Genomic DNA, 57,671 nt, shown 5'->3' with positions numbered 1-57,671 from the left:
TTCCAGGGACGGCAAATCAATGCCCAGGATGTGGCTGGCAATATGTCTCGTGAGGAAAGTGACAGCTTTTTTGCGCGGTTGAATCACTATCGTGCGATTTACAAAAAGCAGACACAGCTGTCGTAGAATGTTAATTAAAGCCCCGATTATTCGGGGCTTTTTCATCTTATTTCAAGCTTATTGCAGTGGCGGCCAGTACTCTTTATTGGCTGCAATCAAGTCGTCGAGAATGGCTTTGGCCACCGAGGCGCTCGGCACCGTTTTGGACAGCGTAATCGCCTGCCAGAGCTTTTGATACGAACGTTGTTCCCACGCATCGACCACCAGTTTCTCAACCGCCACCTGCTGGCTCATGAGCCCTTTCTGGAACTGCGGGATATTCCCCACCACCAGCGGCTCTGGCCCGCTCTTGCCCACCAGGCAAGGGATCTCGACCATGGCTTCCGGATCGAAATTATGGATAGCGCCATTATTCTGCACAATCAATAGCATGCGTTCCTGGGTGTTAAAGGCGATAGCGGCTGCCAGATCGACAATATAAGAAGCATGCTCATCAATCTCCAGTTCACCGGCCGAGGATTTGCCCGCCTGAATGATGGCGTTGCAGGAGCCAAACACGTGTTTCTCGCGGTGCTCCATCACCTCGTTGGCGCGGGTGTGCTGCGGGTTGGCGTGCTGAACCACGTAATCCGGGAACAGGTAATATTTCAGGTAAGTATTGGGGAAAGTATCGGGATCGAGCGCCCAGACATCTTTCGCCTTGGCAAAGGTGTCGTGCCAACTGGCTTCGGTGGCCTGCTCATCGCTTGGTGGTACATAGCCGAATTTGGCAACATGTTCACGGATTTTGGGCATTAAATCGTTACCCGCCAGATCTTCAACCGCTGTCCACCAGCCGAAGTGATTCAGGCCGTAATAACGCGTGCGCATCTCTTTGCGATCTTTAAGCCCGGCAATTTGCGCCATCCTCCCTTCGATGCCAATCGGCATATCGCAGATGTTGAGGATTTTGGCCTGTGGCCGCAGGCGACGGGTGGCTTCGGCGACAATGGCAGCCGGGTTGGAGTAGTTAAGCATCCACGCGTTGGGTGAATATTTCGTCATATAATCGACGATCTCCAGTACTCCGCCGATCGAGCGCATACCGTAAGCGATCCCCCCCGGGCCGCAGGTTTCCTGGCCCACCACGCCGTGGCGCAGCGGGATTTTCTCATCCTGTTCACGCATCGGGTACTTACCCACCCGGATATGCGCCATCACAAAATCAACGTCGCTGAACGCGGTTTTCGGCTGCGTGGTGTAACTGAACTCAATCTCCGGTGCCTGCTCTTGCAGCAGGATCTTGCAGGCTTCGGCGATGGTTTCCTGGCGTGCGCCGTCGTTGTCGTAAAACTTAATGGCGCGCAGCGGCAAGCGGTGCTGGTTGGCCAGCAACATTAAGACGATGCCTGGGGTAAAGGTGCTACCGCCACCGGCAACAACGATTGAGAATTTTTTCATGATACAGCCTCCGTCATGGGTGTTTTTTCAATGGATGAGAGATCTTTCATCAGGCTTTCGAGCTGATCCCTGACTTGGGGAACGTGCAGGCCAACAATCACCTGAATGCCATTACCGCGCCGCACAACGCCATGGGCGCCTAGCGTTTTGAAAGCGCTGTCGCTTTGCGTGAGTGCCATATCGGCCAGCGTAATCCGCAGGCGCGTGGCGCAGTTATTGATGCTGAGAATATTGCTGCTGCCCCCCAGCGCCTGGAGGAAACCGGCGGCCTGACTGGTTTTGGCTGCGGCAGTGGTTTGCGCACGAGCCGCCTGATAATCCGCCTTGCTGTAGAGTTTGATTTCACTCTCTTCGCGGCCAGGGGTTTTCAGATTGAAGCGCAAGATCAGTGTGCGGAAGATGACAAAATAGAGTGCGGTGAAGGCAATGCCGATACCAATCTGGGTGACCATCATTCCGGCATGGTTATGGAACATCGGGATCCAGTTTTGCGGCAGGAATTGATCGAGCAGGCCGCCGCCCATATTGCCCACCACGCCGCAGAGGTACATTACCGTGGCCATGGTGGCGGCAAGCACGGCATGCACGGCAAATAACAACGGCGAGATGAACAGGAAGGTGAACTCCAGTGGTTCGGTGATGCCCACCAGCATTGCCGTCAGGGTGGCTGGGATCAGTAAACCGGCCACTTTGATGCGGTTTTCCGGTGCAGCGGTGAAGTAAAGTGCCAATGCGATCCCCACCGAACCGAAGATTTTCGAATTACCATGCAACGCAAATCCACCTTCTGGGAACAGGGTTTTCAGCGGTTCCGTACTTTGGCTGAACTCTTGCAAATGCTGTGCCCAGTAAACCTGGATCCCACCTTCTACGGCGGCGGGGCCATAGATAAAGGGGCCGTAAACGAAGTGATGTAAGCCGGTTGGGATCAGGATCCGTTCGAGGAAGGTATACACCCAGACGCCAATCGCCCCCGCACCGCGCAGGAACCCTTGCAGTGACTCAATGCCCAATTGCACTTTTGGCCAGCCTAGCAGGGTCAGCCAGGCGCAGGGGATCATCACCAGAAAGGCGACGATCACCACGAAAGAACTGCCCTGAAAAATCCCTAGAAACACCGGTAACGGTTTGTCGAAATAGCGGTTATGAATGGCGGTGACCAGCCCGGAAATCACGATGGCACCAATAATGCTGGTATCGAGGGTTTTTATGCCCGCGATCAGGGTTAAACCGCTGCCCGCGCTAGGATCGGCGCTGAAATCCACGCCAAAGAAATCGCCCCAGGTCAGGCCCATGGCATTAATAAAATAATTCCAGGTTAAAAAGCTGACTAAAACCGCCAGGCAGGCTCGCCCTTGCGCCTGTTTCGCCAGGCCAATAGGCAAGCCGACGGCAAACACCAACGGCATATTACGGAAAACCGTCCAGCCACCTTCTTCAATAATATGAACAATCTGAGCAAATAAATGATCTGGCGCGGCTAAGGCTTCACCCACAAACATCGGGTTGCGCAGCATGATAGCAATACCGACCACAATACCGGCAAATGGGAACAGCAGTACCGGGGTGAACATGGCTCCACCGAAGCGTTGTATTTGACTGAGCATTTTTAAATCCTCATATATACCCTTCGTACTTGAAGCCGCAGGGGTGTTGGCTGCCTTCACTCACCCCAGTCACTTACTTATGTAAGCTCCTGGGGATTCACTCAGTTGCCGCCTACCTGCAACTCCAATTACTTTGGGTATGGCAATGTGAAGGGTTTTTTTTATATTGGTCTGGGTGGAGAGTAAGAACCTGCGGTTGGCTTAGCTTGATCGGGCATACCGATTCGTGATCGCTTTCATGGTTTTTATTTGGGCTAAGTGGTCTATTTTTAATGACATTGATAGACACGATAATTTTGTTGTTGGCCGATCATGTTTTTGTCTTTTAATTATTTTTTAAGAATCATGCTATTAATAGATTAATGGGTGATTAATTAAATAAAGCGCGGGGCGCTAAAGAGGTCTACTGGTGATCTACAAATCTATTGCTGACCAGCTACGCATTCGGCTGAATTCTGCTGACTACAACATTGGTAGCCCGTTACCCAGTGAAAAAAGGTTGGCGGAGGAGTTTTGCGTTTCGCGTATGACCCTGCGTAAAGCAGTGGATCTGTTGATTGAATGGGGGCTGGTTGTCCGCCGTCATGGCAGCGGAACTTATGTGGCCAACAAAGATGTCCATCACGAAACCACTCATTTAACCGGCTTTATTGAGGTGATGAAAAACCAGGGCAAGCAGGTGGTGAGTGAGGTGCTGGAGTTTGTGGTGATGCCCGCCCCACCGGCGATCGCCAGCCAGCTACGGATAAAGATCGATGAGCGGATCTATTACTCACGCCGGGTGCGCTCGGTGGACGGCAAGCCATTAATGGTGGAAGACAGCTATATGCCGCTGAAGTTATACCGCAATTTATCGGTAGCTCATCTGGAAGGATCCAAGTTTACCTACATTGAAGATGAGTGCCATATCACCATCTGCGGTAACTATGAAAGCCTGACACCGGTATTGGCCGATAAAAAAATGGCGACATTATTGAATATTGAACAGCAAACGCCCATTTTGCGAATTACGTCACTTTCCTACAGCGATGATGGTCAGTTTTTGAACTACTCGGTGATGTTCCGCAATGCCAGTGAATATCAGGTCGATTATCATTTAAGACGAGAGTCTACCCAACGACATAGTGAAGTTGTACGCAACCTGTAACGTTAATGACGTTAAAGCTACGCACTGAAAATTTTGTTATTCAGCTCCCGATGGCAAAAAGCAGTCTACACTTGGCAGAGACCTTTGCTCGCTATTTATCTTCTGATATTCATCAGAAAAAATCAGATGCAGGAACGCATTAGGAGCTGAAATGAACACAGAATTAACCAACGTCAAGATGCCCAGTGTTGAAGAGATAAAGAACAGTGTCATCAGTAAGCTGAGGTACAGTTTGTGTTTGGAGCTGGAAAGTGCAACCAATGTCGACATTTTCAATGCGCTGGCATTAACCCTGCGGGATTACCAGCTTGATGGTTTCTTCAACACGCGGAAATTACAGAAAAAAGCCAAATCCAAGCGTCTCTATTACCTCTCTATGGAATTCCTGATTGGGCAGTCTCTGCGTAACAACCTGATGAACGTCGGATTACTGCAACAGGCCAAACAGGCGGTTAGTGAGCTGGGATTTGATTTTGAGCATATTACGGCAGAAGAGCCGGATGCCGCGTTAGGTAATGGCGGCTTGGGCCGCTTGGCGGCGTGTTTTATTGATTCGATGGCCACGCTGGATATTGCGGCTTCAGGGCATGGGATCAAATATGAGTATGGCCTGTTTAAACAGGCGATACAGAATAATAAGCAGGTCGAACAGCCAGATGATTGGCACTCGACGCACTCTCCCTGGTTAATTGAACACCACTCGCAGTTGATGTTAATTCCCGTCGGTGGCCGTATTGAAGAAAGTGAGGATACTGAAGGGAATTACAATCCTATGTGGATGGATTGGAAAGTGATTGTCGGTATCCCACACGATTATCTGGTAACCGGCTACGGTGGGAAAACGGTAAATACCCTGCGGTTATACAGCGCGGGTGCCTCCGATTCATTTGATGTGCATATCTTTAATGGCGGTGATTATCTGCGTGCCGTCAGCCAGAAGATCGCCTCGGAGAATATCTCAAAAATACTTTATCCGGCGGATGAGATCCATTCAGGTAAAGAACTGCGGCTGACGCAGGAGTATTTTCTGGTAGCCTGTACATTGCGTGATATTTTCCACGATTATGCCCAGCTTTCCTCCGATATTACGGCGTTGCCTGATTTTGTTGCTATCCAGCTTAACGACACCCATCCGGCGTTAGCGGTTGTCGAGATGATGCGTATCCTGGTGGATGAGCATCGTTTGGATTGGGACGCTGCCTGGGCGATTACGCAAAAAACCTGCTCCTTCACCAACCATACCTTAATGCCAGAAGCGCTGGAAACCTGGTCAGTCTCGTTATTCGAGAAACTGCTGCCGCGCCATCTGCAAATTATTTGTGAGATCAACCACCGATTCCTGACGGAGGTGGCAGAGAAATGGCCCGATAAGCCGCATCTGCTGGCTTCATTATCGCTGTTTGAAGAAGGGGGGGAGAAAAAGATCCGCATGGCGCATCTTGCCATCGTGGGCAGCCATAAGGTCAACGGGGTGGCCAAGCTGCACTCTGAGCTGATCACGCAAACGCTGGTGCCCGATTTCTATTTCATTACGCCTGAAAAATTCACTAACCAAACCAATGGAGTCACGCCTCGGCGCTGGATCCAGCAGGCCAACCCTAGCCTGGCGGCGTTTCTAACCCGCCAGCTGGGTGATGGCTGGGTCACCGATCTCGATAAGTTGCAGAAGCTGAAAAAGTTGGCCAAAGACAGCGGCGCGGTAGAGGAGATCCAGGCGATCAAGCTCAAGAACAAGCAGGCGCTTTGCCGCCAGATTGCTTTCCAGCAGGGGATTCAGCTTGATCCATCGGCCATGTTTGATTGCCAGGTGAAACGCATTCACGAATACAAACGGCAATTGCTGAATATTTTGCACGTTATCCATTTGTATTTGGAGATCACCGAGTCTGGTCGCATTCAAACGCCTAAAGTGCATCTGTTCTCCGGCAAGGCTGCGCCGGGTTATGCGATGGCAAAACTGATCATCCAACTGATTAATGAAGTGGCGAAGACGGTCAATAGCGATCCGCGCACCAAGGGCCAGCTTAGCGTGCTGTTCTTGGAGGATTACAAAGTCTCACTGGCGGAACATATTATTCCTGCCACTGACCTTTCTGAGCAGATCTCCACGGCGGGTACCGAGGCTTCCGGCACCAGTAACATGAAGTTTGCCATGAACGGAGCTTTGACCATTGGCACGCTGGATGGGGCTAATATTGAGATCCGTGACGCCGTTGGCGCAGAGAACTTTTACCTGTTTGGTGCCAATGCGGATGAGATCAATCGGCACCGGCAGGATGGCTCGCACAATCGGATTTATCAACATAATGATCCCGCCATTCACGCGGCGGTAGAGGCGCTGATCTCTGGTCGCTTTAATGCGGATACCTCGGTTTTCCGGCCGATTTACCAGATGCTGACCGAATATGACCACTATTGCCATCTGCTGGACTTTGACAGTTACCGCATTGCGCAGAATCAGGCACAGGCTGACTTTGCACAACAGCTGCAATGGCACCAGCGGGCACTGCTGAATATTGCCAACATGGGCAGCTTCTCCAGCGATCGCACCATCAAAGGTTATGCTACGGAAATTTGGGGGATAGGTTCTTGAGAGTATTGATTGTTTCTCCATAAGGCTGGGGGGATTGTCGACAGAACATCGATGGCATGGAACCCATGCCTTCTGAGGCAAAGGATTTCTTATGGAACAGCTTATTCATGGTGACGCCTCCGAAACGATGGAGGTAGCCGTACTGATTGTCGATGATTCAAAAAGTTATCGTCATCTGATGGCGACGATGTTGGCGAAATGGGGATTTCGCGTCTTTGAGGCGGAAGATGGTGAGTGCGCACTGCGCCTGTTGGAACAGCAGCCGGTGCATATCGTCATCAGCGACTGGGAAATGCCGGTGATGGACGGTGTCGAACTGTGTCAGGCGATCCGCAGGAGCGATTTTGGTCATTACATCTACGTCATTCTGGTGACTGCCCGGCAGTCGCTTGACGATCTGCTGACGGGCATGGAGGCCGGGGCCGACGATTTTCTGTCTAAACCGGTCAACCAGAGCCAACTGCGTGCCCGCTTGCACGCGGCGGAGCGTGTTCTGTTGCTTGAGAACACCCTGGCTGCGCGTAACGAAAAAATCTCCTCGGCGTATCGGCAAATTGAATCTGACTTGCAAGCCGCCGCGAAGATCCAACACAGCGTTTTGCCTGCCCACAATCTGTCGCTGGCCGGGTTTGAGGCGGATTGGATGTTTCTGCCCTCGGCGTATGTTTCTGGCGATCTGCTGAACTACTTTTCGTTAGATGAACGGCATATTGCGTTTTTCAGTGTGGACGTTGCTGGCCATGGCGTCAGCGCGGCCATGCTCTCTTTGGCCGTGGCACGAGAATTTATGACCGGCCGCATCAGCAGCCAACTGCTGATCAGCCAAAATGCCGCAGGGGAAAGCTCCCCGGTTGCGCCGCATCAGGTGGTGGCGGAGCTGAACCAGCGTTTCTGCCTGGATAATGACGAGGTCTTCAGTTATTACACGCTGATTTATGGCGTGATAGATAGCACCAATGGGCAGGGCACGCTGTGCCAGGCCGGGCATCCGACGCCTTTCATTATTCGCACCGGCGGAGAGTTGCTGACCGTGGGCCAGGGGGGAATGCCGGTGGGGCTGTTTCCTGGCGCAGAGTATCAGGACAGCGACTTCACTCTCGACGTTGGCGATCGCCTGTATCTGTACAGCGACGGGATTACCGAGTGTGAAAGCGATCGGCAGGAGCTCTATGGCGAGGAACGTTTGCAACAGCTGCTGTGCGAATACCGGGCGTTAGCCAAAAGCCAGGTGTTTGAACGGGTGGAGAAGGCGTTGCGCACCTGGCACAGCGGTGAGCCAGAAAACCGACAGCAACAGGATAAAAAACAGTCTCGGCCTTTTGCCGACGATATTTCGCTGATGGCCATTGAACGTATGGGCATATCAAACACTTAAGGAGTCATTATGAATTTTGATATTCAGTCTGAAGATGGGATCGAAATTATTGTTCCGCTGGTACGTCGTCTGGATGCTTCGGTGGCAGCGGTGTTCAAGCAGGAGTTACAGTCTTTCATTCAGCAAGGTAAACACTACATCCTGCTGGATTTTAGCCATATCGATTTTATTGACAGTAGCTGTCTCGGTGCTTTGGTGTCGATACTCAAGACGCTCAATGGCCGTGGCGAACTGGCACTTTGCTCATTGAACAGTAATATCCAGCACATGTTCAAACTGACGCGGATGGACAGGATTTTCACTATTGGTGACGATCGGGCAGCGACGCTGAAAGCAATGATCCGCTAAAACAGGACACGATCCGTTAGAGAGGCCGTATGGCAAGTGTTAGCACCACACTATGTTTACCGGCATCGCTGGGCAGCCTGGCTGAGCTGAGCAATGCGTTGTATGACTTTGTTGCGCCTTTTGCGCTTGATTCGGCAGTGGTTTATCAGGTTGACCTGGCTTCCTGTGAAGCATTTACCAACATCGTCAAGCACGCGGTGAACTATGATGATAGTCAGGAGGTTATTATTACACTGAGCAATGATGGCCATCATTTGACGTTAACGCTGTCTGATGCGGGTATGGCGATGCCAGATGAGATCCGGCGTGAACTGGGGCATGCTCCGAGCCTTTCTCCCGATCCGCTAGTTCACTCCAGCTGGCCAGAAGGCGGTATGGGGCTGATATTAATTCAGTCCATGATGGATAACGTCAGGTATGAAACGGAAAATGGGCGTAATATTCTGACATTAACCAAGCGGTTATCCAGCGAGCATTCATGAGAGTTTCACGCTTTCTACGGTGAAATGGCCCGGAGTTTATATGATTGAGCCTTGCAGTCCTGTCAATGAACCGTTGCGTCAGCTGGCACTGGATACGCTCCACGTGCTAGACAGCAACGCAGTGGAAAAACTGGACAGGATCACCCGGCTTGCGGCCAGCTACTTTAATGTCCCCATTGCGCTGGTTTCGCTGATCGATCGCGAACGCCAGTGGTTCTTATCGCGTTTTGGCCTAGAGGCCAGAGAAACCCCCAGAAATATCTCGTTCTGCGCGCATGCCATCTTGCAGAAAGAGACCTTTATCGTGTGCAACACGGCTACCGATGAGCGTTTTTTTGATAACCCGTTGGTCACCGGCGAGCCGGGGATTGGCTTTTACGCCGGGCGGCCGCTGTTGTCGCTCAACGGCCTGCCGTTGGGCACCTTGTGCCTCATCGATAGACAACCGCGCACCTTTTCACCGCAACAGGTGGCCGAACTGCATGACTTTGCGGCGATCGTTGAGGAATATCTGCACGGCATTGAGCGCGATGTCTATACCGAAAGCCTTAAATCTGACTTGAAGCGCACCGAAGCCCTGTTTGAGCAGACCTTCTCTCAGGCTGCGGTCGGCATGGCGTTGGTATCACTCGAAGGCTACTGGCTGCGGGTCAATCCGCGTATTTGTGAAATATTAGGCTATAGCGAGCGGGAACTGTTGGCGCGCACTTTTCAGGATATTACGCATCCTGAGGATCTGGGCAACGATCTGGAACTGTTGCAGCAGTTATTGGCGGATGAAATAACCACATACTCCATGGAAAAACGTTTTTTCCGCTGCGATGGAGCAACAGTGTGGGTGCAATTAACCGTTTCATTAAACCGCTTGCCCGATGGTTCTCCACACCATTTTATCTCCGCCATTGTGGATATCACCGAACGCAAAGTGGCAGAAAACAATCTGCGTACGCTACAGCATGAACTGGAAGATCGGGTCATCCAGCGGACAACAGAGTTAAATGTGGTGGTGAGCAAGCTGAATCTGGAGATTGAGGGCCGGGTGTATACCCAGCACCAGCTCAATGCAGAGAAAGAACGCCTGCGTGCCATTACCGACAATGTGCCTGCGTTGATCAGCCAGGTTGGCCCAGATGAGGTGTATCAGTTTGCCAACAGTGCCTATATGCGTTGGTTTGGTCTCGATGAAGCCTCGTTGAAGAGCATGAGCATACGGCAGTTGATCGGCGAAAGCGCCTACCTCAAAGCCAAACCGATGATCGAAAAGGCATTACAGGGGCAAACGGTCAGCTTTGAGAATGAATTACAGGCACGGACTGGTGAACGGATTGTGCACACCACGCTGGTGCCTTGTGAAACTCAGGGATTTTATATTCTGTCGATGGACATCAGCGAGCTTAAAAGCCTACAGCGGCGGCTGGAATATGATGTGACGCACGACATGCTGACAGGTTTGCCTAACCGGCGAGCATTCCTGAATCAATTGGCGCAGAGCATGACGGAATCCGTTACTAATTCGCAGCCTATGGCGGTGCTGTTTATCGATCTGGACGGTTTCAAACAGATCAACGATGCCTTTGGGCATGATTTTGGTGATGCCGTGTTAAAAACCTTCGCCAAATTGCTCAACGGTTGCCTCCACCGCGTGGGCTTCGTCGCCAGACTGGCCGGGGACGAGTTTACCGCCGTGCTTTGGCACTTATCGGATCCTCGCGCAGCAGTGGAGCAGGTGTGTGAAGAGATACTGGTACAACTGGCGAAGTTGAACAGCATTGGCGATCGGCAAGTCACTTTATCTGCCAGCATTGGCGCAGCTATTTACTCAGGTGATGACACAACGGCCAAAACCTTATTGGGGCAGGCGGATACCGCAATGTACCGTGCAAAATTGGCGGGCAAGGGTAAATATTCTATCTATTAAGCAAAGGTTTGCTGTGTGCATATAGCATATAAAGGAGCAGGGGTATGTTGAAAAACCTTGGCAAAGATGAAGAGGCTAGGCTGGCATCTCTGGATGCGCTTGAGGCTTTGGGCGGCCTGAATGATGATGCCTTTTACAATATTCTGGATATTACCTGCATGCTTCTCAACCTGCCGGGCTGCTTTATCTATCTTTTTGGTTCAAAAAGAATATGGATAAAGGCCAAGAAGAATATTGAGTTTGGAGAGATAGACTACGACAGCCCGTTGTTCAATTTTGTGCGTTACAGCGGCGATACCCTGATTTGTGAAGATACGCATAAAGACGATCGTTTTGCGGACGATCCTATGGTCACCGGAATAGCGGCCATTCGTCAGTTTATTGCTACCCCGTTGCGCACCCGTGAAGGCCATATCATTGGCGCGGTCTGTGCCACTAACCGAAAACCAGGGGGCTTTTCCAATATCGAAACGGATCTGCTGAACAATATTGCAACCATTGCCATTGAACTGCTAGAGGCACAGAGTGAAATTGGTCTGGTTGATGCGGTGACGCGTTTCCCCAATCGCCAACGTTTGATGGGGGATATCAAACAGCTTTCATCGGAACATGGCGAGTTTGTCCTGATCCTGATTGATACCCTGGATATCAAATATGTCTACGAAATGGCCCGTTCATTTGGCATGGCGGAAGTAGAAAATGTTTTGCATGATATCGGCCACTTTCTAAAAACCACCTTTATGAACGAGCAGATGATCTACGCTATTTCTCTGGGGCGGTTTGCTATTATTCTGCACGCGGAAAAGTTAAACCGTTACATGGGGCATATGGAGAATTTTGCCGGCAGGATGCAACGTGAAGTCCGCAGTATTGTGCCGCTGAAACTGGATTTTTACGCAGGCTACGTCTGGTTTTCTCCACCTTGCACCAACCCGCCTGAGCTATTACGTATGGCCACCAGTGCGTTGCATGATGCTATTGACGGGCGGGCCACTATTTCGGCCTACAGTGAATCTAAAGACGCAACGCGTAAATTTAATCTCAATATACTTAACGATCTGGCCGAAAGCCTGAACCAGCAGCGCGGGCTGTATCTGGTATTTCAGCCAAAGGTTATTTTGGCCACGCGAAAAATTATTGGTGCAGAGGCATTACTCCGTTGGCAGCATCCGACATTGGGCGAGATCCAACCTGATGCCTTTATCCCCATGGCGGAAAGTACGTCGCTGATTAAACTGCTGACCGAATTTGTTATTGCTCGCTCGGTTATCGAAGCCAAGCGATTACGTGAGGTGGGGATCCACATTCCAATTTCGATTAATATCAGCGCTAACAATTTTTCCGAACAGGGTTTTGCGGAAAAGTTAGACCACCTGGTTCGCGGCGGCGGCCTGCTGCCACAAGATATTGAAATTGAATGTCTGGAAACGCAGCGTATTTTAGAAAGCAGTGAAGCCTTGGCCTGCGTGAGAGCGTTGCGCCAGAAAGGGTATGCCATTGCGTTGGATGATTTTGGCACGGGCTACAGTAATCTTAATTATCTGCGTAATATTCCCGCCGATCTGATTAAAATAGATCGTTCATTGATTGAAAATCTAAAGTCGGATAATGACAGCCGTGTCATTGTCGAAAGTCTTATCGAAATGCTGCATAAGCTGAATTATGTCGTTCTGGCGGAAGGGGTTGAAGATCACGAGACGCTGAATTACCTGGAACAATACCAGTGCGATGTTATTCAGGGGTATTTCTATTCTCCACCGATGGTACTTGAGAAGCTGATTGCTCTGATTGATGCGGAACAGGATGGCATGCTGGCGTCATGCCCGGATGTGGATTGATTCTGGGGTTCAATCCACATCCGGGGCAGAGTCTGTATTGCGTCTTAGTGTGCCTCTCTGGCTGCGGCCAGCGCGGATTGTAACTGTTTGCACAGCGGCTCCAGGCCATCGTTTTGCGCCATAATGCCGGGCAGATTGCCTGCCATGGCGGCCTGTTCTATCTGGATGAGTCTATTTTCCAGCGGGGCGCAAGCAAAGTGCAGGCATTCGCCTTTTAGCTGATGGGCGCTGCGGCGGATCGCATCAAAATCCCGTTTTTCCAGAGCGGTATGCAGTGAGGCCAACAGTGCAGGGAGCTCTTCGATAAATATCGTCACCAACTCGTTAAATAACGTCTTATCGTCGCTCAACTGGGCCAAGGCTTGCGGATAATCGAAAATGGGCGCTTCTGGCTCCGCTTGGCTGAGATGATAAACGCGCTGAATCTCTGCTCCCAGGTTTTCCAGCAAAATGGGTTTACTGATGTAACCGTCGAATCCGTGGGTTAAACACATTTCCCGGTCGCCTTTCATGGCGTGTGCGGTCATGGCGATGATTGGCTGATGTTTACCCGGCTGCTGTTTTTCCTGGGCACGAATATGCTGCACGGCCTCAATCCCGTCCATTTCCGGCATTTGTAGATCCATCAGAACCACATCGTATTGATCCTGCGCCAACTTTTGCAGCGCCAGTTTACCGTTACCCACCACCTCAGAGGTATGGCCCAGTTTACGGATAAAATTGATCGCCAACTGCTGATTGATCAGATTATCTTCGGCCACCAGAATGCGATAACCGTTATTCACTTCCTGCACTAATTCGCTGATGACGGGCAGAGTCTTGTTGGCATCTTCGGGGATCAGCGTGCGTATGATGATTTCTTGTAGTTCAGCGGTATCAATGGGTTTGGTCAGGAAACCCGATACACCGACTTTTTTCAGTACGGCGGTGTCTATCCGGTTACCCATGGAGCTGAGCATGATCAATTTGCACTGGCGCAGGCTGGGCGTAGACATAATCTCCAGCGACAGCGCCATGCCGTCCATCTCTGGCATTTGTGAATCCAGCAGAATCAATGGGAAGCGCTGGCCGCTGTTCAACACCTCCAACGCCGCCTTGCCCGAATTGACAGTGTGCGGTTTGAACCCCATGTTACGCAGCATATCGAACAGCAACCGCAGGTTGGTTTCATTATCGTCCACCACCAACACCGGCATACCTACCAGCGCCTTGGGTAATGCGATGGTTATGCGTGCAGGGCTTGCGTCAACATTGGCCTTGGCAGGCAGGGAAAAGTAGAAACAGCTGCCATGCCCTGGCTGGCTGGAAACCTGGAGTTTGCCCCCCATCATCGCCACCAGACGGGCAGAAATGGTCAGCCCCAGCCCGGTGCCGCCGTATTTACGCGTCGTCGAGCTGTCTGCCTGGCTGAACGATTCGAAAATAATCGCCTGCTTGTCTTCGGCAATCCCAATGCCGGTATCGGTAATACTGAATGTCAGCATGCCCGGTGGCGACAGGGAAGGGGTGATACGCAGCACCACTTCACCGTCTTGGGTGAATTTAAGCGCATTGCCAATCAGATTGGTCAGGATCTGCCGCAGGCGCAGCGCATCGCTGTAGAGCGTGGTCGGGACATCGGGATGGATATCGACGATCAGCTCAGGGCCTTTTTCGGCGAACTTGGACATCAGCGGCCGGGTAATTTCATGGATCAAGCTGCGCAGCGTGAAGTTCTCCGGCTCCAGAACGATTTTCCCCGCTTCGATTTTTGAAAAATCCAAGATGTCATCGATGATTTTCAGCAAAGCGCGTGCGGATGAGTACACCATATTGATGTAGTCCCGCTGCTCTTTGTTGAGGTTGGTCTCCAGGCACAGCTGAGTCATCCCCAAGATCCCGTTCATCGGCGTGCGGATCTCATGGCTCATGTTGGCTAGGAACTCACTCTTGGCCTGATTGGCCGCACGGGCAAGTTCGACGGACTGGCGGGAGGAGAACTCGGCCTCTTTGCGCTCCGTAATATCCTGCAACGTACCGATGGCTCGCTGCATTTCACCTTTTATGCCCAGGCCGATGATTTGCCCCTGAATCAATGCCCAGCGGTAGTCGCCACCCCGATGTTTAATGCGGACCTCACAGTCAAACACCGGCAAAACTGCGTTATTGGCCTGATGCAGGCTATCGAGCAACAGCGGTAAATCTTCGGGATGCAAGACCTGTTGCCACAGCGCAGAGGTAAACTGATTGTTTTCACGGCCAACACCGAGCAGCAATAACAGCGCATCGTTAACCTGCAACCGATCTTGGGTGCACTCCCAGTCCCAAATCCCGATATGAGAGGTTTCTGCCGCCAGAATGAAATTGTTGTGCAATATCTGCCCGGAATGGGTGATCTCTGCATAATGCGTGATGTCGGTATGCAGGCTGACAATGCCACCATCTGGGATCCGGTGGTGCTGCACGTACAGCGTACGGCCTGGCAGGTTACGGATTTCGTAATGACCATCCTGCCGGTAGTTGCTGAGCACCGCTTCAGCCAGCTGTGGTTTTTTCAGCAGGTGTGAAGGGGTCATGCTGGTATTGAGAACGCTTTCGATCACTTCTTGCAGAGAAATCCCTGGCTGAAGCAGCCCCCGTAGCCCAGGATAATATTCCTCCACTTTACTATTCCAGTAACACAGGCGTTCTTCCTGGTCATAAACCAGTAACGCCGCCTGGAGGGTATCTAATGCGGGGAGTAAAAGGTTATTTTTCATCCTGCGCCTCTTTACTGGCATCATGATGCAATTCCGCCTGGCGGCGCATAAATTCCAGCCCTGGGGCCATAAAAATTGCCCAGGCAGTGAGCACGTCTTCATTACAGCGTGGATCCAGATCGCGCACGGTTTGCAGTACCGCACGGCGCCAGTAGGCAAACACCGAGGCGGGCAGGTTGAGGCCGTGTTCGCTTTGTTCCCGGGTAACGTGTTCCAGATAATCGGAGACGATGTAGCTGGTGGCAACAGACAGCATGTAGAAAAATGATTTATAGATTATTTTCTGCTGTTCCTGGTGAGCTTGCGGGCTTGGCAGAACATTAAGTGCCTGAGTGCTTTCAATAAACAGCGCATAGAAATGGGAGAAAAAGGCATCCCCTTGATCTGCCGAGGTAATTCGGTCGTAGCTGTCATTGAATAACACTTCATAATTTGTGCTCATATCATTTTCCTTGAACCTCGGGGAGGCGTGCTCTTTCCTGCGGCAGGTAATGATGTGGCCAATGAAGGCTATCCTTCACCTGCGTGGAGCTTTTGACCCAAGTGATCGACATACGGTTCATCATAGGGATGAATAAAAATGCACCATACATTCCTGTTACGGGCAAGAGGCAATGCTGTTTTTCTTAAAAGAGTCTAGTTGACAGTAAGGGATGCGCAAGGCGGCAGGAAGAATGAAAATCACATATTATTCATTGCATTAATAAGAGCACCTGCGGGCTAATGCATTGAGTTGGGGGATTTTTCTGGCAACGGCCAACGCCGCTGCCAGATTGCTCAGGTTAATCCACCAGAACGCGTTTGTTGGTTGCCCCCCAGAGGATCGACATTTCCGTAAACAGCGCCCCGCTAATCTCTTCGACTTCTTCGGCGGTCACTTCTGCTTTGCCCTGCTTACCAAAGAACACCACTTCATCGCCAGGGTTGATATTCTTCAGATCGGTGACGTCGACCATCACGGTGTTCATTGAGGTTTTGCCCACAATTGGTACCCGTTGCCCCTGAATCAGCACATGGCCTGCGTTGCTGAATACCCGGCGATAGCCATCGGCATAGCCTACCGGGATATTCGCCAGCACCGAGTCGCGTTTTAGCTGGTAGGTGCGATCGTAACCCACGGTATTGCCCTTCGGATAATGATTCAGCGCGGCAATTGAGGATTTGAAGGTCATGACGCGCCGGTATTCCGTGCTGGCGATGGTGTCGCCATAAAATACCCCGCCGACGCGCACCATATCGAGCCAGGATTCCGGCACGGTGAGCGTGGCGAAGGTGTTGGCGACGTGCAGCGTCACGTCACTACGCTTGAGCCCGGTAACATCCAGCACCTGCTGTGATTGCACTTTGAAACGGGCGAGGTCTTTCCTGACTGCATCGGCATCTTCTTCAGGATAATGCGACATGATGCCGACAATTTTCAGGTGGCTTAATTCAGAAATCGCCTTGGCCTCTTGCAGACCGGCCGCATTGCTGACTTCCAACCCGTTGCGGGACATACCGCCAGAGTTGAGCGCTAAATGGATGCGCAGCGTTTTCCCCTGTTGTGCTGCAATGGCATCCAAGCGTTTGGCCATCTCCAGATTACCGATCAGCTCTTCAGCATTGTAATCCGTTGCCTGGCGCATCTCCTGCTCGGTGGCATTGCGCACGCGCATTAAGCGCCCGGTAAAACCGAGTTCGCGCACGGTTTTTAACTCCTGATTGCTGGCTACGCCGATGCACTGAACGTTGTTTTTCAGCATCACCGGGGTTACCAGCGAGAGATCGTGTCCGTAGGCATCCCCTTTCAGAATGGCGCAGAGGGTGGATTTATTCCCCAGCAACTGCTGAATTTTTTGCGTGTTGTATTCCAGCGCGCTGCGCGAAATCTCAATCCTGGCGTTATCCACCACCGCCGATTGGCTTTTGGCCGTAACGGATAATGGACTGGTAGCAGTGACGCTGGCAGGTTGATGGCAGGCGGTGATGACCAGCAGAGGTATTAACGCTAAATGACGTAAATGCAGTGACATGCTAACTCCTTAGCAAAATAAAACGTAAATCCCTGGGACTGAATCAGTTTTTTAGACTTCACTGATGGTTGGTTTTATGCCGACGGTGGGGTGGTGAGGTGTCGGCTTGGTGCAATAAACGCTAGAAGGCTGGAGTTGTCAATGGGTTCTTTACTGCTAGAAAGAGGGCGGTAGTATTTTGATTATAAAGATTTTTTTATCAATGTAACTCGCTGGGTTGGTGGAGGGTAGGTTCCACCTTATCTTCTTTTCGCCAGCCAAACCGTATGCCCCGAGCATTGGGGATCTTCCATCACCATGTCGATAACCTCAAAGCCACTCGTATTCAGTAGTGCGCGGTACTCCTCCGGTGCCAGGCTGGCATGGAACAGCGGCTCACCTTCAAATTGCCCGATGGCGACGCCATTAGTGGGGCCGCTGGTAAAGATCAGCGCGCTGCCCAGATGGCTGTGCTGCGCAAATATCGGGAACATCTTCTGTTGGTCCTGCTGGGTTAAATGGAAGAAACTGTCCCACGCAATCAGGCCATCAAAGGTTTCGCCCAGCGCTAACTCGCGCATATCCTGCTCTAGCCAACGCTGCTCGGGAAAATGCTCGCGAGCACGATCCAGCATTGCGGTTGCGCCATCGATACCAGTGAGTTGAAAACCCTGCTGAATGAAATATCCGGCAATCGACTGACCATTACCGCAACCGATATCGAGAACGTGCCCTTTCTTGCCGATCGCGCCGATGAACTTATCCAGCCAGCTTTTTTCAAACAGTGCGCGTGAGCGCTGGCAAGCAAAAGCGTCAGCATGGCGTTGGTAGATGGAAAGAATGTTTTTTGCCGCAGAGTGGTTCACAATTTACTCGCTATTTATCCGGGTTTTATTGAGGAGTTAATAGGTTAAGTATAAAGCCTGAGTCTGTTTGGTCGCCCTTTCAGGCGACCAAACCATGCGGCTGTTGTTTAATCGTTGATCTTAATCAGAGGGAGATCGTCCCAAATCAATGGATCCTGCTCTGTGCCCCCGGAAAAACTCCAGAGAGCGGGTTCTCTCTGCAATGGGCGATAGGTACTTGAAAGGCCATCAAGATCCCAGGTTGTGACATAGAATTGGATGCCGTTTAGGCTCATGGGATCCCCAAGGGCTGCGCTTGCAAAATCGAAGTTGATTGTCCGACTGGCTTTGTCCACCGTGATTGTTGGGGCAGGAGTGATAGACTCTCCGAGTTGATCGGAAGTGGCACCTTGGCTGCTGTAAAGACTGTTTTGCCATCCAAACGCCAGCACCTGCCGATGCCATGTCTGGCCACCTGGCATAGTCGCGTTAAGCTTAGGCAGCATACTTAGCCCCCCCTCTTGACCGGGCAGATGGATAAAGATGCTGAAGCCCACATGATCGAACCCCAAGGTGGGTAACCAGGTGTCCGAGACGCTGGCCATTTGTAAGCTCAGGCGCACGTTACTGCCAATCTGGAATACCTTGGCCTGCTCTATTGCCAATTGCGGGTTTGCTTTATCGTAGCTGGCATCCTCTGGCAGGCCGTAGTTGCCCATCGGGCCAGCCGTGCCATTTCCAGCATCGCCGCTGTCATCGAGCGTGATGCTTGGTAAATCGGGGAAAATGACACGGCTCTGGAAGTGCACATCCGCAGTTGAACTGCCGCTGGCCTCCTCGTAGAGCGCCAGACGATGGGATTGTAAACCTACCTGGAAATGACGCAAGTTGAGTAACCCTTGCCAGTTGCCGTTTTCGTCCACGGTAATCCTGTCAGCCGTTCCCAGGCGGCCATCAATGACCAATCTTATCTGGCTGCCCGGCGTGCCGGAACCGGTGAGAGTGAAATCCGTATCCAGGATCTTGCCTTGCAGATCTGTCAACAGGGTCATTGTGTGATCCTGTTGGGGAAGTTGCCCACTACCGTCTGCAATCACCATCAGCGCCGACTTGGGTTGCAGGGGAAGCGTCAGGGTACCGTCCTCTGCGGTCACTATCTCCTGACTCTCGTCCATGTTAAGAGTATTTAGGATGCGCAGGCGAGTATTCCCACCTAACCCTGTCTCCATGCGGTTTAGCAGTATTGTCTCCTGTGCGGTGTTGAGGATCACTAAAAGGTCATTACCATCAATGTGACGGCGATAGGCAAAAACACCGGCTCCGTTTTTTTCTTCAGCCAGAATGGTTAAATTTCCTCGTGACAGCACCTTGTGCTGATGACGCAGAGTGGTCAACTTTTGAATGAAGTGATACATCTCTGAGTCGCTATTAAAAGAATCAATCTGTTGGCCATCTTCCCGGTAGCCATTCCCGAACATGGCATCACGATGGCCGGTAAAAGCCTGCTCCGTGCCTTGGTAGAGAACAGGTATTCCCGGCAGCGTCAGCATGGTGAACAGGGCCTGTTTGAGATCGTTCAGATTCGCCTGAGCGAGGAAACGTGCCATGTCATGGTTTTCGATGAAGTTACCCAGCCGATAGGGATCGGGATACATTTCCATCATCTTGCGTAGTCTAAATCCCAACTCTGCGGTTGGACGCCCACCACCGAACACCTGTGACATGGTCGCTTGAAGGGGGAAATTAAGCATGGACTCGAGTTCGGGCTTTTCCTTGCTGCCCAGATAGGCGATGAGTTTCTCCTCACCTTCAGTGTTGTAGGGGGTAGAAGCTTCAAAGATTTCGCCAAGGCTCAAAAAGTCGTTGCGTCCTGTCTCCTTGGCTTTATCCAGAATGCCATTCTGGCCATGGAAGAAGTCGTGGTAAAAATCATGCTCGACAAATTTGACGGTATCGACCCGGAACGCATCCACACCGACTTGTTCAATCCAGTAACGGTAGCTTTGTTTAAGGTAATCGCGTACTGCCGGGGTGGCGGTATTGAGATCGTCAAGATCGGACAGCTGATAGGTTAGCTGCTGGTTCTGATCGTTGTGGTCGGCTATCTGGGGCGTCCAGTGGTAAATGGCAGCCTGCTGTGCCTCTGGGCTGTTGCACTGGTTGAGGTTCAGAGGGGAGGGCAGGCTCTGACCCGCGGCCAAGGAATTTGGGATCGGTTCAAAGCCTTGGCAGGGTTGGGCCGGGTCATAGGTACCCGAGTAGGTAAAGTAGTTACCCACATGGTTCACGACGATATCCTGGATCAGATACATACCCCGTTGGTGTAACTCAGCGGCCAGAGCTTGATAGTGGCCAAGATCGCCAAAATGTTCGTCGATCTTTTGCATATCACGAGCCCAATAACCGTGGTAGCCGCCATAATTTTGGGCTGGATCCCACCATTGGTTGGCTACGGGCGGTGTCATCCAGACGGTGGTCGCACCAAGCCCTGCTATGTAATCCAGTTTCTGCTGTACGCCTGCGATATCACCACCGCTAAACTTCTTGTCACTGGTGGGGTCGTACTCACCTGTCCGCTGATCGTTATTGGAGCTATCCCCATCGTTGAAGCGATCAATCATCAGGAAGTAGATGATCTGATCGCGCCAATCAGGTGAGGCGACATGGCGGTAAGAAGAGGATTGCTCACCGTTGTCATGACTATCGAAGCAACCGGCTAAGACGAATGACACCGCCGTAGCCAGTAAGCCCAAACGCGCCTTTCTTATTATGTTCATGTATTTTCCCAGTTCTCTATGAATAACTATCAAGCATTCTTGCGAGAGAGCAGGGAAATTAAATTAGCATTTTACGCCATAATAGTGATATATGATGCCAGTCTGCGACTATGTGATAACCTTCACGTTATACGCGTCGTCGATGTATAAAAACCATCATGCAATAACGTGCATAGAAACGTCTTTTTCTAGGGGATTACTTCTCCATTGTCGCCATATAAACATCGGCAAAACGCTCTGACCACGATATTTCATCATGCAATCCCCCGCTGATTAACGGGCAGGAAACATCAGAATGCCCTACCTTTTTCACGCTGCTGCACATGGCGTGCATGCCTTCGATCAGCATTTCTGGTTCTGGTGCATAGGCTAAGCGCTCTTGAGTTCCCATATCCATATAAATCCGGGTCGGATAGTTAATGGGATCTGAATTCTGCTCTATATAATCGCGTAATTCATATCCGTGCATAGGATCGTCTTGTGCGACAACCGAAAATGCCATGAGTTTAGAAAAACGCTCTTTCAGGCGAGTGCCTACGTACAGGGTCATATATCCCCCCATAGAACTACCTGCTAAAGCGGTAGTTTCCCGGCTGATATTAACCCGATAATTATTCTCTATATAGGGCATGACGACCTCAGCAATAAAATCACTGGTCTCTTCGCCAAGAGGATCGATATGCCCCGTGCCTGGAAGATCCCATTCCCAGGCCGTATATTCACGATAGCGTGCCTTTTTATATTCCCCATTAACTTCAGAGTTCAGCTCGGTATCATCATTTTTATTCGGTGAGTCGATGCCGACAACAATAGCCCCTTTAGTTTTTCCTTCACTGACGAGTTTTTCAAGCGTTTCATCAATCTGCCATTCCATGCCATATCCTGCTGTAACTTCATCAAAAAGATTCTGTCCATCAAACATATAGAGTACAGGGTAAGATTCATTATTCTGATCATAGCCTGCTGGAAGATAGATTCTGACTGTACGTTGCGCTGTAGTGAGCTGTGGGGTGCTAAATACCTGTGTTTCAACTTTACCCACTAATGTTGAAGGTTTCTCCTTCACTCCACCCTCTTGGTCCTTCCATTTTTTTATCGAGAAATGCAGAATATTATTTTTACCATCATAAGTGACACGGCGATTATGAATAGCATATCCATTTTCATCCAGCTCTTCTGAATCCCAACTGCCGCGCGTAAACTTGAATTGGTGTACGTCGCCGATCTTGTTAAATTGGACGTCAATTTTATATTGGCATTGATCGCCGCCTGGTTGTAAAGGGAGTGGCGGTTTTTTTTCGAGATCGCTGAGGTCATTGCCCCCGTTCCAGCCATTCATGGTTCCTGCCAGATAGATACTTTCTCCTTCTGTCGTTCCGGCAGGTATATTATCCACGCAAAACGTCACTGTATTAGGAGGGGCGACAGATGCTGGTGAATGCTCACTTTTATTATCACAGGCGGTTATTATAAAAGGTGCTAAAAATAAGACAGAAACGTACTTTGAAGTGTTTATGTTCATCCGATCTCTCTTTGCTTTTTTCTTACAGTAAGATTTATAGGCCCTAATATCGCGAGTTGCAGCCAGAGTATAGGTAGCTCGAATATAATAGTGCACTTATGTGTTATTGGCTTAGTTCAGCACAATATATTAATAGCAGTAAAAAAGAATGTGACTAGCATGCAACGCCAAAAAAATAGCATTTCATGCCAATTTGCTGGAGTGTGATCTCTCTCAACTTATAAACACTGTGGGGAATATCCAACGCCATTATTATCGAGTATCAGTTGAGCCCCGCCAACCTGGTGGAAATGGAATATCAAAGGCAAGTTGGTGTCTGGATAATCTATTATCCCTTGCCATTCCCAAGCCCCAGAGTGTTGACGGGCATGCAGTGGCTGAGGAGGGGAATTGTCGTGGCAAACCACATTGACGTGGGACCACTCATCGCGGCTGAAGAGACGAACCAGTACGGAATTTTTCCCTTTAGCGCCCATGACGGTGATCAACTGATGGCAAACTGCGGGTTGCGAGCCTAACAGCACAGGACCATTGAGACAGTAATCATGGCCCCGGTCGTTATCAATATGGGTCTTGCCGCCGACTTGATATTTAATATGAAAGCGAAATGGTGCATGTACAGGCAGATTTGAGGTTGACCATAACTCAAGCTCCTTACTTAATGCACGCTCAAAGGTGGCGCTATAAGGTCGCCATAGCCCGTCCTTATCTTCACCCACGACGGTAACGGACTTGACGAATGACAGGTTGCGCAAGGCAATCCAGATTCTGGCTCCATCACAGTGATACGGTTCCTTATGTCCTTCCTGACGGATCGCGTAGTAGAGACTGACAGCGGGCAACTCATCATCATGGCGGGATGTAGCCTCATAGTATTGCTGGCGATACTGACCGGGGGACATGGAAAACCATTTGCGAAATGCTCGTTGAAAGCTCGGTGTATCTCTGTAACCTAATTGCTGCCCAACCTGCTGGGTAGTGAAGTGTTTAACAGAAAGTAAGCTAATTGCATTATTGCGACGTACCTCCTCCAACAGTTGGTTATAGCTGGTCCCCAGTGTTCGAAACTTACGCTGGAGCGTGCGTGGCGGCGTACTGTGCAAGGCGGCCAATTCACTCAATTGAGGGGGAGTCGGCAAGGCTTGCGTGAGCTGTTGCTTGACTTGCTCCAACAGCCCTTGCGGTTGAGATTCCTGCTGGGACAGGTGATGCAGGAGTTTGCTCAGTATGTCGTTAAGGTGGGATTGCGGGTTTTGTTGCTGTTTAGTGCCCACATGGAGGGTGGGGTGGATAGCATAATGAGAAGGAAGCAGCCTGAAGTGCAGTGGTATCGTTGTTTTTTGGGACTGAGGCCAGGCCAATCTCCATTCCAGAGAAGGATAGATACGGCTCAGGCTCAAATACCAGATTTGTAGTAGCCACCAGAGCGGTGCCAGGTTAGCTGACTGGCTAAGGGCCTTGAAGGTGATACTGAAACTGAGCCCCGACTCCTGCCACACGGGATACCACCCCAGATTGAGAAGGCGTAGGCTTTCACACCACTTCTGCAAGGAGATGTTGTTGTTCTTCGATGAGGCGGCCGTGCTTTCTACCAGACGCAGCAGATCTTCACAACGCCACATTGAATCGCCGAGTTTGAGTACTTCCTGCCCGGTTGCGTTGATCAATTGTTGTAAAAGCCAGTGCCACGCGACTTCGAATTCATCCATGAGGTTTTGCCTGAATTTTTAGGGTAAATGTGTCGGGTGCAGGCTTATTATTTTTCAGGTGATCGGTATGTGATAGCGGATGTTGAATAACTAGTGTTTGGTGTCCCCGACTGGAATCGAACCAGTAACTAGCCCTTAGGAGGGGCTTGTTATATCCGTTTAACTACGGGGACCTTGCGGCAAGGGCTTCAGCCTTAACGCCGGGCATTATACCTTTTTTTTCACGCAGAATAAGCGCTTAGCGGTGCGTTTGCTTATTCCCTCACCAATATGCGGTGAATTTCATCTGATGAGCGGTTTTACATCACATTTTTTGCCGTTTACCCACCTTTTTCCGTGCTTCTAGCGGCTGGTTTTGTCTCGGTTGCCCATATCCGAGCGGATCTTCTTGGCTCAATAGCCCTATTCACCGCCCGTTTCCCCTGTTCAAAAAATAGCAAAATCTTCACGCGGCCAACTTTTTCTACGCAATCTTGATCTGGTACGCAATATTACCCCTAATGGAGTAGATTCGTGGTCGGGTGCAGGCTACGAGCCCTCTGTCGCTTATGTTATGATTCGGCATCACAAGGAAAATTACGAGTCCCCTATGCTGGAAGCCAAAAACCTGAGTTGTGTCCGCGACGAACGCACCCTGTTTAGCGGGTTAAGCTTTTCGGTCAATCCGGGCGATATCATTCAGGTTGAAGGGGCGAATGGCGCGGGTAAAACCAGCCTGCTGCGTATTCTGGCGGGTTTGGCGCAGCCGGAGTCGGGCGAAGTGCTGTGGCACGGTAAAAATACGTTACGCCACCGTGAGCAATATCATCAGGATTTGCTGTTTCTCGGCCATCAGCCAGGGATTAAATCGATGCTGACCCCGTTTGAAAACCTGCAATTTTATCAGGCCGTGCGCCAAGCGGCAGATCGCCAGGCGATTTGGCAGGCGCTGGAGCAGGTTGGGTTGGTGGGCTATGAAGATTTGCCGGTGGCGCAACTTTCTGCTGGCCAACAGCGGCGCGTAGCGCTGGCACGGTTATGGCTCAGTAACAGCCCACTGTGGATCTTGGATGAGCCGCTGACGGCGATAGATAAGCAGGGCGTGGTTGAGCTGACGGCGCTGTTTGAACAACATGCACAGAGCGGTGGTTTGGTGCTGTTAACCACGCATCAGGATTTAACGGGTACCAAACGGGCGGTAGGGAAGATTCGCCTGGCAGCTAATAGCGCGGAGGTCGCCTGATGTTTTTCACCCTACTGCGCCGGGAACTGAAGATTGCCTTTCGTAAAGGCTCTGAGATTGTTAACCCGTTGTGGTTCTTCCTGATCGTCATCACGCTATTCCCGTTGGGCATTGGGCCCGAGCCGCAATTGCTGGCGCGCATTGCGCCGGGGATTATCTGGGTCGCGGCGCTGCTGGCTTCGCTGCTGGCGTTGGAACGCCTGTTCCGTGACGATTTTCTTGATGGTTCGCTGGAGCAGCTATTGCTGTTGCCAACGCCGCTGCCGATGACGGTGTTAGGCAAAGTCTGCGCGCACTGGATCGTCACCGGGTTGCCGTTGTTGATCCTCTCGCCGCTGGCGGCATTACTACTGTCGCTGGATGTCCCGACCTGGATCGCGATGGCGTTAACCCTGCTGCTGGGGACGCCGACGCTGAGCCTGATTGGCGCTATTGGCGTGGCGCTGACCGTCGGGTTGCGCAAAGGTGGCGTACTGCTGAGTTTGCTGGTGCTGCCGCTGTATATTCCGGTGCTGATCTTCGCCACGGCAGCTATCGACGCGGCATCAATGGGGATGCCGATCGACGGTTATCTGGCGATCCTGGGGGCGATGTTAGCGGGCAGCGTGACGCTGGCACCGTTCGCCACTGCGGCAGCGTTGCGGGTGAGCGTGCATTAGCGCGCTATCCGCACAAAAAATTTGCGTCATTCCTCTAGAGAGTGGCCTTCGAATGAACCTTTGACCTTGAGCGATAACGACAATGTGGAAATGGTTACATCAATTTGCTCGGCCCGAACGGTTGTACCATGTCTGTGGCCGCTGGGTTCCCTGGCTGGGGATTGCCGGGGCGGCTTGCCTGCTGATCGGCTGGGTGTGGGGCTTTGGTTTCGCGCCGAAAGATTATCAACAGGGCGATAGCTTCCGCATCATGTATATCCATGTGCCAGCGGCGATGTGGTCGATGGGGATCTACGCCTCGATGGCGATCGCCGCTTTTATCGGCCTGGTCTGGCAGATGAAAATGTCAGATACCGTAGTGGCTGCCATGGCACCGGTTGGGGCGATATTTACCTTTATTGCGCTAGTCACCGGTTCCGCCTGGGGTAAACCCATGTGGGGCACCTGGTGGGTATGGGATGCGCGCCTAACCTCAGAGCTGGTGCTGCTATTCCTCTATATGGGGATTATTGCGCTGTATAACGCCTTTGACGATCGTCGCCTGGCCGGGCGAGCCGCCGGGATCCTGGTGCTGGTGGGTGTCGTCAACATTCCGATCATCCATTTCTCTGTTGAATGGTGGAATACCCTGCATCAGGGATCGACCAATATGCAGCAGAGCATCGCGCCCAGCATGCGCACGCCGCTGCGTTGGGCGATCCTCGGTTATCTGCTGTTCTTTATCACGCTGACGTTAATGCGCTTGCGCAACCTGATCCTGAATCAGGAAAGTCAGCGCCCGTGGGTGGCCGAACTGGTCAATAAGGAGCGCCAATCATGAATGCTGCATTCGATTCCTGGCAGGCATTCTTTGCCATGGGGGGATACGCGTTTTACGTCTGGCTGGCCGTGGCCGCCACGTTGCTTTCGCTGCTGGGGCTGCTGGTGCATACCCTCTGGCAACGTAAACAACTGTTGAATGAGGTTGGCCGCCGGCAGGCGCGCGAACGGCGCATTCGCCAGTCACAGCAGTCAAAACAACCAACAGCCGTGCAGTCTGCGGATCAACGGGGGAAATCACTGTGAATCCACGTCGTAAGAGCCGCCTTTATCTGGCCATTGTGGTGTTGATTGGCGTGGTGCTGACTTCCACGCTGGTGCTGTATGCGCTGCGTTCCAATATTGATCTGTTCTATACCCCAGGCGAAATCCTGCAAGGTAAAGGTGAAAAGCATGAAAAGCCTGAGATCGGGCAACGGTTGCGTATTGGCGGCATGGTGATGCCGGGCTCGGTGAAGCGCGATCAGCAAAGCTTGCAGGTGAGTTTTAAAGTGTACGACGCCCGTGGGGCGATCGACGTCACCTATGACGGCATTCTGCCGGATCTGTTCCGCGAAGGGCAGGGCGTGGTGGCGCAGGGTGTGCTGGGGGAAGGGAACGTGGTTAATGCCCGCGAGGTGCTGGCTAAGCACGATGAGAAATACACGCCGCCAGAAGTGGCGGAGGCGATGAAAGACAATCACCAACGCCCGGCAGAGGCCTATGTCACTCCGCAGGCTGGGAGCAGCAAGTCATGATGCCTGAAGTCGGGAGTTTTCTGCTGTGTCTGGCGCTGGCGATTTCGCTGCTGCTGAGCATTTATCCGCAATGGGGCGCAGCGCGCCTGGATCAACGCCTGATGGCGGCCGCCCGCCCGTTGACCTATGGCATGTTTGCTGCCATTGCGCTGGCATTTTTCTGCCTGGTGCATGCGTTTGTCACCAATGATTTTACCGTGGCCTACGTGGCCGCCAACTCTAATACGCAACTGCCGGTGTATTACCGGATCGCCGCCACCTGGGGCGCCCATGAAGGGTCGTTGCTGCTGTGGGTACTATTGCTGAGCTGTTGGTCGCTGGCGGTAGCCCTGTTTAGCCGCACAATGCCGCAAGATGCGGTGGCGCGAGTGCTGTCCGTGATGGGGATGATTACCGCCGGTTTCCTGCTGTTTATCATCATGACCTCCAACCCGTTCACCCGCACGTTACCGAGCTTCCCGATCGATGGCAGCGATCTCAACCCGTTGTTGCAGGATATCGGGCTGATCTTCCACCCACCGCTGCTGTATATGGGCTACGTTGGTTTCTCGGTGGCTTTTGCCTTCGCTATTGCTTCGCTGATGGCCGGGCGGCTCGATACCGCCTGGGCGCGCTGGTCACGCCCTTGGACCATGGCGGCCTGGGTATTCCTCACCATGGGCATCGTGCTGGGTTCAGCCTGGGCTTACTACGAACTGGGCTGGGGCGGTTGGTGGTTCTGGGATCCGGTGGAAAACGCTTCCTTTATGCCGTGGCTGGCGGGAACCGCGCTGATCCACTCGTTGGCGGTGACCGAGAAACGCGGTACTTTCAAAGCCTGGACGGTGCTGCTGGCGATTACCGCCTTCTCGCTGTGTCTGTTAGGCACCTTCCTGGTGCGTTCCGGCGTGTTGGTTTCCGTTCACTCGTTTGCCTCCGATCCGGCTCGCGGCATGTTTATCCTCGCCTATCTGGTGCTGGTGATCGGTGGTTCGCTACTGCTGTATGCGGTGAAGGGCGGGCAGGTGCGCAGCCGGGTGCAGCACGAAACCTTCTCGCGGGAAACCTTCCTGCTGGGCAATAACCTGCTGCTGATCGCCGCCATGCTGGTGGTGTTGCTGGGTACGCTGTTGCCGCTGGTGCATAAGCAACTGGGGCTGGGCAGTATTTCTATCGGCGAGCCGTTCTTCAATACCATGTTCACTTGGCTGATGGCCCCGCTGGCGCTGCTGTTGGGGATTGGGCCGCTGGTGCGCTGGCGTCGTGACGAACCCAGCAAGCTCTGGCGCCGCCTGAGCGTCGCGTTGGTCGTGACCTTGCTGCTGTCGATGCTGTTGCCTTGGCTGTTGCAAGACAGCATCGCTGGCATGACGGTAGTCGGGCTGATGATGGCGGTATGGGTGATCGTGCTGACGTTAATGGAGCTGCATGAGCGCGCCACTCATCGCCATGGTTTCTGGCAGGGCTTAACACAGCTTTCCCGCAGCCACTGGGGCATGGTGTTAGGCCACTTGGGCGTGGCGGTAACGGTGATTGGTATCGCTTTCAGCCAGAATTACAGCGTGGAGCGCGATGTGCGCATGAAAGCTGGCGATAGCGTGGAAATTCATGATTATCGCTTCACCTTCCGTGACGTTCACGACATTCGTGGTTCGAACTATACCGGCGGCGTCGGGATTATTGACGTAACGCGCAACGGCAAGCCAGAGGCCACATTGCATGCCGAAAAACGCTACTACAGCGTGGCGCGCAGCATGATGACCGAAGCGGCTATCGACGGCGGCCTGACGCGCGATCTGTATGCCGCATTGGGTGAAGAGTTGGAAGATGGTGCATGGGCGGTGCGTTTGTACTACAAACCTTTTGTCCGCTGGATCTGGTTCGGTGGCGTGTTTATGGCGCTCGGTGGCGTGCTGTGTATTCTTGATCCACGTTATCGCATGAGCAAAAAACTTAAACGTGAAGCCAAATTGGGGGAACAGGCATGAGACGTAATCTGTTGTTTATTCCGTTAATCTTGTTCCTGCTGCTGGTAGTGGCATTGCTGGTGCAACTGACGCGTAACGCCGGGGGGGAAGACCCGACCATGCTGGAATCCGCATTGATTGGCAAACCGGTCCCCACCTTCAAGCTGGAGTCGCTGGAGCAGCCCGGCAAAACCTTCGATCAAGCGGTGCTGCGTAACGGTAAACCGATGCTGCTCAACGTTTGGGCGACCTGGTGCCCCACCTGCCGTGCTGAGCATCAATACCTCAACACCCTGGCTGCTCAAGGAGTCCGCGTCGTTGGGTTGAACTACAAAGACGATCGTGCCAAAGCGATCACCTGGCTTAATCAGTTGGGTAATCCTTACGCCCTCAGCCTGTTCGATGGTGACGGTATGCTGGGGCTGGATCTCGGTGTTTATGGCGCGCCGGAAACTTTCCTGATCGACGGTGACGGTATTATCCGCTATCGCCACGCCGGGGACATGAACGAACGTATCTGGCAGCAGGAAGTTTTGCCGTTGTACCGCAAGTACGGAGGTGATGCATGAGGCTGATGACGCTGATGTTGGCTGCATTGCTGAGTTGGAGTGCGGCGGCGGCGATCGACACCTATCAATTCAATTCGGTTGAGCAGGAACAGCAATACCGCGAACTGACTGAACAGCTACGCTGCCCCAAATGCCAGAACAACAGCATTGCCGATTCCAACGCCATTATCGCAGCGGATATGCGCACCAAAGTGTACGAACTGATGATGCAGGGGCAAAACAAGCAGCAGGTGGTTGATTATATGGTGGCGCGCTACGGCAACTTCGTCACCTATGAACCGCCGGTAACCCCCGCGACGTTGATCCTGTGGATCGGGCCGTTGCTGTTTGTGCTAATCGGTGGGGCGGTCGTGATATTGCGTACCCGCCATCGCCGGGCAGATACGGGTGATGAAGACTTCTCCGAACAGGAGCAGCGGCGCTTGGCTGCGTTACTGAAAGAGACTGAGAGGAAGAAACCCTGATGGCTTTTTGGCTGATGGTTATTGTGTTGTTGGTTGGGGCTGCCGCTTTACTGGTGGTTCCCGCGCTGCGCCAGAGTAAAGAGAGTTCGGCGGCCAGCCGTGATGCGTTGAACAAGGCATTGTATCAGGATCGCCTTAGCGAGTTGGAGCAGGATGAACAGCAGGGCGTAGTGGCAGAACGCCCTGAAATGATCAGGGAACTGCAACAGAACCTGCTGAATGATATCCCTGGGCAGCAGGAAGATCGGGTGCGGCCCATCAACCGTTGGGCGCTGGTGCCCGGTGTGCTGGTGCTGGCGCTGGTGGCCGTTGGGCTTTATCTGAAAACCGGTGGGTTGGTTCAGGTTCAAGTCTGGCATCAAGTAGAATCCCAGATGCCTGAACTGCGTAAACGCGTGGCTGATGAGCGTGCGCAACCGCTCACTCAGGAAGAGATTGCCCGCCTTGGATTGGGGCTACGCACCGCGTTGCAGGACGATGACAGAAATATCAACGACTGGATGATGCTTGGCCGCGTCGGGATGGCGCTTAACAATGCCACCACCGCGACGCAGGCTTTCGCCCATGCCTATCGCCTGGATCCGAATAACATGGATGTGCGCCTCGGCTATGCCGAGGTGTTGACGCGCTCCAACGATCCGCAAGATAATCAGCAAGCTACCGATATGCTGCGCAAAATGGCCGCTGAAGATCATACCAATCTACGGGTGTTCAGCCTGCTGGCGTTTAATGCGTTTGAGCAGGGTAATTATCAGCAGGCGATCGGTGCCTGGCAGGTGATGCTGAAGTTATTACCGGCTGGCGATCCGCGTAGCGAAGTGATCAAGCGCAGTATTGAACAAGCAAAAGTACAGGCAGGAGAAGAAACTGTTAAACTTGTTGTTAATGTCACACTGTCGCCAGAAGCGACAAAAGCATTACCGCAACAAGGAACGCTGATCGTGTCGGTTACTGATGGTGCTAGCCCAGTGCCGGTCGCTGTTAAACAATTGCCTTTGAGCCGTTTCCCGCTGTCATTTTCTGTCGATGACAGCAACGCTATGATGCCTGAACGCCTGCTTTCGGCACTGCATCAGGTGAAGGTACGCGTTCGTCTTTCACAAGATGGCCTGGTTACCCCACAACCGGGGGATTGGTTTGGTGAAAGTGTGTTGCAAAAGTTTAGCGGCAAAGAGCAGGTCAGTGTCCAGATAGACAAACAGGTCCCCTGATAAAAACTGAATGGGTTTCATGGAGAAGAATATGAACTTTCGCCTGACTGGGCTGGCTTTCGCAACGGTACTCTTGGTGGGTTGTGCCAGTACACCTGGCAACAATCCGCAGGGGCGTTCTGATCCCCTTGAAGGGTTCAACCGGGCGATGTTTAACTTTAACTACAACGTGATGGATCCTTATGTAGTTCGCCCAGTAGCGGTGGTATGGCGTGATTATGTGCCGATGCCTGCACGTAATGGCTTAAGCAACTTTACTTCCAACCTGGAAGAACCCGCCAGCATGGTGAACGAATTCCTGCGTGGGAACCCGTATCAAGGCATGATCCACTTCAACCGCTTCTTCCTGAACACCCTGCTGGGGATGGGCGGGTTGATCGATGTGGCTGGCATGGCAAACCCGAAACTGGCGCGTGTCGATGCTCGTCGTTTTGGCGGTACGCTGGGCAACTACGGCGTGGGTTACGGCCCATATGTGCATCTGCCGGTTTACGGCAGTTTTACCATTCGTGAAGACGGTGGTGACTGGGCAGATAGCGTTTATCCGATGTTAAGCTATCTGACCTTCTGGATGTCGGCAGGTAAGTGGGCGGTGGAAGGAGTGGAAACCCGTGCACGGTTGCTGGATTCCGATGGCCTGCTGCGAAACTCTTCCGATCCTTACGTGCTGACGCGCGAAGCCTACTTCCAGCGTCATGATTTCAAGGCCAGCGGTGGCGCACTCAAGCCACAAGAAAACCCGAATGCCAAGGCAATTCAGGGTGATTTGGACGAGATCGACTCATCGAAATAAGCCTCTTTTTTATTACGGAAACCCGCTTTATTGCGGGTTTTTTTATAAAAAAGACATAAAAAAAGCGCCGTTGCAGGCGCTTTTTAGTATGGCTAAATCGATTAGAAACTGTAGTTGAAGTTAGCACCAGACAACCAGGCGGTACCTTCAGAATCGAAGGTATATGGGCCTTCGTGAATGGTCACTTTCTGGCCGTGCATATAGGCGAGACCAACGTCAACAGAGGCATCTTTGTTGAAGGCGTAGGTGGTACCCAAGCTGAACCAGGTTCGGTTCTGATCCGGGATTGAGATAGAACGGTTGGCAGCAGGAACCGGGCTTTGGTCGAAGGCGACACCGGTACGGAAGGTCCAGTTATCGTCATAGAAATACGTGGTACCCAGCGCCATGCGGTAGGCATCGCGGAAGCCTTCGTGCTTATAGAACAGCGTTTGCCCATTATTACCGGTAGCTTTCAATTCCTGGAACTGGCTCCAAGAGTTGTAAGCCATGCTGTAATGGATAGCCCACTGCGGTGCCACTTTGTTATAACCTGAAACTTCCCACATTTCTGGCAGATTCAGATCCAGTGAACCAGGGATGGTGTTGCCATTGGTACCCCATGGTAAACCAGTGACCGATTGAGCTGGGTTGAAGGCTGAAGGCAGATCACTTGAGTAATCGCCATCGAAGCTAATCTTCACTTTTGAACGATAGGTGAAGCCATAGCGGTTATTTTCGTCGATTTCATACAGCAGACCGGCATTCCAGCCATAACCCCAGCGGTTGCCTTCCAGCTTGGAAATCTTTGTATTTGCGGGAATACCCCTACTCAGCAAACTCTCACCAGCACGGCGCTCAAGTTTTGCATCGGCGTTAACCGCGTTAAAACCTAACCCGAAGCTGAAGTTCTGATTCAGACGGTAAGCCGTACTGAGGTTCAGGTTGATGGTGGTGAGATCGGTTTTACCCCCGTAAGGGCCTGCGGTGTAACTGTCGCTGAATTCTGTGGCCAAACCGTAGTTACTGATCACGGAACCACTTACGGCCCATTGCTCATTCAGCGGCTGGATATAGTGCAGGTTCGGCACCCAGGCAGTTGGCGCAATATTTTTCGCATCAAGGCTGGCACCGGTAGGGGATTTGCCGCTGATATCAACGTTTGGATTAATGAAGACTGCGCCAGCAGAGAGAGTTGGGCGGTCAAACATCATCATGGTAGCTGGGTTACGGCTTGCAGAGGCTGCTGAATCTGCCATTGCGCCTTCGCCAGAATAAGCACGCCCTAAACCGACTGATGAGAACTCATTCAGTTGGAATCCTGCGGCATATACGTTTGAAGAGATAATCGCCACTGCAACTGCAAGAGCTGATTTAGTGAACAGGTTTTTCTGGCTCATGACCAAAACCTCATTTTATATTTTTATTTAAACTATGTTACACAGGGTAACAATGAAAAATAATTGTAGAGGTCTGTTCGCAATTAGACAAATCAGACCAGTGACTGAATTATAGGTCCGACCTGTTGTGTTGTTGCAAGTTTGTTTGGCATTTATTTCGAAAATGATATCAAAAAAGAGATCTGCATTACAAAAAAAGCGAAAGAGTAATGAAACTTTTACTATTTCTTAGCAGACAGCGATTTCTATTCTGTGTTTTTCAGCCCTTGAAGCACTTACAAAAAGTAAGGCTAGTGATTGGACTGCCCGAGGCGTAAAATAACCACAGTATTTTATTTACTTGCGCCAGATCATCAATGGCTTTTGGGGCGAGTTTGATGCAGCCCGTGAGGAGATTTTAAACATGTCAGATGCAATTAATAAATGCAGTACGCAGGAAACCGCAGCCTGTTGCTGTATGGATGTTGGCACCATTATGGATAATACCGATTGCACCGCTTCCTACAGCCGGGTATTTGCCAGTCAGCAGGATGCAGAGCAAACGCTGGCAGCCTTGACCGAAAAGGCGCGTGGCGTTGAATCGGATCCTTGTGATATCAGCAGCAGCATTAAACCGGTTAACGGCGGCGTGCAGTTGGATATTGATTTTACTTTCGCCTGCCAGGCTGAAACCTTGATCTTCCAACTCGGCCTGCGTTAATTGCCTTGCAAACCTGCGCAACGTTGCTTGCGCAGGTTGTTTTACCCCCCTCAGCCGGAAAGTTGCTCCCGCTCCCAGTTTTCACTTCTGTTAGTTTGCCAAATATAAACATTCGGTTAACAATGACTCCATCAGGTCAGACCTCTTTTTGCCCGTTGTGTTGACGGCCTATCTTCAGGAGCGTTTATGAGTAAGGCACTGCCGTTGGTTACCCGCAATGGCGATCGTATCGCCATCGTTAATGGATTACGTACCCCTTTCGCCAAACAGGCGACCGCTTATCACGGTATTCCGGCGGTCGATCTCGGCAAAACGGCGGTGAGTGAATTACTGGCCCGTACGGGGATTGATCCGGCGTTGATCGAACAACTGGTGTTTGGTCAAGTGGTGCAAATGCCAGAAGCGCCTAACATTGCGCGGGAGATCGTGCTCGGTACCGGCATGAGTGTGCATACCGATGCCTATAGCGTTTCGCGCGCCTGCGCCACTAGCTTCCAGGCGATTGCCAACGTGGCGGAAAGCATCATGGCTGGCAGTATCAGCATCGGCATTGCCGGTGGGGCTGATTCCTCTTCGGTGCTGCCGATCGGCGTCAGCAAGGCGCTGGCGCGCACGCTGGTGGACGTCAACAAGGCACGTACCCTATCGCAACGCCTGAAGCTGTTCAGCAAGCTTAAATTCCGCGATTTGATGCCGGTACCACCGGCAGTAGCCGAGTATTCTACCGGCCTGCGCATGGGGGATACCGCCGAGCAAATGGCAAAAACCCATGGCATCACCCGCGAACAGCAGGATGCGCTGGCCCACCGCTCGCATCAGCTGGCTGCCAAAGCCTGGGAGCAGGGGTTGCTGCACGATGAAGTGATGACGGCCTACGTTCCCCCCTATAAAACGCCGATTGCTGAAGACAACAACGTTCGCAAAGATTCCAGCCTGGAATCCTATGCCCGGCTGAAACCGGCATTTGACCGTAAACATGGCAGCGTAACCGCAGCCAACAGCACTCCATTGACTGACGGAGCCGCAGCCGTGTTGCTGATGAGCGAATCCCGCGCCAAAGAACTTGGGCTGGAGCCGCTGGGCTACTTACGCAGCTTTGCCTTTGCGGCCATTGACGTATGGGAAGATATGCTACTTGGCCCCTCTTATGCCACACCGCTGGCGCTGGATCGTGCCGGGATTACTCTGGCGGATCTCACTTTGATTGATATGCACGAAGCTTTTGCCGCGCAAACGCTGGCTAACCTGAAAATGTTTGCCAGCGCTGAGTTTGCCCAGCAAAAACTGGGGCGTGACCAGGCGATTGGTGAAGTGGATATGGAAAAATTCAACGTGCTGGGTGGCTCGATTGCCTATGGACATCCGTTTGCGGCTACCGGAGCACGCATGATTACTCAGATGCTACATGAGCTCAAACGGCGCGGCGGCGGCCTGGGGCTGGCGACGGCCTGCGCGGCGGGTGGGTTGGGTGCGGCGATGATTGTGGAGGTGGAGTGATGAGCTTCGAGAATGCACTGCATGAACAGCGCGTCAAAACGTCGGCATTTCATCTGATCCTGCGCCCAGACAATATCGGCGTGATCACCATTGATGTGCCAGGGGAAAAGGTGAATACGCTGAAGGCGGAGTTTGTCGAGCAGGTCAATGAAGTGCTGCTCAAAGCTCAGCAGTTTCCGGCGCTGGAAGGGCTGGTGATCCTGTCTGGCAAACCGGACTCCTTCATTGCGGGTGCCGATATCACCATGATTGCCGCCTGCACGAGTGCCAAAGAGGCCGAAGCGCTGGCCAAAAAAGGGCAGAGCACCTTGGCACAGATTGCTGCGTTCCCGGTGCCGGTTATCGCCGCCATTCACGGGGCTTGTTTGGGCGGCGGGCTGGAGTTGGTATTGGCCTGCCATGGCCGCGTGTGTTCGCTGGATGATAAAACGGCGCTCGGCCTGCCGGAAGTGCAACTGGGCCTGTTGCCGGGCTCGGGTGGCACACAGCGTTTGCCGCGCCTGATCGGCGCGCGTCAGGCATTAGATATGATCCTGACCGGCAAGCAGATTCGTGCACGACAGGCGCTGCGCATGGGGCTGGTAGATGATGCGGTGCCTCAGTCGATTTTGTTGCAGGCCGCCATTGAACGGGTGAAACAAGGCTGGAAATCCCGTCGTGAACTGCCGTGGCAGGAGCGCCTGCTCAACGGCCCATTGGGCAAGAACCTGCTGTTTAGCATTGTGCGTAAAAAGACGCTGGAGAAAACCCACGGTAATTATCCGGCGGCAGAACGCATTATTCAGGTGGTCCGTACCGGTTTGGATCAGGGCAGCGCCAGCGGTTATGAAGCGGAAGCTCGCGCGTTCGGTGAATTGGCGATGACGCCACAGTCGGCCGCGTTGCGCAGCCTGTTTTTTGCGTCAACCGCCTTGAAGAAAGAGCGTGGGGGCGATGCACAACCGCATACGTTGCAGCGCGTTGGCGTGCTTGGCGGTGGCCTGATGGGCGGCGGCATTGCCTGCGTGACGGCCACGCGTGGCGGTTTGCCGGTGCGGATCAAAGATGTAAACGAGCAGGGGATCAACCATGCGTTGAAATATACCTGGGATCTGCTGGGGAAACGGGTACGCAGCAAGCGCATGCACCCGGCAGAGCGGCAAAAGCAGATGATGCTGATCTCCGGTTCAACCGATTACAGCGGTTTTGAACGCGTTGATATTGTGGTTGAAGCGGTGTTTGAAGATATCGCCCTCAAGCAGCAGATGGTGGCAGACATTGAACAGCATGCGGCACCGCATACCGTTTTTGCCTCCAATACCTCATCGCTGCCAATCAGCCAGATAGCCGCCAAAGCGGCCAGACCACAGCAGGTTATCGGCCTGCATTACTTCAGCCCAGTAGATAAAATGCCGTTGGTGGAAGTGATCCCACACGCCACCACCAGTGAGGAAACCATTGCCACCACCGTGGCATTGGCGCAAAAACAGGGTAAAACGGCGATTGTGGTGGCCGATCGCGCCGGCTTTTACGTCAACCGCATTCTGGCCCCTTATATTAATGAGGCGGCGCGTTGTTTGCTGCAAGGTGAGCCGATCGAATCCCTGGATAAAGCGCTGGTGGACTTCGGCTTCCCGGTCGGGCCAATCATGCTGTTGGATGAAGTAGGGATCGACGTCGGCACCAAGATTACCCCGATCCTGACCGCAGAGCTGGGGCCACGCTTTGCCGCACCGGCAGCGTTTGATGCGGTGCTGAAAGATGGCCGTAAAGGGCGTAAGAATGGCCGCGGTTTTTATCTGTATCCGGCAGAGGGAAGCAAACTCCGGGCGCGCAAACGTGAGGATGGCAGCATTTATACGCTATTGGGGATCACCGCCAAGGCCCATATTCAACATGCGGTGATCGCCCAACGCTGCGTCATGCTGATGCTGAACGAGGCGGCACGCTGCCTGGAAGAGGGCGTGATCCGCAGTGCGCGTGATGGTGATATCGGTGCGGTATTCGGTATCGGTTTCCCACCGTTCCTCGGTGGTCCTTTCCGTTACATGGATCAGCTTGGTGCGGAGAAGGTGGTAAAAACTCTGCGATCTCTTCAGCAACAGTATGGTGAACACTTTGCACCGTGCGAACGCTTGCAGCGTATGGCTGAGCAGGGCGAACGTTTTTATCCGCAGTGAGTCGGGTAAGCACAGCGGCCCGGTTTGCGCTACAGTTTGATCAGGGCCGCACTGTGATCGTTATCACTCCTTGCAACACCTGCAATCCCAGATGCTGTACAGGGAGATAGGGGAGAGGTAACGTAGCGTACCGATGGCGGATCACTCAGCACCATCGGGGAACTCATCATAGCCAGGTTGAAATTCAACCTGTTGAATTGATTGCTATATGGGTAATGAATTTACGTTAGAGCACTGTTGGTGCAATAAACAGCGTTTTCTTTACGTGAACTTTCAGGCAAAATGCCCGGCCGCCATAGAGAGACGGCGCATTATCGTGTTAAAGCTCTTTGCTTTGGGCTTGTGCTCTTGAGTGCAACTCGGCGATACAGCACGCTCGGCGTTTCTGTATGGTGTTATTTTGTCAACAACAGCGGTGCAATATGCAAGTTTTGATTATGCGTCACGGAGAGGCGGTACTTGAGGCAGCCAGTGATCCAGTAAGACCTCTTACTGAGTGTGGCCGTGAGGAGTCGCGTCAGATGGCGGCCTGGTTGAATGCCCAGTCTGTGGATATTGAACGCGTTCTGGTCAGCCCTTATCTGCGTGCTGAACAGACGCTGGAAGCGGTTCGCGAAGCGTTAACGCTGCCGGAAGGTGCAGAAACCCTGCCCGAACTGACGCCGGGTGGGGATGCCGGGTTGGTGAGCTGCTATTTGCAGGTATTGGCAAAAGAAGGGGTCGGCGCGGTGCTGGTGGTTTCCCACCTGCCGTTGGTCGGTTATTTAGTGGCCGAACTGTGCCCGGGCGAATGTCCACCCATGTTTGCTACCTCGGCCATTGCCAATGTTGAGCTGGCTGCGGATGGCAGCAGTGGCACCTTTGCATGGCAGGTTGGCCCATCGCAGGTAATGGCGAAGGTCTGCTAAACGCGTTGGCAATAACAGAAGGGCGATGTAAATCATCGCCCTTTGTCATTTCTGCTTGGCTACTCTTCCAGTTCGATCAACAGCAGCACTGCTGCATTGCCACCCCATTCTTTGGGGGCCTGATGAAATGCCAGCACGTCCGGGTGTTGCGCCAGCCACAAAGGAGTCTGCTGCTTGAGGACATGCTTGCCGTGGCCGTGCATCACGCAGGCACAATGAACGTGTTCACGTTTGCAGGCGGCGATCATCGCCCCTAACTCTTGCTTGGCCTGCAACTGCGTCAGGCCGTGCAGATCGAGAAACAGATCCGGCACATAATCCCCACGGCGCAGCTTTTTCAATTCATAGTGATCATAACCAGGGCGCACATAGCGCGTTGGCCCTTCATCATCCAACTGTGGCTGAAACTCGTCAGAAAAATAAAAGCTGGCATCGACCTGCTCCTGCAACAAGCGTTGCGGGGCGATTTGCCGGGTTTTCATTTTCGGCTTTGGGTGGACGATGGTGTCCTGCCGCAGCCTTCTTGCTCCGATTACTGACTCCCTGAAGAGCTGCAATTCGTCTTTGCTCAGTGGGTGCTTATTCTTCATTATTCTCTCACTGGATATCATTTCTGGATATTGCCCTACACGACCTTTGGTGTGGTAGAAATACTTAGTTTATTTGTAGGAGCGTGCCTAGTTTACCGTGTCGAAGGGTTCTGTCGACGCAAAACTGCGGCTGAATGCCAACGAGAAGGGCCTAACACCACTATTGCTGCTGATTTGTCGCAGGCTTCATGGCAAACTGTGGCGCTAAATCATGAATTACCGCGCCTGCTGGAGGGCAAATTGGACAAAATTTTCGTCGAAGAAGCAGTGAATGAACTGCACACCATTCAGGATATGCTGCGCTGGGCCGTAAGCCGGTTCAATGCTGCCAATATCTACTATGGTCACGGGACCGATAATCCGTGGGACGAAGCGGTGCAATTGGTTCTGCCCAGCCTGTTCCTGCCGTTGGATATCCCTGAAGATATGCGTACCGCACGCCTGACGTCCAGCGAGCGTCAGCGCATCGTTGAGCGGGTGATCCGCCGGGTTAACGAGCGTATTCCGGTGGCTTATCTCACCAACAAAGCCTGGTTCTGCGGCATGGAGTTCTATGTTGACGAGCGCGTGCTGGTGCCACGTTCGCCGATTGGCGAGTTGATCGACAATCGCTTCAACGCGCTGATCCCGCATCCGCCGCGCTATATTCTGGACATGTGTACCGGCAGCGGCTGTATTGCCATCGCCTGTGGTTATGCTTTCCCAGAAGCGGAAGTGGACGCGGTAGATATCTCTGCGGACGTACTGGCCGTGACCGAACGCAACATTCAGGCGCACGGCGTTGAGCATCAGGTGATCCCGATCCGCTCCGATCTGTTCCGTGACGTTCCGGCGATCAAATACGATCTGATCGTCACCAATCCGCCGTATGTGGATGCCGAAGACATGTCCGATCTGCCGCAGGAGTTCCGCTTTGAGCCGGAATTGGGCCTGGCGGCGGGCAGCGACGGCCTGAAGCTGGTGCGCCGCATCCTGGCCTGTGCGCCAGACTTCCTGAGCGATGACGGCGTGCTGATTTGCGAAGTGGGTAACAGCATGGTGCATCTGATGGAGCAATATCCAGATATCCCGTTCACCTGGCTGGAGTTTGACAATGGCGGTGACGGCGTGTTTATGCTCACCAAACAGCAACTGATTGACTGCAAAGATCACTTCAGTCTCTATCGCAGCTGATTAATCCAACAAATAATAGTAAGGAGCCGTGATGGCAGGGAACAGTATTGGGCAGTTTTTCCGCGTCACTACATTTGGTGAATCTCACGGTGTGGCGCTGGGATGTATCGTCGACGGCGTGCCACCGGGCATTCCGTTGACCGAAGCTGATTTGCAGCACGATCTGGATCGTCGTCGTCCGGGTACTTCACGTTATACCACGCAACGCCGCGAACCGGATCAGGTGCGGATCCTCTCTGGCGTATTTGAGGGCGTCACCACCGGTACCAGCATCGGCCTGATAATTGAAAACACCGATCAGCGCTCGCAGGATTACGGTGCGATCAAAGATGTGTTCCGCCCAGGGCATGCCGATTACACCTACGAGCAGAAATATGGCGTGCGCGACTACCGCGGCGGTGGCCGTTCCTCGGCGCGTGAAACCGCGATGCGCGTGGCTGCCGGAGCGATTGCCAAAAAGTATCTGGCGCAGAAGTTTGGCGTCCAAGTACGCGGTTATCTGGCGCAGATCGGCGATGTGAGCTGTGAGCTGAGAGATTGGGATCAGGTAGAACAGAACCCGTTCTTCTGCCCGGATCCCGATAAGCTGGAAGCGTTGGACGAACTGATGCGCGCGCTGAAAAAAGAGGGCGACTCGATCGGTGCCAAAGTCACTGTGGTAGCGGAAAATGTTCCCGTGGGCCTGGGTGAACCGGTGTTTGATCGCCTGGATGCCGATCTGGCGCATGCGCTGATGAGCATCAACGCAGTAAAAGGCGTGGAAATCGGTGATGGTTTTGCCGTAGTGACCAAGCGCGGCAGCGAAAACCGCGATGAAATCACCCCGGAAGGCTTCCAGAGCAACCATGCGGGTGGCATTCTCGGCGGGATCAGCAGCGGTCAGCCGGTGGTGGCGCATCTGGCGCTGAAACCGACCTCCAGCATTATGGTGCCGGGTCGCACCATTAACCGCCAGGGTGAAGCGGTGGAAATGGTCACCCGTGGCCGCCACGATCCCTGTGTGGGTATCCGTGCGGTACCAATCGCCGAAGCGATGATGGCGATTGTGTTGATGGATCACCTGCTGCGCCAGCGTGCGCAAAACGGTGATGTAATTTCTAACGTTCCACGCTGGTAATTTCGATGAATAAATGGATGTTAGGCATCGTTGCCCTGATGGCTTCAGGGGCAGCCATGGCGCTCACGCCGTGGCAGAAAATTGATCACCCGGTAGCGGGCAGCCCGCAGGCGATTGGCGGTTTCTCCAATGGCTGTATCGTAGGGGCGCAGCCGTTGCCATTGAACTCCCCGAGCTATCAGGTGATGCGTACCGATCAGCGACGCTATTTTGGCCACCCGGATCTGCTGGCGTTTATTCAACGCCTGAGTGATAAGGCGCACCAGAAAGCGCTGGGTACGGTGCTGATTGGCGATATGGGGATGCCTGCCGGTGGGCGCTTCAGCAGCGGCCATGCCAGCCATCAGTCTGGGCTGGATGTTGACATCTGGCTGCAACTGCCGCGCCAGCGCTGGACGGCGCAGCAACTGCTTAAGCCGCAGCCGATCGATCTGGTGTCTGCCGATGGTAAACGCGTCGTCGATAGCCAGTGGCAGCCGCAGATTGAATCTTTAATCAAGACGGCGGCACAGGATAGCGAAGTGACACGCATCTTCGTTAACCCGGCGATTAAGCTGCGCCTGTGCCAGGATGCGGGTGCGGATCGCAACTGGCTGCACAAGGTGCGCCCGTGGTTTGCCCATCGTGCGCACATGCATGTTCGGTTACGCTGCCCGGCGGGCAGTCTGGAATGTGAAGATCAGGCTCCACCACCGGCAGGTGACGGCTGTGGCGAAGAGTTGATGAGCTGGTTCAAGCCTCAGCAGCCGAATGCCAACCCGACCAAGACAGAACCACCTCCGTTGCCACCTTCCTGCCAGGCGTTGCTGGATAATCATTTCGCCAGCCGTTGATCTACGAGATGATGAAGTTGCTGCAAGAGGTACGTTCATGAGTAAAAAAGAGGCAGTGGTAAGCACCACTGCCGACTTTTCCGAAGTAGTACAATTAATAGATGCTGCTCGCAAGCATGCCTATCAGGCGGCCAATACCACCTTGATAGAATTGTATTGGCAAGTGGGCGCTTATATTAGTCACAAGGTTAAAGCGGCAGAATGGGGGGATGGTGTCATTAGCCAACTAGCGCAGCATCTGGCGTTGACGCAACCCAATCTAAAAGGCTTCACTCGCTCCAATCTGTTCCGCATGCGACAGTTTTACGATATATATCAAAATAATACAATTGTCGCGCCACTGGTGCGACAATTGCCATGGACACATAATCTGATCATCTTAGGGCGCAGCAAGCACCCCGAAGAGCGTGAGTTTTATTTACAAATGGCACTCAAAGAGCGATGGACTAAACGCGAACTAGAGCGTCAGTTCAACACCGCCTTATTCGAGCGTATGGTGCTCAATCCCGTAAAACGCTCAACCGTGCTGAGTGAAACGCAGCCAGAAGCCTTGAGTATCTTTAAAGACAGTTACGTCGTCGATTTTTTGAATCTGCCACAAGAGCACAGTGAGGCCGATTTACAGCTAGGTTTACTGGATAAGTTAAAACAATTTCTCTTAGAGCTCGGGCGTGATTTTTGTTTTGTTGGTAGCGAATATCCCGTTCAAGTCGGGCAACAAGATTTTGCCCTGGACCTGCTGTTTTTCCATCGTGGTTTAAATGCGTTGGTTGCCATAGAGCTTAAAGTCGATCGCTTCAGCCCCGCACATTTAGGACAACTCAACTTTTACCTGGAAGCCTTGGATCGCGATCACAAAAAGCCGCACGAAAACCCCGCCATTGGCGTGTTGCTGTGTGCCAATAAAGACGATGAAGTGGTGGAATATGCCCTTAGCCGTACTTTGTCACCTGCATTGATTGCACAATACCAGAGCACATTGCCAGATAAGCAATTGTTGCAAGCAAAGTTACATGAATTTTATCTATTAAATATGGCTGAGGGGGCGGGTGATGGGGCGATATAAAGCGTATGGGAAATACCGTGGTGATGAGCCAGTATCGCCTGTCGTCGTAGCACACTGAATTTTTCTAACCCGGAACTTGCCAAAGGGTTCGCCCGCGTGGTGTTTGATATGCTCAAAGGAGCCTGAAGCAGTTGACCGATTGTCTCGATATAATCGGCCGGTTGAGTAGGGCATTGTTTCACTTTTTCAAGCAGGCAATCTATGGAAGGGCTGGTGCTCGGTCCCGAATTACTCGGGATACTGTTTTTTGTGGCAATGTTTGCCGGGTTTATTGATTCTATCGCCGGTGGCGGTGGGCTCCTGACCGTACCCGCCCTGCTGGCCGTGGGTATTCCGCCAGCACAGGCGCTGGCCACCAATAAACTGCAGTCGGTAGGCGGCTCGTTTTCTGCCAGTCTGTACTTTATTCGCCGCCGGGCGGTTGATCTTAACGATCAGAAACTGACGATTTTCCTGACGCTGATCGGTTCGGTCATTGGTGCGATTCTGGTGCAGCATATGCGCGCCGATTTGCTGCGCCAGATGTTGCCCGTGCTGGTGATCGGCATCGGTCTCTATTTCCTGTTAACGCCACGGCTGGGGGAGAATGACCGCCAGCGCCGCTTGGGGGCTTTGCCCTTCGGGCTGATTGCCGGGGGCGCTATCGGCTTCTATGACGGCTTTTTTGGCCCAGGGGCTGGTTCATTTTACGCATTGGCCTATGTCACGCTGTGCGGTTTTAACCTCGCTAAGTCCACTGCCCATGCCAAAGTGCTGAACTTTACCTCCAATCTGGGCAGTCTGGTGCTGTTTATTATCGGCGGTAAAGTGGTGTGGAGTATCGGTTTGGTGATGCTGGTCGGCCAGGTTCTCGGTGCGCGTATGGGAGCACATATGGTGCTGACCAAGGGCCAGAAGCTGATCCGGCCGATGATCGTGGTAGTTTCGCTGATCATGAGCTGCAAGCTGCTGTACGACAATCACGGTGCAGAAATCCAGCAGTGGCTGGCGTTGCATTTTTAACAGTCCAAAGGGCGGCACGCGGCAAGATATCAGGTATAATTGCCACCTTAATTTTGTGGTTATTTGAGTTTTTTTATGCCAGACACCCATCAATATTCACAACTGATTGAAGTTTTTAACCAGTGCTTCAGCGATGATTACAATACTCGCCTGGTAAAAGGCGATGATGAGCCGATCTATCTGCCGGCCGATGAAGCGCTGCCGTACAACCGCATCGTTTTTGCCCATGGTTACTATGCCAGCGGAATGCATGAAATCTCCCACTGGTGCATTGCCGGTGCTGAGCGCCGCAAACTGGTGGATTTTGGCTACTGGTATTGCCCGGACGGGCGCGATGCCAAGACGCAAAGCGCATTCGAAGCGGTCGAGATCAATCCACAGGCACTGGAGTGGATGTTCTGTGTCGCCGCCGGTTTCCCGTTCAACGTCAGTTGCGACAATCTCAACGGGGATTGCGAACCGGATCGCATCACATTCCAGCGCAAAGTGCGTACCCGCGTACTGGAACTGTTGGAACAGGGAATACCCACAAGACCTGCACGCTTTATTCAGGCGCTACAATCGTTTTACAATACGCCTCCGCTGGCGGCTGAGCATTTCCCTTACCCGGAAGATCTCTGAGGCAACGCCTGTTTTTTAATGAGGACGTTTGATGATCGAAGAATTCGAAGCGCGCATTCTGGCGCTGATTGATGACATGGTAGAACACGCCAGCGATGATGAACTGTTTGCCGGTGGCTACCTGCGCGGTCATCTCACGCTGGCGGTGGCTGAAGCCGAAGCGCACGACGAACATAGCGCCGCACAGCTCAAAGTCTGGGTGCAGAGCAGCCTGGATAAAGCCATTGCCGCCGGTGAGCTTTCCCCGCCAGACCAAGTATTGGTGCTGGGCATGTGGGAAAGGCTGTATCAGGCAGCACTTCCCACTGCGTAATTTATAGGGTTCAGCGTGCTGAACCCGCTTTCCCAGCGTTAAACCGCACGCCCTTTCAGCAACTTCCTGACCCACAGGCGATTCGGGTTCAGCGCCGCCAGCATTTCAGCATCACCTGGCAGCGGTTCGCCAAACAGCTGTGCCGCCAGAATTTCTGCCGCCAATGGGGCTGAACACAGGCCACGCGATCCCAATGCGCCAATGATGAACAGCCCCGGATAGACCGGTGCATCGGCAATGGCCGCCCCGCGCAGGCGTTGCTGTTGTAAATCCGCGTACTGCGCCAACGTGGCGGCATAATCCGGCAGTGCCCCCACCATTGGCATATGGTCACGAGTGGCACTGCGCACGCCACAGCGCGCCTGCTGGTCACTGATATCCACCTGCTGCGGCCAGGTTTGGTCCGGTAGGCAACGCAGCAAACGCGCGCGGTTGTCCTGCTGTTCGCTCTCACGATATTCCGTGCTGGCTTCTCCACGCTGATAGCTGGCACCAATGCAGTGCTGCTGGTTGGCTGGGTTGACCGGCGTCAGATAACCGTCGTAACACAGCACCTGTTTCAACCTGCTCAGCGCTGGCGTGGTAGGAATATGTGAAACCTGGCCGCGCACCGCCGTTACCGGCAGCATTGCACTTTGTGCCAGTGTGGGTAACTGATGGCCGTTTGCCAGGATCACCGTGGCGTGTTCGCTGGTGTGCCCCGTGGCGAACCGCAGTTGCCAGTGATCATCGGTACGCTGTAGGTCAGTGAGCCTATGTTGATAATGGCAAACCAAGCCTTGTTGCTGAGCCAAAGCCAGTGCGGCGCGAGTCAGAGCAGCAGGGCATAGCCAACCGCCCATCGGGTAACGGATGCCGCCAAAGCCGGTATCGATGCCGCATAATTCGCTGAGCGTGCCGCGATCGGCCGCTTGCGCCAGCGTGGGTGGCCAGCTAACGGCCAGGATCTTGGCAATTTTCCCGGCACTTTTTTCGTCATAGGCCAGTTGGCTGACGCCACACCACTGATGATCGAACTCAACCCCTTGTTGCAGCAAGGCATCGTACTGACGGCGGGCGAAAGGGAAGGCGGCGCTGAAGAAGCCTTCCAGCGCATCGCCCCGGCCATTCAGCAGGGGATAAAGCGCACCTTGGCGGTTGCCAGAGGCTCCTTCTGCCGGTTGTGCATCGGCGCAATACAGCGTGACCTTGGCACCGCGCCGCAACAGGGCCAGCGCGGTGAGCGCACTGGCAACGCCGCCGCCGATAATCGCCACATCATCGGTATGTTGAGCCGCCGGGCGCAGAAACCACGGCTGCGGGTGGGGGGCGGGCGGCGTTTCTGCGGGTAAAGTGCCGGTCAGCATTTCGCGTTTCTGGCCAAAGCCTTTGCATTTGGCGACGGTAAAACCGGCCTGCTGCAAGCCACGGCGCACAAATCCTGCCGCGGTGAAGGTGGCAAAACTGCCTTCCGGGCGGGCAAAACGCGCCATCGCTGCAAACAGGAGTTCGCTCCACATATCGGGGTTTTTCGATGGCGCGAAGCCATCAAGGAGCCAGGCGTCGATTTGGTTATCCATGCTAGCATCGAAATGCGGCAACAGCTCGTTGACGTCGCCGAACCACAGATCGAGCGTGATGCACCCTTCGGCCAGCAGCAGGCGGTGGCAGCCCGGCAAGGGTAGCGGCCACTGGGCCCGCAGTTCGCTGGCATAGGCGGCCAATTCTGGCCACTGTGCGTGAGCCGCAGCGAGATCGGCTAACTGTAACGGGAATTTTTCGAAGCTGATAAAGTGCAGGCGCTGTAACGCCGCGTCAGGGGATTCTGCGCGAAAATGGGCGAAAGCCTGCCATAGGGTAAGAAAATTCAGCCCGGTGCCGAAGCCGGTTTCCGCCACAATAAACAGCGGGCGCCTATGCTGATTAAAACGCTGTGGTAACCGGTTGCCGTTAAGAAATACGTAGCGGGTTTCCTCCAGCCCATCCTGATTAGAAAAATAGACGTCATCAAACTGTTTCGAAACAGGTGTACCCTGTTCATTCCAGCTTAACGCTGCGGTTTGGATGGGGGTATGGCTCACGGTTTATTGCTCGTAATTCAAGGGGTGGCACGATTTTAGCGGCGGTGCTCTTGTGGTGCAAACCGGATAGATATAATACAGAATCATTCTGATCGGACTTGTTCGGCGTACATCTGTACGCTAAAGTGCGATGCAAAATCCCGAATGTAAAATTGTGGAAGAGGTATTGAATGAAACGTGCAGTGATTACTGGCCTGGGAATCGTCTCCAGCATTGGTAACAACCAGCAGGAGGTCCTGGCAAGCCTGCAAGAAGGACGCTCAGGGATCACCTTCTCTCAGGAGCTGAAAGATTCCGGCATGCGTAGTCACGTATGGGGCAATGTTAAACTGGACACCACCGGTCTGATCGACCGTAAAGTGATGCGCTTCATGAGTGATGCGTCAGTTTATGCCTATCTTTCCATGGAACAGGCGATCAAAGACTCCGGTCTGGCAGCCGATCAGGTTTCCAACGATCGTACCGGCCTGGTAGTTGGTTCTGGTGGCGGTTCTCCGCGTAACCAGGTTGCAGGTTCCGACGGCATGCGTGCCAAAGGTCTGCGCGGCGTCGGCCCTTATATGGTGACCAAGGCGATGGCTTCCGGCGTTTCTGCCTGCTTGGCCACGCCATTCAAAATTCGTGGTGTGAACTATTCCATCAGTTCTGCCTGCGCAACCTCTGCACACTGTATCGGCCACGCGATGGAACTGATCCAACTGGGCAAACAGGACGTAGTATTTGCCGGTGGCGGTGAAGAACTGTGCTGGGAAATGGCCTGTGAGTTCGACGCAATGGGCGCGCTTTCCACCAGCTACAACGACACGCCAGAAAAAGCCTCCCGTACTTACGATGCAGCGCGCGACGGCTTCGTTATCGCCGGTGGCGGCGGTATGGTGGTGGTTGAAGAGCTGGAGCACGCGCTGGCTCGCGGTGCCCATATTTATGCGGAAATCATCGGCTATGGCGCAACCTCCGACGGTGCCGACATGGTGGCACCATCAGGCGAAGGCGCAGTGCGCTGTATGAAAATGGCACTGCAAGGCGTTGATACCCCTATCGATTATATGAACGTACACGGTACTTCTACGCCGGTTGGCGATGTGAAAGAACTGGGTGCGATCCGTGAAGTGTTCGGTGATAACACCCCGGCGATCTCTTCCACTAAAGCTATGACCGGCCACTCACTGGGTGCGGCGGGCGTGCAGGAAGCGATCTACAGCCTGCTAATGGTTGAGCATAGCTTTATTGCGCCAAGCATCAACATCGATAACCTCGATGAGAAGGCGGCGGGCATGAATATCGTCACTGAGCCAACCCAACGTGAATTGACCACCGTGATGTCCAACAGCTTCGGCTTTGGTGGCACCAACGCGACGCTGGTGATGCGCAAGCTGCAAAAATAAGTTTTTCGCTGCGAAGTTTCAAAAATCGGGCACGCTAAAACGTGCCCGATTTTTTTGTGCCTGCAATCCACTTAGTTGACTGAAATCAAAGTATTTTTGGCTGGCAGGAAAGTTCTTGGGTCGCTTTGTCAGCAGGTGTAAATTTTATTCCTGTGGTGATTTTCTGCCGATATACTCGGCGAAGTTTACCCATTTGGAATCGTGGTATGTCGGCTTTGGCGTCCATCTCTTTATCCATGCATCGGCTACGCTTCGCGAAGAAACGGGCAGGCGTATGGCTATTGGCCGTCTGCTGGCTGTTGTTAAACAGTCAACTGGCTATCGCCAGCCACGGCTGTAATCTGCAATTCGCTGCCGAAGCACCAGCAGCGCAGCATATGATGCACATGCAGGCCAGCGAGCCGGCGATGGACAATATGCAGGCCGAAGGGCCGCTGTGTGAGCAACATTGCATTCCCGATCCGATGCAGCAGGATCACGGCAGTTTAGCCTTGGCAGCGATCTTGCCTGCCAGCGGCGAACTGCTGGTGGCAGCACCCACCCAGCAGGTGCAATTCTCTCGCGCTGATTGGCAAACCCCTCCAATAGCAGGCCCTCCGGCAGAGATCGTGTTCTGCCGGTTCCGTGAATAGCCAAACCCTCCGCTTTGCCGTCCAAGACGGTAACTCGTGTTGTTTATTGACTATTCCACGGAGCTTTCTTTATGCGTAACTTATTTGCTGCTGTTTTCATTTCTCTGTTTTTCTCTTCTGCCGCCGTTGCTGAGCAAATGCAACATCATCAACATGCTGCACCCGCAGAGGCCACCGTCTATCACTCTACAGGTGTCGTTAAAACCTGGAGCGATATGAAGGTGTTGCTCGCTCATCCGGCGATCCCGGCCTTGAGTTGGCCGCCAATGACCATGAATTTTCTTCAGCCCCAACCGCCGTTTAAGCCGTTGGCCGCAGGAGCCCAGGTTGATTTCAGCTTCCGTCAGGTTGACGGTGGTTATCAACTGACGGCCATCAGCGCCAGCCAACAATAACGGGGGCACTATGTCCAAATTACTTTCTCACCCATTGCAGGTGGGTTGGCTGCTGCTCGCCTGTTATACGGGGAATATGCAGGCTGCCGCATTGACGCTGGAGCAATCACTGGCCGCGGCCGAGCGCTACTCGGCCGAGCTTTCTGCCAACCAGCATCAGGTGAATGCCTTGCAGAACATGGCCGATTCGGCGATGCAATTACCCGATCCCAAATTAAAGGTCGGGATTGAGAACGTGCCGGTGCAAGGTAACAACGCCCGGCGTTTGACCCGCGAGGGCATGACCATGGAGCGGGTTGGCATCATGCAGGATTACGTCAGCAGCAGTAAACGCCAGCGCAAAGCAGATACGCTGCGCGCCGAGGCGAGTAAAACCGCGGCGGGCAGCGCCGCCATCCGTGCTCGCTTGCAACAACAAACCGCGCAGGCGTGGCTGGAGTTGGCGTTAAGCCAGCAAACGCTGAAGGATAGCCAAACGCTGGTCAAAGAGAGCGAACGCCAGATCGCCGCGCAGCATAGCGGCGTAGCCAGCGGCAGTTCACCCGCCACTAACGTGATCGACGCGCGTTTGACCTTGTTGGCGATGCAGGATCGGCTTAGTGAAGCAGAGCGTGATGTTGCTATCGCACAGGCCCGCCTGACGCAGTTAACCGGCCAGCCTGAAGCCAGCACTGGCGGCGTGTTGCCGCACTTTGAACGCTTACCGGCGGAAAACCACCTGTTGCAACAGGCGATCAAACAGCACCCGGAAGTGGTACAGGCCAGCCGCGAAGCCGACGTGGCGAAAGCCCGTTCGGCCCAGTCGGAAATCGCCGCGATCCCAGACGTGGGGGTTGAGGTGTATTACGGCAAACGGGCCGATGGCTATGAGGATTTGGCCGGGGTGATGTTCACCGTCGATCTGCCAGTGTTCCGCTCACAGCGGCAAGACAAAGATCATGCCGCCGATCTCTCCCGCGCCATGGAAGCCAACGATCAACTGACGTTGCTGATCCGCGATCATCAGACGCAGCTCGATACGCTGCTGGCTCAATATCAGGCGGTGCAGGCCCAATGGCAGCGCCAGCAGCAACAGGCCATTCCGTTGCAACAACAGCGAGTGGCGCTGCAACTGGCGCAATACCGCAGTGGCAAAAGCGAACTTTCGTCGGTGCTGGAGGCGCGCCGGGCATTGCTCGACAGCCGTCTTGCTGCCGGTAAAGCAGCACGCGAGTTGGCGCAATTGTGGGCCGCGATCCGCTACCTTACTCCGCAGGAGATAGCACAATGAACATGCGTTTTAGCTTGGCGCTGTTGGCAGCGTTGGTGGCAGGCGGAATGGCCGGTTATTGGTTTGCCAATCAGCAACCGGCGGTAGCTAAACCCTCCGCCGAACGGCAGGTGCTGTACTGGTACGATCCGATGGTGCCCGGCCAGCGGTTTGATAAACCGGGTAAATCCCCCTTTATGGATATGGAACTGGTGGCGCGCTATGCCGATGAGCAGGAACAGGATGGAGGCGTCACCATCAGTGCGCGCCAGCAGCAAAACCTCGGGGTACGTACCGCAGCCGCACAGTTGCGTGAGCTGAAGGTGCAGATCAACGCTTACGGCAGCGTGGCGACCTACGAGCGCAGCGTGCAGGTGATCGCCGCACGTGCCAGCGGCCTGGTAGAGAAACTGTATGTGCGTGCCAGCCAGCAACAGGTCAAAAAGGGTGAAGCGCTGGCGCAACTGTGGATCCCGGATTGGGGGGCGGCGCAGCAGGAATACTTAGCGATCCGCACGCTGGGGGATAGTGCGCTGACCGCGGCCGCCCGTCAGCGTTTGGCACTGCAATTTATGCCGGAAGCGATTATTCACCAGGTAGAACGCAGTGGCAAACCGCAAACGCGCATTACCGTCAGCGCGCCGGAAAGTGGGTTTATCAACAAACTGGATGTGCGTGAAGGTGCGCAGGTTGTGGCTACGCAAGGGCTGTTTGAGCTGGCGAGCCTCGATCCGGTGTGGGTAGTGATTGATTATCCGCAGGCGCAGGCCGGTTTGTTGCGGGTGGGGGATGCGGTGCAGGCCAGTTCTGCCAGTTGGCCGGGGGAACGCTTCAGCGGCGAGGTGAGCGAACTGCTGCCGAATGTTGATCCACTAACGCGCACCTTCAAGGCGCGCATCGTGCTGCAAAACCCACAACAGCGGCTGAAACCGGGCATGTATCTGCAAGTGTCGCTGGCGGCAAACGCCGGGGCCAAACCGGTGCTGGCGATCCCACAGGAAGCGCTGATCGGCAACGGCGATCGTAACCGGGTGCTGGTGGCGGCAGGCAACGGCCATTTCACTCCGGTTGAGGTGGTGGCCGGGCTGGCGCAAAGCGGCTGGGTGGAGATCAAACAGGGGCTGCAAGCTGGGCAACAAGTGGTGACCTCTGGTCAGTTCCTGATTGATTCAGAAGCCAGCATGCGCAGCGCCCTGCCGCAGTTGGCCGGGGAGCCAGCGGTGAAACAGTATCAGGCGCAGGCGGTGGTTGAGGCGCTGGACGGCGATAACATCACGTTATCGCACGCACCGGTGCCGGAATTGCAGTGGCCCGCGATGACCATGGATTTCACCCTGCCGAAAGGCGGGTTACCTGCCGGGATCGGCATCGGCAGCAATGTGATGATCCACTTCAGCGTGGATGACAACGGCTCACACATCAGCCAAATCCTGCCGCAAGCCAAAGAGCACGGAGGTCACCCATGATTGCCTCGGTGATCCGTTGGTCGATACGCAATCGCCTGCTGGTGCTGCTGGCCTCAATACTGCTGGCCGCGTGGGGGATTTGGGCATTGCAGAAGGCTCCGCTGGATGCACTGCCCGATCTTTCCGATGTGCAGGTGATCGTGCGCGTTACTTATCCGGGGAAAGCACCGCAGGTGATTGAGGATCAGGTGACTTACCCGCTGACCACCACCATGCTGACGGTGCCGGGTGCCACCACGGTACGCGGTTTCTCGATGTTTGGTGATGCCTACATTTACATTCTGTTTGAAGACGGCACCGATCCTTACTGGGCGCGTTCGCGAGTGTTGGAGTCACTGAGTCAGGTGCAATCCTCTTTACCCGCGCAGGCGAAAGTGGCGTTGGGGCCAGATGCCACCGGTGTGGGTTGGATCTATGAATATGCGCTGGTCGATAAAAGCGGTAAACACAGCCTGGCAGACCTGCGCGCCTTGCAGGATTGGACGCTGAAGTTCGAACTGAAAACCGTCCCTAATGTGGCCGAGGTGGCCAGCGTTGGCGGCATGGTTCGTCAGTATCAGGTGGTGCTGAACCCAGAGAGTATGCGGGCGTTGAACATTACGCATCAGCAGGTGGTCAGTGCGATTCAGGATGCCAATCAGGAAGGCGGCGGGGCGTTGCTGGAGATGGGTGAAGCGGAGTATATGGTGCGCACCTCCGGCTATCTGAAAAAGCTTGATGACTTCAACAACGTGGTGATTACCGCGCGCGACGGCGTGCCGATCCTGCTCGCTCAGGTGGCAACGATGCGCGAAGGGCCGGAAATGCGCCGTGGTATTGCGGAACTGAACGGTGAAGGCGAAGTGGCCGGTGGCATTGTGGTGATGCGTTACGGCAAAAATGCGCTGGAAACCATCAAGGCGCTGAAGGTCAAGTTGCAGCAGATCCAGCAAACGTTGCCGCCGGGCGTGGAGATTGTGCCGGTTTATGACCGTTCCCAACTGATTGAAAACGCTATCGACACGCTGTCGTTCAAGCTGCTGGAAGAGTTTCTGGTAGTGGCGGTGGTCTGCACGCTGTTTCTGTCGCATTTCCGCTCGGCATTGGTGGCGATCGTCACTTTGCCGCTGGGGATCCTCGGGGCGTTTGTGGTGATGCACTATCAGGGCGTCAATGCCAACATCATGTCGCTGGGGGGGATTGCGATCGCCATTGGTGCAATGGTGGATGCGGCGATTGTGATGATCGAGAACATGCATAAAGTGCTGGAGCAGTGGCGACAGCGCCATCCTGGCCAACAGCCTACCTCGCAGGATTATTGGCGTATCTCCGAACAGGCAGCGGTGGAGGTTGGCCCGGCGTTGTTCTGCAGTTTGCTGATCATTACCCTGTCATTTATCCCGGTGTTCTCGTTGCAGGCGCAGGAAGGGCGGATGTTTGCACCATTAGCTTTCACCAAAACTTACGCCATGGCGGTCTCCGCCGGGTTGGGGATCACCTTGGTGCCAGTGTTAATGGGGTATTTTATCCGTGGACGTATTCCAGACGAGCACGCCAACCCGCTTAACCGCTGGCTGATCCGCCTGTATCAGCCGTTGTTGGCGGCGGTGCTGGCACGGCCAAAAACCACGCTGGGGATATCCGCCGCGCTGCTGGTACTGACCCTATACCCACTCAGCCGTTTGGGCAGTGAATTTATGCCGCCGTTGGATGAAGGGGATCTGCTGTATATGCCCTCCACTTTGCCGGGTATTTCTGCCCGCGAAGCGTCGCGCTTGTTGCAGTTGACCGATCGCTTGATCAAAACCGTACCAGAGGTGGATACGGTGTTTGGCAAGGCTGGCAGGGCAGAAACCGCCACCGATCCGGCACCGTTGACCATGCTGGAAACCACCATTCGCTTTAAACCACGTGAACAGTGGCGACCCGGCATGACCATGGACAAACTGGTGGCTGAGCTGGACGGCGTGGTGAAGGTGCCGGGCATTGCCAACGTCTGGGTGCCGCCGATCCGCAACCGGCTGGATATGCTGGCAACTGGCATCAAAAGCCCGGTCGGCATCAAGGTTAACGGCAGCAATATTGCCGATATCGAGCGCGCATCCAACCAGATCGAACAGGTGGTGAAGCAGGTTCCGGGGGTGACGTCGGCGTTGGCGGAGCGCATTGCCGGTGGGCGCTATGTGGATATTGATATCGATCGCCAGCGCGCGGCGCGTTATGGCGTTTCGGTTAAAGAGCTGCAATCGATCGTGGCGACGCTGGTGGGGGGTGAGAACATCGGTGAAACCATCGAAGGGCGTGCGCGTTACCCGATCAACGTCCGTTACCCGCGCGAGATCCGTGATTCGTTGCAGGCCTTGCGTGAACTGCCGGTGGTGACTGCGGCGGGCAGTCAGGTGCCGCTGGCAGAACTGGCGGATATTCGGTTAACCGAAGGCCCACCGATGCTGAAAAGTGAAAACGCCCGGCTTTCTGACTGGATCTATGTCGATCTGCGTGGGCGTGACCTAAAGTCGGCGGTGGAAGAGATGCAGCGGGCGGTTGCTCAGCAGGTGACCTTGCCTGCCGGGGTTTCTGTCAGTTGGTCTGGGCAGTTCGAGTATTTAGAGCGTGCCAGCGCCCAGTTGAAAATCGTGCTGCCGGTGACGCTCGGGATTATCTTCGTGCTGCTGTTTGTCACCTTCAACAGCGTGCGTGATGCGTTGCTGATCATGGCAACGCTGCCGTTTGCGCTGATCGGCGGGGTATGGCTGCTGTTCCTGCTCAATTACAACCTGTCGGTGGCCGGTGCGGTGGGGTTTATCGCTCTGGCGGGCGTCGCGGCGGAGTTTGGCGTCATTATGGTGCTGTATCTCAATCAGGCGCTGGCCAAACATCGTCAGCCCGGCGAGCCGTTAAGCCAGCAGCAACTGATGGTGGCTATCAGCGAGGGGGCGGTGTTACGCGTCCGGCCAAAGGTAATGACGGTAGCCACCATTATGGCCGGCTTGCTGCCGATCATGTGGGGCGGCGGTGCGGGTTCGGAGGTGATGCAGCGGATTGCCGCACCGATGATTGGCGGGATGGTGAGCGCGCCGCTGTTGTCGATGCTGGTGATCCCGGCGGTGTATTTGTTGTTGCATAGGAAGCGTTAGGGGAGTGCAGGGGGTTATTTCGTGCGCTAAATATTTTGTGTTTATTTTAAAACAGGATTAACGCGCCCGAGCAGGGGGCTCAAGAGCCAGCCCCCTGCACCCCGGCCCTTGCCATATCAGGCGGTCGCTGCGCGACTTCCCTCACTCCGCCACAGCGCATTTCGCCTATGCGCCGTGTCTCCGTTCGGCACCTTCAATGGCATCAGCATCCGTGCTCATCTCACTGATTGAGTGGTTTGAAATGTATAGAAGCGGCATCAAGATGTGACTCTACAGCTTTGAGATTACTGCACCAAAAACGCCTTAAATTGTGGCGTCATTACCGCGCTGAAACCGTCATCGGTCTTGCTGATCAAGTACACCGCCAGCCCTTGCTCTTCTGCCAGTTTCAGTGCTTTTTCCGTGCCCAAAACCATCAACCCGGTATCCCAACCGTCGGCTTCCAGCGCCGTGGGGGCGATCACCGTGGCGGAAACCAGCCGGTGATTAATCGGGCGGCCGCTGGTGGGATCGATCACATGGGAATAACGTTGCCCGTCCTGTTCGAAATAGTTACGGTAACTGCCCGAGGTGCTGATGCCATAACCTTGTAGATCGACCATGGCCTGTACCGCGTTCTCACGATCGGTGGGTTTCTGAATGGCGACGCGCCAAGGCTTGCCCTGACCGTTGACGCCGCGTGAGGACACCGCACCGCCCACTGACACCAGATAGTTGGTAATGCCCTTACGCGCCATCAGGCGTACCAACTGATCCACGCCATAACCTTCCCCCAGCGTAGAGAGATCGACATACATCTCCGGCAACTCTTTCTGTAGCCATTCACCACGGTTATCGCTAAGCAGTTTCAGGTGTTGCAGACCCGTATTGCGTTTGGCCGCCTCGATTTGCTGCTGCTGTGGGGCTTTCACCGCACGCTTATCCGGGCCGAAGCCCCACAGGTTCACCAGCGGGCCGACGGTGATATCCATCGCGCCACCGGTATCGCGGCCAATCCGCTGGGCCATCAGAATGATATCGGCCATGCCGCGTGGAATGGGTTGCGGTTCACTTCTGTGATTCTGGTTGAAACGGGATAACACCGAATTCGGGCGATAGGTGGAGATATCGTCGTTGGCCTGTTCCAGCAGGGCATCGATCTCCTGCTGCAACTGCTGTTTATTCTCATCAAGATCGCCACTGATCTTCACGCTGTAGAAG

The 57,671-nt window shown here is 53.7% G+C and carries 48 protein-coding genes and 1 tRNA gene (2 of these 49 only partly in view); 35 read left to right on the top strand and 14 right to left on the bottom strand.

Annotation, left to right across the window (positions count from 1 at the left end; all coding sequences use genetic code 11):
• Nucleotides 1–126 carry the 3' portion of a glycogen synthesis protein gene (locus AC2A1E_RS09555; RefSeq protein ID WP_473187905.1) on the top strand. It extends 84 nt beyond the left edge of the window, so only the last 126 of its 210 coding nucleotides appear in the window; the start codon falls outside the window, past its left edge; it ends in the stop codon at nt 124–126.
• A gap of 51 nt (nt 127–177) precedes the next feature.
• On the opposite strand, the gene AC2A1E_RS09550 is transcribed toward AC2A1E_RS09555, so the two are convergent.
• Together AC2A1E_RS09550 and AC2A1E_RS09545 are read right to left on the bottom strand one after the other, a co-directional pair.
• On the bottom strand, nt 178–1,500 hold the full coding sequence (locus AC2A1E_RS09550; RefSeq protein ID WP_484383540.1) for a 6-phospho-alpha-glucosidase: 1,323 nt from the start codon (nt 1,498–1,500) through the stop codon (nt 178–180).
• Nucleotides 1,497–3,107 (bottom strand): alpha-glucoside-specific PTS transporter subunit IIBC, encoded by a 1,611-nt coding sequence (locus tag AC2A1E_RS09545; RefSeq protein ID WP_484383539.1) that lies wholly within the window; start codon nt 3,105–3,107, stop codon nt 1,497–1,499. Before AC2A1E_RS09545 ends, AC2A1E_RS09550 begins: the two co-directional genes overlap by 4 nt.
• Nucleotides 3,108–3,516: 409 nt before the next feature.
• Between AC2A1E_RS09545 and AC2A1E_RS09540 the strand changes: the two genes are divergently transcribed.
• From AC2A1E_RS09540 to AC2A1E_RS09510, 7 genes are all read left to right on the top strand, one after another.
• The gene (locus tag AC2A1E_RS09540; RefSeq protein ID WP_484383538.1) at nt 3,517–4,254 is read left to right on the top strand and encodes a GntR family transcriptional regulator; all 738 of its coding nucleotides are present in this window, start codon (nt 3,517–3,519) and stop codon (nt 4,252–4,254) included.
• Between the two features lie 151 nt (nt 4,255–4,405).
• Nucleotides 4,406–6,847, top strand: coding sequence for a glycogen/starch/alpha-glucan phosphorylase (locus AC2A1E_RS09535; RefSeq protein WP_484383537.1), 2,442 nt, complete (start codon nt 4,406–4,408; stop codon nt 6,845–6,847).
• Nucleotides 6,848–6,938: 91 nt separating this feature from the next.
• The gene (locus AC2A1E_RS09530) at nt 6,939–8,222 is read left to right on the top strand and encodes a PP2C family protein-serine/threonine phosphatase (RefSeq protein ID WP_484383536.1); all 1,284 of its coding nucleotides are present in this window, start codon (nt 6,939–6,941) and stop codon (nt 8,220–8,222) included.
• A gap of 9 nt (nt 8,223–8,231) precedes the next feature.
• Nucleotides 8,232–8,570, top strand: a complete 339-nt coding sequence (locus AC2A1E_RS09525) for an STAS domain-containing protein (RefSeq protein WP_484383535.1) — start codon at nt 8,232–8,234, stop codon at nt 8,568–8,570.
• A gap of 29 nt (nt 8,571–8,599) precedes the next feature.
• A complete protein-coding gene (locus AC2A1E_RS09520) occupies nt 8,600–9,052 on the top strand; it encodes an ATP-binding protein (RefSeq protein ID WP_484383534.1) in 453 nt (150 codons plus the stop codon).
• 40 nt (nt 9,053–9,092) lie between these two features.
• Nucleotides 9,093–10,970 carry a diguanylate cyclase domain-containing protein gene (locus AC2A1E_RS09515; protein ID WP_484383533.1) on the top strand — a complete coding sequence of 626 codons (1,878 nt, stop codon included), beginning with the start codon at nt 9,093–9,095 and terminating at the stop codon, nt 10,968–10,970.
• 44 nt (nt 10,971–11,014) lie between these two features.
• Nucleotides 11,015–12,808, top strand: coding sequence for an EAL domain-containing protein (locus AC2A1E_RS09510; protein ID WP_484383532.1), 1,794 nt, complete (start codon nt 11,015–11,017; stop codon nt 12,806–12,808).
• Between the two features lie 44 nt (nt 12,809–12,852).
• Here AC2A1E_RS09510 and AC2A1E_RS09505 read toward each other — a convergent pair whose 3' ends face one another.
• The 8 genes from AC2A1E_RS09505 to AC2A1E_RS09470 all read right to left on the bottom strand — a co-directional run bounded on the left by AC2A1E_RS09505 (nt 12,853) and on the right by AC2A1E_RS09470 (nt 24,563).
• Entirely contained in the window at nt 12,853–15,546 is a 2,694-nt protein-coding gene (locus AC2A1E_RS09505; RefSeq protein WP_484383531.1) for a hybrid sensor histidine kinase/response regulator, read from the bottom strand.
• Nucleotides 15,536–15,988: a Globin gene (locus AC2A1E_RS09500; protein WP_484383530.1), complete on the bottom strand. Its 453-nt coding sequence runs from the start codon at nt 15,986–15,988 to the stop codon at nt 15,536–15,538. The genes AC2A1E_RS09505 and AC2A1E_RS09500 overlap by 11 nt, the downstream gene beginning before the upstream one ends.
• A 340-nt stretch (nt 15,989–16,328) precedes the next feature.
• Nucleotides 16,329–17,558, bottom strand: a complete 1,230-nt coding sequence (alr, locus tag AC2A1E_RS09495; RefSeq protein ID WP_484383529.1) for an alanine racemase — start codon at nt 17,556–17,558, stop codon at nt 16,329–16,331.
• A gap of 239 nt (nt 17,559–17,797) precedes the next feature.
• Nucleotides 17,798–18,403 carry a class I SAM-dependent DNA methyltransferase gene (locus tag AC2A1E_RS09490; RefSeq protein ID WP_484383528.1) on the bottom strand — a complete coding sequence of 202 codons (606 nt, stop codon included), beginning with the start codon at nt 18,401–18,403 and terminating at the stop codon, nt 17,798–17,800.
• A 107-nt stretch (nt 18,404–18,510) separates the two neighbouring features.
• Nucleotides 18,511–21,159 (bottom strand): alpha-amylase family glycosyl hydrolase, encoded by a 2,649-nt coding sequence (locus tag AC2A1E_RS09485; protein ID WP_484383527.1) that lies wholly within the window; start codon nt 21,157–21,159, stop codon nt 18,511–18,513.
• Between the two features lie 196 nt (nt 21,160–21,355).
• Nucleotides 21,356–22,681 (bottom strand): alpha/beta hydrolase-fold protein, encoded by a 1,326-nt coding sequence (locus AC2A1E_RS09480; protein WP_484383526.1) that lies wholly within the window; start codon nt 22,679–22,681, stop codon nt 21,356–21,358.
• 218 nt (nt 22,682–22,899) lie between these two features.
• A complete protein-coding gene (locus tag AC2A1E_RS09475; RefSeq protein ID WP_484383525.1) occupies nt 22,900–24,390 on the bottom strand; it encodes a helix-turn-helix transcriptional regulator in 1,491 nt (496 codons plus the stop codon).
• Nucleotides 24,391–24,488: 98 nt separating this feature from the next.
• Nucleotides 24,489–24,563 (bottom strand) — tRNA-Arg (locus tag AC2A1E_RS09470).
• A gap of 416 nt (nt 24,564–24,979) precedes the next feature.
• On the opposite strand from AC2A1E_RS09470, the gene ccmA reads away from it, so the two are divergent.
• The 10 genes from ccmA (at nt 24,980) to mlaA (ending at nt 32,810) form a co-directional block, all read left to right on the top strand.
• Nucleotides 24,980–25,612, top strand: a complete 633-nt coding sequence (gene ccmA / locus AC2A1E_RS09465) for a cytochrome c biogenesis heme-transporting ATPase CcmA (protein WP_459401930.1) — start codon at nt 24,980–24,982, stop codon at nt 25,610–25,612.
• Nucleotides 25,612–26,271: a heme exporter protein CcmB gene (gene ccmB / locus AC2A1E_RS09460; protein WP_484383524.1), complete on the top strand. Its 660-nt coding sequence runs from the start codon at nt 25,612–25,614 to the stop codon at nt 26,269–26,271. Before ccmA ends, ccmB begins: the two co-directional genes overlap by 1 nt.
• 82 nt (nt 26,272–26,353) lie before the next feature.
• Entirely contained in the window at nt 26,354–27,091 is a 738-nt protein-coding gene (locus AC2A1E_RS09455) for a heme ABC transporter permease (RefSeq protein WP_459401932.1), read from the top strand.
• Entirely contained in the window at nt 27,088–27,336 is a 249-nt protein-coding gene (ccmD, locus tag AC2A1E_RS09450; RefSeq protein WP_473187885.1) for a heme exporter protein CcmD, read from the top strand. Before AC2A1E_RS09455 ends, ccmD begins: the two co-directional genes overlap by 4 nt.
• The gene (ccmE, locus tag AC2A1E_RS09445) at nt 27,333–27,827 is read left to right on the top strand and encodes a cytochrome c maturation protein CcmE (RefSeq protein WP_473187884.1); all 495 of its coding nucleotides are present in this window, start codon (nt 27,333–27,335) and stop codon (nt 27,825–27,827) included. The genes ccmD and ccmE overlap by 4 nt, the downstream gene beginning before the upstream one ends.
• Nucleotides 27,824–29,794, top strand: coding sequence for a heme lyase CcmF/NrfE family subunit (locus AC2A1E_RS09440; protein WP_484383523.1), 1,971 nt, complete (start codon nt 27,824–27,826; stop codon nt 29,792–29,794). Before ccmE ends, AC2A1E_RS09440 begins: the two co-directional genes overlap by 4 nt.
• Nucleotides 29,791–30,342 (top strand): DsbE family thiol:disulfide interchange protein, encoded by a 552-nt coding sequence (locus AC2A1E_RS09435; protein ID WP_484383522.1) that lies wholly within the window; start codon nt 29,791–29,793, stop codon nt 30,340–30,342. Before AC2A1E_RS09440 ends, AC2A1E_RS09435 begins: the two co-directional genes overlap by 4 nt.
• The gene (locus AC2A1E_RS09430) at nt 30,339–30,806 is read left to right on the top strand and encodes a cytochrome c-type biogenesis protein (RefSeq protein WP_484383521.1); all 468 of its coding nucleotides are present in this window, start codon (nt 30,339–30,341) and stop codon (nt 30,804–30,806) included. The genes AC2A1E_RS09435 and AC2A1E_RS09430 overlap by 4 nt, the downstream gene beginning before the upstream one ends.
• Nucleotides 30,806–32,017, top strand: a complete 1,212-nt coding sequence (ccmI, locus tag AC2A1E_RS09425) for a c-type cytochrome biogenesis protein CcmI (protein WP_484383520.1) — start codon at nt 30,806–30,808, stop codon at nt 32,015–32,017. Before AC2A1E_RS09430 ends, ccmI begins: the two co-directional genes overlap by 1 nt.
• 31 nt (nt 32,018–32,048) lie before the next feature.
• A complete protein-coding gene (gene mlaA, locus AC2A1E_RS09420) occupies nt 32,049–32,810 on the top strand; it encodes a phospholipid-binding lipoprotein MlaA (protein WP_484383519.1) in 762 nt (253 codons plus the stop codon).
• A 101-nt stretch (nt 32,811–32,911) separates the two neighbouring features.
• Here mlaA and fadL read toward each other — a convergent pair whose 3' ends face one another.
• Nucleotides 32,912–34,189, bottom strand: coding sequence for a long-chain fatty acid transporter FadL (gene fadL / locus AC2A1E_RS09415; protein WP_484383518.1), 1,278 nt, complete (start codon nt 34,187–34,189; stop codon nt 32,912–32,914).
• Between the two features lie 403 nt (nt 34,190–34,592).
• On the opposite strand from fadL, the gene AC2A1E_RS09410 reads away from it, so the two are divergent.
• The 4 genes from AC2A1E_RS09410 (at nt 34,593) to sixA (ending at nt 39,453) form a co-directional block, all read left to right on the top strand.
• Nucleotides 34,593–34,889 carry a YfcZ/YiiS family protein gene (locus AC2A1E_RS09410; protein WP_459401941.1) on the top strand — a complete coding sequence of 99 codons (297 nt, stop codon included), beginning with the start codon at nt 34,593–34,595 and terminating at the stop codon, nt 34,887–34,889.
• A gap of 186 nt (nt 34,890–35,075) precedes the next feature.
• Nucleotides 35,076–36,386 (top strand): acetyl-CoA C-acyltransferase FadI, encoded by a 1,311-nt coding sequence (fadI, locus tag AC2A1E_RS09405; RefSeq protein ID WP_484383517.1) that lies wholly within the window; start codon nt 35,076–35,078, stop codon nt 36,384–36,386.
• Nucleotides 36,386–38,545 (top strand): fatty acid oxidation complex subunit alpha FadJ, encoded by a 2,160-nt coding sequence (fadJ, locus tag AC2A1E_RS09400; RefSeq protein ID WP_484383516.1) that lies wholly within the window; start codon nt 36,386–36,388, stop codon nt 38,543–38,545. Before fadI ends, fadJ begins: the two co-directional genes overlap by 1 nt.
• 422 nt (nt 38,546–38,967) lie before the next feature.
• Nucleotides 38,968–39,453 carry a phosphohistidine phosphatase SixA gene (gene sixA / locus AC2A1E_RS09395; RefSeq protein WP_484383515.1) on the top strand — a complete coding sequence of 162 codons (486 nt, stop codon included), beginning with the start codon at nt 38,968–38,970 and terminating at the stop codon, nt 39,451–39,453.
• Nucleotides 39,454–39,512: 59 nt separating this feature from the next.
• Here the strand turns inward: sixA and smrB are convergent, their stop codons facing one another.
• On the bottom strand, nt 39,513–40,043 hold the full coding sequence (gene smrB, locus AC2A1E_RS09390) for an endonuclease SmrB (protein WP_484383514.1): 531 nt from the start codon (nt 40,041–40,043) through the stop codon (nt 39,513–39,515).
• Between the two features lie 240 nt (nt 40,044–40,283).
• Between smrB and prmB the strand changes: the two genes are divergently transcribed.
• The 7 genes from prmB to AC2A1E_RS09355 all read left to right on the top strand — a co-directional run bounded on the left by prmB (nt 40,284) and on the right by AC2A1E_RS09355 (nt 46,168).
• Nucleotides 40,284–41,216 carry a 50S ribosomal protein L3 N(5)-glutamine methyltransferase gene (prmB, locus tag AC2A1E_RS09385; protein WP_473191619.1) on the top strand — a complete coding sequence of 311 codons (933 nt, stop codon included), beginning with the start codon at nt 40,284–40,286 and terminating at the stop codon, nt 41,214–41,216.
• Nucleotides 41,217–41,247: 31 nt separating this feature from the next.
• Nucleotides 41,248–42,333: a chorismate synthase gene (aroC, locus tag AC2A1E_RS09380; protein ID WP_484383513.1), complete on the top strand. Its 1,086-nt coding sequence runs from the start codon at nt 41,248–41,250 to the stop codon at nt 42,331–42,333.
• Between the two features lie 5 nt (nt 42,334–42,338).
• Nucleotides 42,339–43,166, top strand: coding sequence for a penicillin-insensitive murein endopeptidase (gene mepA, locus AC2A1E_RS09375; protein ID WP_459401948.1), 828 nt, complete (start codon nt 42,339–42,341; stop codon nt 43,164–43,166).
• Nucleotides 43,167–43,203: 37 nt separating this feature from the next.
• On the top strand, nt 43,204–44,232 hold the full coding sequence (locus AC2A1E_RS09370) for a PDDEXK nuclease domain-containing protein (protein WP_484383512.1): 1,029 nt from the start codon (nt 43,204–43,206) through the stop codon (nt 44,230–44,232).
• A 201-nt stretch (nt 44,233–44,433) separates the two neighbouring features.
• Nucleotides 44,434–45,234 carry a sulfite exporter TauE/SafE family protein gene (locus AC2A1E_RS09365; RefSeq protein ID WP_484383511.1) on the top strand — a complete coding sequence of 267 codons (801 nt, stop codon included), beginning with the start codon at nt 44,434–44,436 and terminating at the stop codon, nt 45,232–45,234.
• Between the two features lie 75 nt (nt 45,235–45,309).
• Nucleotides 45,310–45,855 (top strand): elongation factor P hydroxylase, encoded by a 546-nt coding sequence (locus AC2A1E_RS09360; RefSeq protein WP_459401952.1) that lies wholly within the window; start codon nt 45,310–45,312, stop codon nt 45,853–45,855.
• A 31-nt stretch (nt 45,856–45,886) separates the two neighbouring features.
• Entirely contained in the window at nt 45,887–46,168 is a 282-nt protein-coding gene (locus AC2A1E_RS09355; protein WP_484383510.1) for a YfcL family protein, read from the top strand.
• A gap of 38 nt (nt 46,169–46,206) precedes the next feature.
• On the opposite strand, the gene mnmC is transcribed toward AC2A1E_RS09355, so the two are convergent.
• Nucleotides 46,207–48,228 carry a bifunctional tRNA (5-methylaminomethyl-2-thiouridine)(34)-methyltransferase MnmC2/FAD-dependent 5-carboxymethylaminomethyl-2-thiouridine(34) oxidoreductase MnmC1 gene (gene mnmC / locus AC2A1E_RS09350; protein WP_484383509.1) on the bottom strand — a complete coding sequence of 674 codons (2,022 nt, stop codon included), beginning with the start codon at nt 48,226–48,228 and terminating at the stop codon, nt 46,207–46,209.
• A 170-nt stretch (nt 48,229–48,398) separates the two neighbouring features.
• Here mnmC and fabB point away from each other — a divergent pair, with 170 nt between their 5' ends.
• The 6 genes from fabB to AC2A1E_RS09320 all read left to right on the top strand — a co-directional run bounded on the left by fabB (nt 48,399) and on the right by AC2A1E_RS09320 (nt 56,471).
• On the top strand, nt 48,399–49,613 hold the full coding sequence (fabB, locus tag AC2A1E_RS09345; protein WP_484383508.1) for a beta-ketoacyl-ACP synthase I: 1,215 nt from the start codon (nt 48,399–48,401) through the stop codon (nt 49,611–49,613).
• A gap of 206 nt (nt 49,614–49,819) precedes the next feature.
• Nucleotides 49,820–50,245: a hypothetical protein gene (locus AC2A1E_RS09340; RefSeq protein WP_484383507.1), complete on the top strand. Its 426-nt coding sequence runs from the start codon at nt 49,820–49,822 to the stop codon at nt 50,243–50,245.
• Nucleotides 50,246–50,316: 71 nt separating this feature from the next.
• Entirely contained in the window at nt 50,317–50,640 is a 324-nt protein-coding gene (locus tag AC2A1E_RS09335; RefSeq protein ID WP_484383506.1) for a copper-binding protein, read from the top strand.
• Nucleotides 50,641–50,650: 10 nt separating this feature from the next.
• The gene (locus AC2A1E_RS09330) at nt 50,651–51,910 is read left to right on the top strand and encodes a TolC family protein (protein ID WP_484383505.1); all 1,260 of its coding nucleotides are present in this window, start codon (nt 50,651–50,653) and stop codon (nt 51,908–51,910) included.
• On the top strand, nt 51,907–53,355 hold the full coding sequence (locus tag AC2A1E_RS09325; RefSeq protein ID WP_484383504.1) for an efflux RND transporter periplasmic adaptor subunit: 1,449 nt from the start codon (nt 51,907–51,909) through the stop codon (nt 53,353–53,355). Before AC2A1E_RS09330 ends, AC2A1E_RS09325 begins: the two co-directional genes overlap by 4 nt.
• Complete coding sequence (locus AC2A1E_RS09320; protein WP_484383503.1) at nt 53,352–56,471, top strand: efflux RND transporter permease subunit; 3,120 nt, start codon at nt 53,352–53,354, stop codon at nt 56,469–56,471. The genes AC2A1E_RS09325 and AC2A1E_RS09320 overlap by 4 nt, the downstream gene beginning before the upstream one ends.
• A gap of 284 nt (nt 56,472–56,755) precedes the next feature.
• On the opposite strand, the gene apbE is transcribed toward AC2A1E_RS09320, so the two are convergent.
• Nucleotides 56,756–57,671: the 3' portion of an FAD:protein FMN transferase ApbE gene (gene apbE / locus AC2A1E_RS09315; RefSeq protein ID WP_484383502.1), read on the bottom strand. It continues 110 nt past the right edge of the window; only the last 916 of its 1,026 coding nucleotides appear in the window; its start codon lies beyond the right edge, outside the window; it ends in the stop codon at nt 56,756–56,758.

This window comes from Serratia sp. HNCC26DJ206 (assembly GCF_057180605.1).
The sequence above is the reverse complement of the archived record's forward strand: the minus strand, read 5'-3'. Positions and strand labels throughout refer to the sequence as shown.

Excerpts from the sequence above, each read along its gene's own strand:
- fadJ (WP_484383516.1), top strand. The coding sequence starts at position 36,386 with ATGAGCTTCGAGAATGCACTGCATGAACAGCGCGTCAAAACGTCGGCA.
- AC2A1E_RS09505 (WP_484383531.1), bottom strand. The coding sequence starts at position 15,546 with ATGAAAAATAACCTTTTACTCCCCGCATTAGATACCCTCCAGGCGGCG.
- sixA (WP_484383515.1), top strand. The coding sequence starts at position 38,968 with ATGCAAGTTTTGATTATGCGTCACGGAGAGGCGGTACTTGAGGCAGCC.
- AC2A1E_RS09480 (WP_484383526.1), bottom strand. The coding sequence starts at position 22,681 with ATGAACATAAACACTTCAAAGTACGTTTCTGTCTTATTTTTAGCACCT.
- AC2A1E_RS09360 (WP_459401952.1), top strand. The coding sequence starts at position 45,310 with ATGCCAGACACCCATCAATATTCACAACTGATTGAAGTTTTTAACCAG.
- alr (WP_484383529.1), bottom strand. The coding sequence starts at position 17,558 with ATGTCACTGCATTTACGTCATTTAGCGTTAATACCTCTGCTGGTCATC.
- AC2A1E_RS09485 (WP_484383527.1), bottom strand. The coding sequence starts at position 21,159 with ATGAACATAATAAGAAAGGCGCGTTTGGGCTTACTGGCTACGGCGGTG.
- AC2A1E_RS09340 (WP_484383507.1), top strand. The coding sequence starts at position 49,820 with ATGTCGGCTTTGGCGTCCATCTCTTTATCCATGCATCGGCTACGCTTC.
- aroC (WP_484383513.1), top strand. The coding sequence starts at position 41,248 with ATGGCAGGGAACAGTATTGGGCAGTTTTTCCGCGTCACTACATTTGGT.
- fadL (WP_484383518.1), bottom strand. The coding sequence starts at position 34,189 with ATGAGCCAGAAAAACCTGTTCACTAAATCAGCTCTTGCAGTTGCAGTG.
- mepA (WP_459401948.1), top strand. The coding sequence starts at position 42,339 with ATGAATAAATGGATGTTAGGCATCGTTGCCCTGATGGCTTCAGGGGCA.
- AC2A1E_RS09455 (WP_459401932.1), top strand. The coding sequence starts at position 26,354 with ATGTGGAAATGGTTACATCAATTTGCTCGGCCCGAACGGTTGTACCAT.
- AC2A1E_RS09365 (WP_484383511.1), top strand. The coding sequence starts at position 44,434 with ATGGAAGGGCTGGTGCTCGGTCCCGAATTACTCGGGATACTGTTTTTT.
- AC2A1E_RS09550 (WP_484383540.1), bottom strand. The coding sequence starts at position 1,500 with ATGAAAAAATTCTCAATCGTTGTTGCCGGTGGCGGTAGCACCTTTACC.
- AC2A1E_RS09525 (WP_484383535.1), top strand. The coding sequence starts at position 8,232 with ATGAATTTTGATATTCAGTCTGAAGATGGGATCGAAATTATTGTTCCG.
- smrB (WP_484383514.1), bottom strand. The coding sequence starts at position 40,043 with ATGAAGAATAAGCACCCACTGAGCAAAGACGAATTGCAGCTCTTCAGG.
- AC2A1E_RS09440 (WP_484383523.1), top strand. The coding sequence starts at position 27,824 with ATGATGCCTGAAGTCGGGAGTTTTCTGCTGTGTCTGGCGCTGGCGATT.
- ccmA (WP_459401930.1), top strand. The coding sequence starts at position 24,980 with ATGCTGGAAGCCAAAAACCTGAGTTGTGTCCGCGACGAACGCACCCTG.
- AC2A1E_RS09530 (WP_484383536.1), top strand. The coding sequence starts at position 6,939 with ATGGAACAGCTTATTCATGGTGACGCCTCCGAAACGATGGAGGTAGCC.
- AC2A1E_RS09435 (WP_484383522.1), top strand. The coding sequence starts at position 29,791 with ATGAGACGTAATCTGTTGTTTATTCCGTTAATCTTGTTCCTGCTGCTG.
- AC2A1E_RS09515 (WP_484383533.1), top strand. The coding sequence starts at position 9,093 with ATGATTGAGCCTTGCAGTCCTGTCAATGAACCGTTGCGTCAGCTGGCA.
- fadI (WP_484383517.1), top strand. The coding sequence starts at position 35,076 with ATGAGTAAGGCACTGCCGTTGGTTACCCGCAATGGCGATCGTATCGCC.
- AC2A1E_RS09475 (WP_484383525.1), bottom strand. The coding sequence starts at position 24,390 with ATGGATGAATTCGAAGTCGCGTGGCACTGGCTTTTACAACAATTGATC.
- AC2A1E_RS09330 (WP_484383505.1), top strand. The coding sequence starts at position 50,651 with ATGTCCAAATTACTTTCTCACCCATTGCAGGTGGGTTGGCTGCTGCTC.
- AC2A1E_RS09430 (WP_484383521.1), top strand. The coding sequence starts at position 30,339 with ATGAGGCTGATGACGCTGATGTTGGCTGCATTGCTGAGTTGGAGTGCG.
- fabB (WP_484383508.1), top strand. The coding sequence starts at position 48,399 with ATGAAACGTGCAGTGATTACTGGCCTGGGAATCGTCTCCAGCATTGGT.
- AC2A1E_RS09545 (WP_484383539.1), bottom strand. The coding sequence starts at position 3,107 with ATGCTCAGTCAAATACAACGCTTCGGTGGAGCCATGTTCACCCCGGTA.
- AC2A1E_RS09520 (WP_484383534.1), top strand. The coding sequence starts at position 8,600 with ATGGCAAGTGTTAGCACCACACTATGTTTACCGGCATCGCTGGGCAGC.
- AC2A1E_RS09410 (WP_459401941.1), top strand. The coding sequence starts at position 34,593 with ATGTCAGATGCAATTAATAAATGCAGTACGCAGGAAACCGCAGCCTGT.
- AC2A1E_RS09510 (WP_484383532.1), top strand. The coding sequence starts at position 11,015 with ATGTTGAAAAACCTTGGCAAAGATGAAGAGGCTAGGCTGGCATCTCTG.
- AC2A1E_RS09320 (WP_484383503.1), top strand. The coding sequence starts at position 53,352 with ATGATTGCCTCGGTGATCCGTTGGTCGATACGCAATCGCCTGCTGGTG.
- ccmB (WP_484383524.1), top strand. The coding sequence starts at position 25,612 with ATGTTTTTCACCCTACTGCGCCGGGAACTGAAGATTGCCTTTCGTAAA.
- AC2A1E_RS09500 (WP_484383530.1), bottom strand. The coding sequence starts at position 15,988 with ATGAGCACAAATTATGAAGTGTTATTCAATGACAGCTACGACCGAATT.
- AC2A1E_RS09370 (WP_484383512.1), top strand. The coding sequence starts at position 43,204 with ATGAGTAAAAAAGAGGCAGTGGTAAGCACCACTGCCGACTTTTCCGAA.
- mlaA (WP_484383519.1), top strand. The coding sequence starts at position 32,049 with ATGAACTTTCGCCTGACTGGGCTGGCTTTCGCAACGGTACTCTTGGTG.
- AC2A1E_RS09535 (WP_484383537.1), top strand. The coding sequence starts at position 4,406 with ATGAACACAGAATTAACCAACGTCAAGATGCCCAGTGTTGAAGAGATA.
- AC2A1E_RS09355 (WP_484383510.1), top strand. The coding sequence starts at position 45,887 with ATGATCGAAGAATTCGAAGCGCGCATTCTGGCGCTGATTGATGACATG.
- ccmD (WP_473187885.1), top strand. The coding sequence starts at position 27,088 with ATGAATGCTGCATTCGATTCCTGGCAGGCATTCTTTGCCATGGGGGGA.
- AC2A1E_RS09335 (WP_484383506.1), top strand. The coding sequence starts at position 50,317 with ATGCGTAACTTATTTGCTGCTGTTTTCATTTCTCTGTTTTTCTCTTCT.
- ccmI (WP_484383520.1), top strand. The coding sequence starts at position 30,806 with ATGGCTTTTTGGCTGATGGTTATTGTGTTGTTGGTTGGGGCTGCCGCT.
- AC2A1E_RS09325 (WP_484383504.1), top strand. The coding sequence starts at position 51,907 with ATGAACATGCGTTTTAGCTTGGCGCTGTTGGCAGCGTTGGTGGCAGGC.